Origin of the sequence: Pseudomonas sp., from assembly GCF_030696055.1 — a bacterium.
Taxonomy (GTDB): Bacteria; Pseudomonadota; Gammaproteobacteria; order Pseudomonadales; family Pseudomonadaceae; genus Aquipseudomonas.
This window is the reverse complement of record NZ_JAUYNP010000046.1, coordinates 1-56,540: the sequence shown is the minus strand read 5'-3', so window position 1 is coordinate 56,540 and position 56,540 is coordinate 1. Positions and strand designations below refer to the sequence as shown.

At 63.7% G+C, this 56,540-nt stretch carries 49 protein-coding genes and 2 tRNA genes (1 of these 51 running past the window's edge); 15 read left to right on the top strand and 36 right to left on the bottom strand.

Features of this window, described 5'->3' with window-relative positions; translation table 11 throughout:
- On the bottom strand, positions 1-261 hold the 5' portion of the coding sequence (locus tag Q8Q83_RS02725) for an MFS transporter (protein ID WP_305620915.1). Its footprint begins 960 nt before the window's first position; 261 of the gene's 1,221 nt are visible here — the first part of the coding sequence; it begins with the start codon at positions 259-261; its stop codon lies beyond the left edge, outside the window.
- A gap of 141 nt (positions 262-402) precedes the next feature.
- Here Q8Q83_RS02725 and Q8Q83_RS02720 point away from each other — a divergent pair, with 141 nt between their 5' ends.
- Complete coding sequence (locus tag Q8Q83_RS02720) at positions 403-1,539, top strand: thiolase family protein (RefSeq protein WP_305620914.1); 1,137 nt, start codon at positions 403-405, stop codon at positions 1,537-1,539.
- A gap of 65 nt (positions 1,540-1,604) precedes the next feature.
- Positions 1,605-2,165, top strand: a complete 561-nt coding sequence (locus Q8Q83_RS02715; protein WP_305620912.1) for a TetR/AcrR family transcriptional regulator — start codon at positions 1,605-1,607, stop codon at positions 2,163-2,165.
- A gap of 66 nt (positions 2,166-2,231) precedes the next feature.
- On the opposite strand, the gene Q8Q83_RS02710 is transcribed toward Q8Q83_RS02715, so the two are convergent.
- The 4 genes from Q8Q83_RS02710 to Q8Q83_RS02695 form a co-directional block, all read right to left on the bottom strand.
- On the bottom strand, positions 2,232-3,029 hold the full coding sequence (locus Q8Q83_RS02710; protein WP_305620911.1) for an SDR family oxidoreductase: 798 nt from the start codon (positions 3,027-3,029) through the stop codon (positions 2,232-2,234).
- Between the two features lie 220 nt (positions 3,030-3,249).
- Positions 3,250-4,806, bottom strand: a complete 1,557-nt coding sequence (gene ahpF / locus Q8Q83_RS02705; protein ID WP_305620909.1) for an alkyl hydroperoxide reductase subunit F — start codon at positions 4,804-4,806, stop codon at positions 3,250-3,252.
- Positions 4,807-4,922: 116 nt separating this feature from the next.
- Positions 4,923-5,486: an alkyl hydroperoxide reductase subunit C gene (gene ahpC / locus Q8Q83_RS02700; RefSeq protein ID WP_305620907.1), complete on the bottom strand. Its 564-nt coding sequence runs from the start codon at positions 5,484-5,486 to the stop codon at positions 4,923-4,925.
- Between the two features lie 203 nt (positions 5,487-5,689).
- Positions 5,690-6,655 (bottom strand): NAD(P)H-quinone oxidoreductase, encoded by a 966-nt coding sequence (locus Q8Q83_RS02695; protein WP_305620906.1) that lies wholly within the window; start codon positions 6,653-6,655, stop codon positions 5,690-5,692.
- Positions 6,656-6,783: 128 nt separating this feature from the next.
- Here Q8Q83_RS02695 and Q8Q83_RS02690 point away from each other — a divergent pair, with 128 nt between their 5' ends.
- Both Q8Q83_RS02690 and Q8Q83_RS02685 read left to right on the top strand, forming a co-directional pair.
- On the top strand, positions 6,784-8,865 hold the full coding sequence (locus Q8Q83_RS02690; protein WP_305620904.1) for a carboxy terminal-processing peptidase: 2,082 nt from the start codon (positions 6,784-6,786) through the stop codon (positions 8,863-8,865).
- Between the two features lie 140 nt (positions 8,866-9,005).
- On the top strand, positions 9,006-10,769 hold the full coding sequence (locus tag Q8Q83_RS02685; protein WP_305620903.1) for a bifunctional diguanylate cyclase/phosphodiesterase: 1,764 nt from the start codon (positions 9,006-9,008) through the stop codon (positions 10,767-10,769).
- 22 nt (positions 10,770-10,791) lie between these two features.
- Here Q8Q83_RS02685 and Q8Q83_RS02680 read toward each other — a convergent pair whose 3' ends face one another.
- Genes Q8Q83_RS02680 through Q8Q83_RS02670 form a run of 3 tightly spaced genes read right to left on the bottom strand, consistent with a single transcriptional unit; the run spans position 10,792 to position 11,945 of the window.
- On the bottom strand, positions 10,792-11,262 hold the full coding sequence (locus Q8Q83_RS02680; protein ID WP_305620902.1) for a sel1 repeat family protein: 471 nt from the start codon (positions 11,260-11,262) through the stop codon (positions 10,792-10,794).
- Positions 11,263-11,628, bottom strand: coding sequence for a hypothetical protein (locus Q8Q83_RS02675; protein WP_305620900.1), 366 nt, complete (start codon positions 11,626-11,628; stop codon positions 11,263-11,265).
- Positions 11,625-11,945 carry a helix-turn-helix transcriptional regulator gene (locus Q8Q83_RS02670; protein ID WP_305620898.1) on the bottom strand — a complete coding sequence of 107 codons (321 nt, stop codon included), beginning with the start codon at positions 11,943-11,945 and terminating at the stop codon, positions 11,625-11,627. The genes Q8Q83_RS02675 and Q8Q83_RS02670 overlap by 4 nt, the downstream gene beginning before the upstream one ends.
- 391 nt (positions 11,946-12,336) lie before the next feature.
- Here Q8Q83_RS02670 and Q8Q83_RS02665 point away from each other — a divergent pair, with 391 nt between their 5' ends.
- The gene (locus tag Q8Q83_RS02665; RefSeq protein WP_371132351.1) at positions 12,337-12,969 is read left to right on the top strand and encodes a substrate-binding periplasmic protein; all 633 of its coding nucleotides are present in this window, start codon (positions 12,337-12,339) and stop codon (positions 12,967-12,969) included.
- A gap of 33 nt (positions 12,970-13,002) precedes the next feature.
- Here Q8Q83_RS02665 and Q8Q83_RS02660 read toward each other — a convergent pair whose 3' ends face one another.
- The 4 genes from Q8Q83_RS02660 to Q8Q83_RS02645 form a co-directional block, all read right to left on the bottom strand.
- Entirely contained in the window at positions 13,003-13,431 is a 429-nt protein-coding gene (locus tag Q8Q83_RS02660) for a YkvA family protein (protein WP_305620895.1), read from the bottom strand.
- Positions 13,432-13,802: 371 nt separating this feature from the next.
- A complete protein-coding gene (locus tag Q8Q83_RS02655; RefSeq protein ID WP_305620893.1) occupies positions 13,803-14,522 on the bottom strand; it encodes an FKBP-type peptidyl-prolyl cis-trans isomerase in 720 nt (239 codons plus the stop codon).
- A gap of 195 nt (positions 14,523-14,717) precedes the next feature.
- Positions 14,718-14,794, bottom strand: a tRNA-Asp gene (locus Q8Q83_RS02650).
- A 20-nt stretch (positions 14,795-14,814) separates the two neighbouring features.
- Positions 14,815-14,890, bottom strand: a tRNA-Val gene (locus tag Q8Q83_RS02645).
- Between the two features lie 264 nt (positions 14,891-15,154).
- On the opposite strand from Q8Q83_RS02645, the gene rdgC reads away from it, so the two are divergent.
- The 3 genes from rdgC (at position 15,155) to Q8Q83_RS02630 (ending at position 18,667) form a co-directional block, all read left to right on the top strand.
- The gene (rdgC, locus tag Q8Q83_RS02640; RefSeq protein WP_305620891.1) at positions 15,155-16,075 is read left to right on the top strand and encodes a recombination-associated protein RdgC; all 921 of its coding nucleotides are present in this window, start codon (positions 15,155-15,157) and stop codon (positions 16,073-16,075) included.
- Between the two features lie 160 nt (positions 16,076-16,235).
- On the top strand, positions 16,236-16,550 hold the full coding sequence (sugE, locus tag Q8Q83_RS02635) for a quaternary ammonium compound efflux SMR transporter SugE (protein WP_305620889.1): 315 nt from the start codon (positions 16,236-16,238) through the stop codon (positions 16,548-16,550).
- Positions 16,551-17,218: 668 nt separating this feature from the next.
- Positions 17,219-18,667 (top strand): sodium:solute symporter family protein, encoded by a 1,449-nt coding sequence (locus Q8Q83_RS02630; RefSeq protein WP_305620887.1) that lies wholly within the window; start codon positions 17,219-17,221, stop codon positions 18,665-18,667.
- 155 nt (positions 18,668-18,822) lie between these two features.
- On the opposite strand, the gene Q8Q83_RS02625 is transcribed toward Q8Q83_RS02630, so the two are convergent.
- The 5 genes from Q8Q83_RS02625 to Q8Q83_RS02605 all read right to left on the bottom strand — a co-directional run bounded on the left by Q8Q83_RS02625 (position 18,823) and on the right by Q8Q83_RS02605 (position 23,405).
- Positions 18,823-20,697 carry an MFS transporter gene (locus tag Q8Q83_RS02625; RefSeq protein WP_305620885.1) on the bottom strand — a complete coding sequence of 625 codons (1,875 nt, stop codon included), beginning with the start codon at positions 20,695-20,697 and terminating at the stop codon, positions 18,823-18,825.
- 117 nt (positions 20,698-20,814) lie between these two features.
- Positions 20,815-21,144 (bottom strand): AzlD domain-containing protein, encoded by a 330-nt coding sequence (locus tag Q8Q83_RS02620; protein WP_305620884.1) that lies wholly within the window; start codon positions 21,142-21,144, stop codon positions 20,815-20,817.
- The gene (locus Q8Q83_RS02615; protein WP_305620882.1) at positions 21,141-21,857 is read right to left on the bottom strand and encodes an AzlC family ABC transporter permease; all 717 of its coding nucleotides are present in this window, start codon (positions 21,855-21,857) and stop codon (positions 21,141-21,143) included. Before Q8Q83_RS02615 ends, Q8Q83_RS02620 begins: the two co-directional genes overlap by 4 nt.
- 135 nt (positions 21,858-21,992) lie before the next feature.
- Positions 21,993-22,835 (bottom strand): AraC family ligand binding domain-containing protein, encoded by an 843-nt coding sequence (locus tag Q8Q83_RS02610; protein WP_371132350.1) that lies wholly within the window; start codon positions 22,833-22,835, stop codon positions 21,993-21,995.
- The gene (locus tag Q8Q83_RS02605) at positions 22,836-23,405 is read right to left on the bottom strand and encodes a GNAT family N-acetyltransferase (protein ID WP_305620880.1); all 570 of its coding nucleotides are present in this window, start codon (positions 23,403-23,405) and stop codon (positions 22,836-22,838) included.
- A gap of 212 nt (positions 23,406-23,617) precedes the next feature.
- Between Q8Q83_RS02605 and Q8Q83_RS02600 the strand changes: the two genes are divergently transcribed.
- Together Q8Q83_RS02600 and Q8Q83_RS02595 are read left to right on the top strand one after the other, a co-directional pair.
- Positions 23,618-27,094: a PAS domain-containing hybrid sensor histidine kinase/response regulator gene (locus Q8Q83_RS02600; RefSeq protein ID WP_305620879.1), complete on the top strand. Its 3,477-nt coding sequence runs from the start codon at positions 23,618-23,620 to the stop codon at positions 27,092-27,094.
- A gap of 251 nt (positions 27,095-27,345) precedes the next feature.
- Positions 27,346-28,602, top strand: a complete 1,257-nt coding sequence (locus Q8Q83_RS02595) for an MgtC/SapB family protein (protein WP_305620877.1) — start codon at positions 27,346-27,348, stop codon at positions 28,600-28,602.
- Here the strand turns inward: Q8Q83_RS02595 and Q8Q83_RS02590 are convergent.
- On the bottom strand, positions 28,588-29,415 hold the full coding sequence (locus Q8Q83_RS02590) for a MerR family transcriptional regulator (protein WP_305620875.1): 828 nt from the start codon (positions 29,413-29,415) through the stop codon (positions 28,588-28,590). The two genes, Q8Q83_RS02595 and Q8Q83_RS02590, sit on opposite strands and share 15 nt — an antisense overlap.
- 257 nt (positions 29,416-29,672) lie before the next feature.
- Between Q8Q83_RS02590 and Q8Q83_RS02585 the strand changes: the two genes are divergently transcribed.
- From Q8Q83_RS02585 to Q8Q83_RS02575, 3 genes are read left to right on the top strand one after another with little or no spacing between them, the layout of a single operon-like run.
- A complete protein-coding gene (locus Q8Q83_RS02585) occupies positions 29,673-30,548 on the top strand; it encodes a M24 family metallopeptidase (protein WP_305620873.1) in 876 nt (291 codons plus the stop codon).
- Positions 30,545-32,323 (top strand): SDR family oxidoreductase, encoded by a 1,779-nt coding sequence (locus tag Q8Q83_RS02580; protein ID WP_305620871.1) that lies wholly within the window; start codon positions 30,545-30,547, stop codon positions 32,321-32,323. The genes Q8Q83_RS02585 and Q8Q83_RS02580 overlap by 4 nt, the downstream gene beginning before the upstream one ends.
- Positions 32,324-32,337: 14 nt before the next feature.
- A complete protein-coding gene (locus tag Q8Q83_RS02575) occupies positions 32,338-33,225 on the top strand; it encodes a metal-dependent hydrolase (RefSeq protein WP_305620869.1) in 888 nt (295 codons plus the stop codon).
- Positions 33,226-33,318: 93 nt separating this feature from the next.
- On the opposite strand, the gene rmuC is transcribed toward Q8Q83_RS02575, so the two are convergent.
- The 5 genes from rmuC to Q8Q83_RS02550 all read right to left on the bottom strand — a co-directional run bounded on the left by rmuC (position 33,319) and on the right by Q8Q83_RS02550 (position 38,347).
- On the bottom strand, positions 33,319-34,674 hold the full coding sequence (rmuC, locus tag Q8Q83_RS02570) for a DNA recombination protein RmuC (protein WP_305620920.1): 1,356 nt from the start codon (positions 34,672-34,674) through the stop codon (positions 33,319-33,321).
- A 189-nt stretch (positions 34,675-34,863) separates the two neighbouring features.
- Entirely contained in the window at positions 34,864-35,268 is a 405-nt protein-coding gene (locus Q8Q83_RS02565; protein ID WP_305620867.1) for a tetratricopeptide repeat protein, read from the bottom strand.
- A gap of 782 nt (positions 35,269-36,050) precedes the next feature.
- Positions 36,051-36,803 (bottom strand): RES family NAD+ phosphorylase, encoded by a 753-nt coding sequence (locus Q8Q83_RS02560; RefSeq protein ID WP_305620865.1) that lies wholly within the window; start codon positions 36,801-36,803, stop codon positions 36,051-36,053.
- A 97-nt stretch (positions 36,804-36,900) separates the two neighbouring features.
- Positions 36,901-37,269, bottom strand: a complete 369-nt coding sequence (locus Q8Q83_RS02555) for an XRE family transcriptional regulator (protein WP_305620863.1) — start codon at positions 37,267-37,269, stop codon at positions 36,901-36,903.
- Positions 37,270-37,474: 205 nt separating this feature from the next.
- A complete protein-coding gene (locus Q8Q83_RS02550) occupies positions 37,475-38,347 on the bottom strand; it encodes a DMT family transporter (protein WP_305620861.1) in 873 nt (290 codons plus the stop codon).
- Between the two features lie 374 nt (positions 38,348-38,721).
- On the opposite strand from Q8Q83_RS02550, the gene Q8Q83_RS02545 reads away from it, so the two are divergent.
- Positions 38,722-39,339 carry a DUF4157 domain-containing protein gene (locus Q8Q83_RS02545; protein WP_305620859.1) on the top strand — a complete coding sequence of 206 codons (618 nt, stop codon included), beginning with the start codon at positions 38,722-38,724 and terminating at the stop codon, positions 39,337-39,339.
- Positions 39,340-39,618: 279 nt separating this feature from the next.
- Entirely contained in the window at positions 39,619-41,520 is a 1,902-nt protein-coding gene (locus Q8Q83_RS02540; RefSeq protein ID WP_305620857.1) for a potassium transporter Kup, read from the top strand.
- 38 nt (positions 41,521-41,558) lie between these two features.
- Here the strand turns inward: Q8Q83_RS02540 and Q8Q83_RS02535 are convergent, their stop codons facing one another.
- From Q8Q83_RS02535 to Q8Q83_RS02475, 13 genes are all read right to left on the bottom strand, one after another.
- The gene (locus Q8Q83_RS02535; protein ID WP_305620855.1) at positions 41,559-43,247 is read right to left on the bottom strand and encodes an NAD(P)/FAD-dependent oxidoreductase; all 1,689 of its coding nucleotides are present in this window, start codon (positions 43,245-43,247) and stop codon (positions 41,559-41,561) included.
- 198 nt (positions 43,248-43,445) lie between these two features.
- The gene (locus Q8Q83_RS02530) at positions 43,446-44,927 is read right to left on the bottom strand and encodes an aldehyde dehydrogenase family protein (protein ID WP_305620853.1); all 1,482 of its coding nucleotides are present in this window, start codon (positions 44,925-44,927) and stop codon (positions 43,446-43,448) included.
- Between the two features lie 23 nt (positions 44,928-44,950).
- Complete coding sequence (locus Q8Q83_RS02525) at positions 44,951-45,754, bottom strand: NTP transferase domain-containing protein (RefSeq protein WP_305620852.1); 804 nt, start codon at positions 45,752-45,754, stop codon at positions 44,951-44,953.
- 66 nt (positions 45,755-45,820) lie between these two features.
- The gene (locus Q8Q83_RS02520) at positions 45,821-47,683 is read right to left on the bottom strand and encodes an amidohydrolase (RefSeq protein WP_305620850.1); all 1,863 of its coding nucleotides are present in this window, start codon (positions 47,681-47,683) and stop codon (positions 45,821-45,823) included.
- A gap of 128 nt (positions 47,684-47,811) precedes the next feature.
- Positions 47,812-48,825, bottom strand: coding sequence for a helix-turn-helix transcriptional regulator (locus Q8Q83_RS02515; protein WP_305620919.1), 1,014 nt, complete (start codon positions 48,823-48,825; stop codon positions 47,812-47,814).
- A 112-nt stretch (positions 48,826-48,937) separates the two neighbouring features.
- Positions 48,938-50,440, bottom strand: coding sequence for an aldehyde dehydrogenase (locus Q8Q83_RS02510; protein ID WP_305620849.1), 1,503 nt, complete (start codon positions 50,438-50,440; stop codon positions 48,938-48,940).
- A 17-nt stretch (positions 50,441-50,457) separates the two neighbouring features.
- Positions 50,458-51,510, bottom strand: coding sequence for an aminoglycoside phosphotransferase family protein (locus Q8Q83_RS02505; RefSeq protein ID WP_305620847.1), 1,053 nt, complete (start codon positions 51,508-51,510; stop codon positions 50,458-50,460).
- A 5-nt stretch (positions 51,511-51,515) separates the two neighbouring features.
- The gene (locus tag Q8Q83_RS02500; RefSeq protein WP_305620845.1) at positions 51,516-51,860 is read right to left on the bottom strand and encodes a cupin domain-containing protein; all 345 of its coding nucleotides are present in this window, start codon (positions 51,858-51,860) and stop codon (positions 51,516-51,518) included.
- Between the two features lie 97 nt (positions 51,861-51,957).
- Positions 51,958-52,323 carry a cupin domain-containing protein gene (locus Q8Q83_RS02495; RefSeq protein ID WP_305620843.1) on the bottom strand — a complete coding sequence of 122 codons (366 nt, stop codon included), beginning with the start codon at positions 52,321-52,323 and terminating at the stop codon, positions 51,958-51,960.
- Positions 52,316-53,614, bottom strand: a complete 1,299-nt coding sequence (locus tag Q8Q83_RS02490; protein WP_305620841.1) for a glycosyltransferase — start codon at positions 53,612-53,614, stop codon at positions 52,316-52,318. The genes Q8Q83_RS02495 and Q8Q83_RS02490 overlap by 8 nt, the downstream gene beginning before the upstream one ends.
- A gap of 31 nt (positions 53,615-53,645) precedes the next feature.
- On the bottom strand, positions 53,646-54,725 hold the full coding sequence (locus Q8Q83_RS02485; RefSeq protein WP_305620839.1) for an ABC transporter ATP-binding protein: 1,080 nt from the start codon (positions 54,723-54,725) through the stop codon (positions 53,646-53,648).
- On the bottom strand, positions 54,718-55,524 hold the full coding sequence (locus Q8Q83_RS02480) for an ABC transporter permease (protein WP_305620838.1): 807 nt from the start codon (positions 55,522-55,524) through the stop codon (positions 54,718-54,720). Before Q8Q83_RS02480 ends, Q8Q83_RS02485 begins: the two co-directional genes overlap by 8 nt.
- Positions 55,521-56,381, bottom strand: a complete 861-nt coding sequence (locus Q8Q83_RS02475) for an ABC transporter permease (protein ID WP_305620836.1) — start codon at positions 56,379-56,381, stop codon at positions 55,521-55,523. The genes Q8Q83_RS02480 and Q8Q83_RS02475 overlap by 4 nt, the downstream gene beginning before the upstream one ends.
- Positions 56,382-56,540 lie beyond the last annotated feature (159 nt).

The window sequence follows — 56,540 nt, the reverse complement described above, 5'->3', positions numbered from 1 at the left end:
CAGCAGGTAGACCAGCAAGCCGGCGATCAGCACCGGACGGCGGCCGATGCGGTCGGACAGCGGCCCCAGAAGCAGTTGGCCGAGGCCGAACGCGGCGACGAAGGCCGACAGCGCCAACAAACTACTACCCGCTCGGGCCGACAGCACCAGTTCGATGGTGCCCAGGCTGGGGATAATCAACTGGGTAGAGATTTCCCCCAGCGCGGTGAGGGTGACCAGGATCAGCAACAGGGTACGGGACGCTGATTGAGAGGTGGGCATAAGGTGGCTCCTGTCTTCAGTGATCGGCGCAGGACTCGCCAACCATTTATATTTCGACCATAATATAAATTATTAAATTATGTCTATAATTTAATAAGGCTCAGCCCTACCACTTATCGCCAAAGCCCTGGAGGCACTGTCATGCACTCAATAGTCATCGCCGGTTTTGCTCGCTCGCCTTTCCACTTCGCCAAGAAAGGCGGCTTGGTCGATATCCGCCCGGACGATCTGGCCGCGCAGACCCTCAGAGGCCTGATGGCAAAGCTCGATCTCGACCCCAAAGAAATCGAAGACGTGATCATGGGCTGCGCTTACCCGGAAGCCGAGCAAGGCATGAATATCGCCCGTATCGCCAGCTTCCGCGCCGGCTTCCCGGAAACCCTCGGCGGCGTCACGGTCAACCGTTTCTGCGGCTCATCGATGACCGCCGTACACTTCGCCGCTGGGCAGATCCAGCTCGGCGCCGGTGAGGCCTTTATCTGCGCAGGCGTCGAGTCGATGACCCGGGTGCCCATGGGCGGCTTTAATATCTCGCCCAACCCGACGCTGCTGGGCAGTTTCCCCCAGGTCTACATGACCATGGGCCACACCGCGGAGAAGGTCGCCGAGCGCTTTAACGTCAGCCGCCATGAGCAGGACGCCATGGCCGTCGAGTCCCATGCCAAGGCCGCCAGCGCCCACGAACGCGGCTTGTTCGTCGACGAGATAGTGCCGATCGAAACCCCGGCCGGGCTGGTCAGCGCAGACGGCTGTATCCGCCCCGGCACTCACCTCGACGCCCTGGCGCAACTCAAACCGGCCTTCGGCGGCACAGTGACCGCCGGCACCGCCTCACCACTCACCGATGGCAGCGCCGCGCTGCTGGTGTGCAGCGAGGCCTTCGCCCGCCGTCACCAGCTGCAGATCTTTGCCCGCATCAAGACCGTCGCCGTCGGTGGGTGCGCGCCGGAGATCATGGGCATGGGCCCGGTGGTCGCCACGCGCAAGGTGCTGCAACGCGCCGGCCTGAGCATCGAGGACATCGACCTGGTGGAAATCAACGAAGCCTTCGCCAGCCAGTCCATCGCCTGCGTGCGCGAACTGGGCCTGGACATGGCCAAGGTCAATCTCGACGGCGGCGCCCTGGCCCTCGGTCATCCGCTCGGCGCGACCGGCGCGCGCATCACCGGCAAAGCCGCGACCCTGCTGCGGCGCACGGGTGGGCGCTACGCCATCGCCACCCAGTGCATAGCCGGCGGTCAGGGGGTCGCCACCCTGCTCGAAGCGGTCGCGGACTAGAGGGCAAGCCTGGGTGTAAGATGACATCCAGCATCTAAAGCCTGTCGCCAGCCCCAGGGAGCCCCATGCGCTATTCAGAAGACCATAAAGCCCAGACCCATCAACGTATCATCGATGAGGCGTCCCGTTTGTTTCGCCGTGACGGCGTAGGCGCTACCGGGCTGCAGCCACTGATGAAAACCCTGGGGCTGACCCATGGTGGCTTTTATGCGCACTTCAAATCCAAGGACGAACTGGTAGCGACCGCCCTGCGCCAGGCGGCGCAGGAGCTGGATCAGGTCACCGCCAAGATCCAGGCCGGGCCAGAGCCGCTGGCCGGTCTGATTGCCAGCTACCTGTCCGATGCTCACCGCGCGAACCCGGGGGCCGGCTGCCCACTGCCGACGATGTCCGCCGAACTGGGTCAACGCGGGCAAGCCAGCCCCATTACCGACGAGGTGGTGAAAAGCCGCCTGGCCATGATCGAAGCCGGCTTGCCCGGCGCAGACGCCGCCAGGCAAAGCGTGCTGGTACTCTCGGCTCTGGTTGGCACCTTGCTGCTGGCGCGCAGCGTCAGCGATCCCGAACTGGCCGAACACTTGCTGACAAGCGCACGCGAGCTGCTAATAGAGCAGACCAAGGGTTAAACCTGCGCCTATAAAAAAGCGCCCCTGGCGTTATCGACAGGGGCGCTTCTCCATGCCATTGGCTATCTACGACTTGTAGCGCGCCGCCGCACTGCTGCGGGACAGGTTCGGCCCCAGCTTGGCCCGTGCGTTGACCAACTCGGCCCAATCGGCGGCATCCGGCAGCGAAGGAATGGTCACCAACTCGCCCTGATCGAAGCCGGCCAAGGCGGCATCGACCATCTCACCGACCTCCATGATCATGCTCGGTGGCAGCGCCGATTCATCCATGCCGCTGCGCTCCCAGATTTCGGTGCGGGTAATGCCCGGCAACACCGCCTGCACCTGCACACCGAGCTTGCCGATTTCGCCGTGCAGGGTCTGGCTCAGGCTCAGCACATAGGCCTTGGTCGCGCTGTAGACGGCGTTGAACATCTCCGGGGAAAGGGCCACCACCGAGGCAAGATTGATGATCGCCCCGCGCCCCGCCGCGCCGAAGTTGGCGGCGGCCGCAGCAGACAGCCGGGTCAACGCCACGACATTGAGCAGGATCATGCTCTCGGCCCTGTCCATATCCGCCTCGGCCAAGCTGCCATTCATCGCCATGCCCGCATTGTTGACCAACAGGCTGACGGCAGCGTCACTGCGCAGGCGTTGCTCTACCGCCAGCAGATCGGCCTTGGCGGTCAGGTCGGCTTTGAGCACCTCGACCTTCACCCCGTATTCCTGGCTCAAGCGTCCGGCTAGAGCCTCAAGACGCGGCAGATCGCGGGCCACCAACAGCAGGTCATAACCGCGCCGCGCCAGGCGTTCGGCGTAGGTGGCGCCGATGCCGGATGAGGCGCCAGTGATCAGTGCAGTGCCTTGGTCGTTTTGCTTGCTCATTGCGTGTCTCCTGGATTCAACCTGGGTGTGACTTTGTCTGTTGGTATAGTGCGCCCAATAGAATTACGAATATAATATAAATATTGTATGTCGACCATAATAAAAACTATCGACAGGCTATCAGAGCCATCCAGCGCAACCCAGGCAAACGCCAGGCATAAAAAAACGGACAACCCGTTAAGGTTGTCCGTTGCTGTTTAGCGCAGAAGCGCTGAGATCATCAGTTGGTGCGGATCAGGTGGTCGAAGGCGCTGAGCGACGCCTTGGCCCCCTCGCCCACTGCGATAACGATCTGCTTGTAGGGCACCGTGGTGACGTCGCCCGCGGCGAAGATGCCCGGCACATTGGTGCCGCCCTTGGCATCGACTATGATCTCGCCGCGCGGCGACAGCTCGATCACCCCCTTCAGCCAATCGCTGTTGGGCAGCAAGCCGATCTGCACGAAGATGCCTTCCAACTCGATGGTGCGCAGTTCGTCATTAGTACGGTCCTTATAGACCAGCGCGCTGACCTTCTGGCCATCGCCCAGCACTTCGGTGGTCAGCGCGCTCTTGATGATGCTGACGTTTGGCAGGCTGTTCAGCTTCTTCTGCAACACCGCATCGGCGCGCAGTTGGTTGTCGAACTCGATCAGGCTGACCTGGGCGACTATCCCGGCCAGGTCGATGGCCGCTTCCACCCCTGAGTTACCGCCCCCTATCACCGCCACTCGTTTGCCCTTGAACAGCGGGCCGTCGCAGTGCGGGCAGTAGGCCACGCCCTTGCCGCGGTAGTGCTGCTCGCCGGGCACCTTCATCTCGCGCCAGCGGGCGCCGGTGGCCAGGATCAGGGTCTTGGCCTTAAGCGAGGCACCGCTGTCGAACCTGACCTCATGCAAACCGCCCTCGCCCTGCGCCGGGATCAGGGCAGTGGCGCGCTGCAGATTGATAATGTCGACCTCGTACTGTTTGACGTGCTCTTCCAGGGCGCGGGCCAGCTTCGGCCCTTCGGTTTCCTGCACCGAGATAAAGTTCTCGATGGCCATGGTGTCCAGCACCTGGCCGCCGAAACGCTCGGCCGCCACGCCGGTGCGAATGCCTTTGCGCGCAGCATAGATAGCCGCGGCGGCGCCAGCCGGGCCACCGCCGACCACCAGCACATCGAAAGCGGCCTTGGCTTTGAGCTTCTCGGCATCCCGGGCACTAGCACCTGTGTCGATCTTGGCGAGGATTTCTTCCACACCCATACGGCCCTGGCCGAACAGTTCGCCGTTCAGATAAATGCTCGGCACCGACATGATTTGGCGTTCCTCGACTTCGGCCTGGAACAGCGCGCCGTCGATGGCCACGTGGCGAATATTGGGGTTGAGCACCGCCATCAGGTTCAGCGCCTGAACCACGTCAGGGCAGTTCTGGCAGGAAAGGGAGAAATAGGTTTCGAAGCTGAACTGGCCCTCGACGCCTTTGACCTGTTCGATCAGATCGGCCTCAAGCTTGGAGGGGTGGCCGCCGACCTGCAGCAGCGCCAACACCAGCGAGGTGAATTCGTGGCCCATGGGGATGCCGGCGAAGCGCAGGCCGATATCCGCCCCGGGACGATGCAGAGCAAAGGATGGACGGCGAGCATCGTCGCCATCGCTACGCAGAGCGATTTTGTCGCTCAGGCTGACGATGTCATTGAGCAGGTCCAGCAGCTCCTGGGATTTCGCGCTGTCATCGAGGGACGCGACGATCTCGAACGGCTGGGTGACCTTTTCCAGATAGGCCTTCAATTGGGCTTTAAGCGTGGCGTCCAACATGGCGAAAACTCCTCACAGACAAAATTCGGCAACAAAAACGCCCGAACGGATCGCGCCCGGGCGTCGGGCACTAGAAGGGCTGGGTTACAGCCCGGAAGTGCGGGAACCAGTAAGAATTAAATCTTACCTACGAGATCAAGCGAGGGAGCCAGAGTGGCCTCACCTTCCTTCCACTTGGCCGGGCAGACTTCGCCCGGGTGGGAAGCCACGTACTGAGCGGCCTTGACCTTGCGCAGCAGTTCCTGGGCGTCACGACCAATGCCGCCGGCGTTGATTTCGACTATCTGGATCTTGCCCTCAGGGTCGATCACGAAGGTGCCGCGGTCGGCCAGGCCAGCCTCTTCGATCATCACGCCGAAGTTGCGGGTGATGGTGCCGGTGGGGTCGCCGATCAGTGGGTACTGGATCTTGCCGATGGTGTCGGACGTGTCATGCCAGGCCTTGTGGGTGAAGTGGGTGTCGGTGGACACACCGTAGATCTCCACGCCCAGCTTCTGGAATGCGGCGTAGTTGTCCGCCAGGTCGCCCAGCTCGGTCGGGCAGACGAAGGTGAAGTCGGCCGGGTAGAAGAACACCACGGACCATTTGCCCTTCAGGTTGGCTTCGCTCACTTCGACGAATTGGCCCTGATGGTAGGCAGTGGCTTTGAACGGCTTAACTTCGCTGTTGATATAGGACATCGAGTAACTCCTCGGGGTGGTTGAAAACTTGACCCGAGGAAGCCTACCCGTGCGCCTTCAAAAAACCTTATTGATTGAAGCCATGGCTGTAATTAGCTGGCTCAATCGTACCCAGCAGAAGAACTTGAAAATCAATTAGTTAGCAAAATCAAAAAAGCCGCATGCAGGACCCGGCGCACCGGACCCTACACAAAACATCAGCCTCAGCTCAGGCTTGGGTCTATCACCAACACCAGCTTGCCATTGACCTGGTTGCTGGCCAGTTCGGCGAAGGCCGCTTCGGCGTCCTCGATCGGGAAACTGCGCTGCAACTGCGGTTTGAGCCGCCCTTCGGCAAACAGCGGCCAGACGAATTGCTGCAGATCGTGCAGCAGATCGGCCTTGAACTGCTCATCACGGTTGCGCAGGGTCGAGCCGATCAGTTGGATGCGCTTGCCCAGCAGCAAGCCAAAATCCAGCTCCGCCTGGCGCCCGCCCATCAAGCCGATATTCACCCAGCGCCCGTCCTGGGCCAGCAGCTGCAGATTGAGCGCGGCGTAGTTGCCGCCTACCGGGTCGAGAATCACATCGAAGGGGCCGAAATCGCGCAAGGCCTGCAGCTGTTCCTCGCCGCGCAGCACACCACCCTGGGCGCCCAAGGCTTCGCAGTAGGCCAGACGCTCCGGGGAGCCAACGCTGACCCAGCACGGGTTGCCAAAGGCCCGGCACAGCTGGATGGCCGCCGAACCCACGCCGCTGGCACCGGCATGCAGCAGGACCTTCTGCCCCGGTCTGAGGCCGGCCAGCTGGAACAGATTGAGCCAGGCCGTGGCGTACACCTCCGGCAGCGCCGCGGCTTCATGCAACGTCACGCCAGCGGGAATCGGCAGCGCGTGGCGGGCATCGACCACCACCTCTTCGGCTAGACCGCCACCGGCGAGCAGCGCACAGACCCGATCACCGATCTGCCAATTGCAGCCGGCGCCCACTTCGCTGACCACACCGGCGCACTCCAGGCCCAGCACCGCGCTGGCCCCAGGCGGTGGTGGGTAGAGCCCGGCGCGCTGCAACAGGTCGGCGCGATTCAGCCCGGCTGCCGCCACGCGAATGCGAATTTCCCCTACATCACAGACCGGGGCGGACTGCTGCGCCCACTCCACACGGCCTTCAACGCCTTGCAATGCCTTCACGCTGCCTCCATAGTGCATTTGAACCTAGCCCGGCGCTGAGCGCAGGGTTTTTGCATTGCGCCGATGGAATCTGGCGCCCTTAAAGACGGTCTAATATGCGTTATCAACTGCCTACACGTCGAATCTGCATGAAGCGATCCCTGCTTAGCCTCACCCTCGCCTTCTCCGTCGCGCTGAGTGCCTTGCCGCTGGCGGCAAATACCACCGGCAGCGAGTCCTGGGAATACCTGCAGCCGGACCGCGAGCAAGTGATTGCCAGCCTCAACGTGGTCGAGCTGTTGAAGCGCCACCACTACAACAAGCCGCCGCTGAATGACGAGCGCTCGGTGAAGATCTATCAGGGCTACCTGAAGATGCTCGACCCCTCGCGCAGCTACTTCACCGCCGCCGATATCGCCGAGTTCGATCAATGGAGCACGCGCTTCGATGACCTGCTGAAAAACGGCGACATGCAGCCGGGCTTCGCCATCTACACGCGTCATCTGGAACGCCTGCAGGGGCGCCTGCAGTTTGCCCTGAACCTACTCGAAGAAGGGGTCGACAACCTCGATTTCAGCGTCGATGAAAGCCTGCTGATCGACCGCGAGAATGCGCCCTGGGCGAAAGATAGCGCCGAACTGGACAGCCTCTGGCGCAAACGGGTGAAAGATGAAGTGCTGCGCCTGAAAATCGCCGGAAAAGAACCCAAGGCCATTCAGGAACTGCTGATCAAACGCTACAAGAACCAGCAGGCGCGCCTGCAGCAAACCCGTGGCGAGGACGTGTTCCAGGCGTATATCAATGCCTTCGCCATGTCCTACGACCCGCATACCACCTACCTCTCCCCGGATAATGCGGAGAACTTCGATATCAATATGAGCCTGTCGCTGGAAGGTATTGGCGCGGTGCTGCAGAACGATAACGAACACGTCAAGGTGGTGCGCCTGGTACCGGCCGGCCCGGCGGAAAAGAGCAAGCAGATCGCGCCGGCGGACAAGATCATCGGCGTGGCCCAGGGCGACAAGGAAATGGTCGACGTGATCGGCTGGCGCCTGGATGAAGTGGTCAAGCTGATTCGCGGCCCGAAAGGCTCCCAGGTGCGCCTGGAAGTGATTCCAGCCAGCAATGCGCCCAATGACCAAACCAGCAAGGTGGTGGCCATCACCCGCGAAGCGGTCAAGTTGGAAGAGCAGGCCGCCAAGAAGTCGCTGCTCAAGCTCAAGCATGAAGGCCGCGACTACACACTCGGGGTCATCGAAGTGCCCGCCTTCTACCTGGACTTCAAGGCCTTCCGCGCTGGCGACCCCAACTACACCAGCACCACCCGCGACGTCAAACGCCTGCTCGGCGAGCTGGAGAAGGACAAGGTCGACGGCGTGGTCATCGATCTGCGCAACAACGGCGGCGGCTCCCTGCAGGAAGCCACCGAACTGACCGGCCTGTTTATCGACCAGGGTCCGACCGTGTTGGTACGCAACAGCGACGGCCGGGTCGATGTACTGGCCGACGAAAACGCCGGCATCTACTACAAAGGCCCCCTGGCGGTGCTGGTCAATCGCCTGTCCGCCTCGGCCTCGGAGATCTTTGCCGGTGCCATGCAGGACTATCACCGCGCCCTGATTCTCGGAGGCCAGACCTTCGGCAAGGGCACGGTGCAAACCATCCAGCCGCTCAACCATGGCGAACTGAAGCTGACCCTGGCCAAGTTCTACCGGGTTTCCGGGCAGAGCACCCAGCACCAGGGGGTGATTCCGGATATCCAGTACCCGGACAATATGGACACCAAGGAAATCGGCGAAAGCGCCCTGCCTGAGGCCCTGCCGTGGGACAGTATCAAGCCGGCGATCAAACCCGAGCTGGACCCGATCAAACCCTTCCTGGTGGAACTGCAGGCGCGTTACGAAAATCGCACGGCGCAGAACCCGGACTTCACCTTCGCCCGCAAACGCCTGCAACTGGCGCAGAAGCTGATGCAAGAAACCACCGTCAGCCTCAATGAAAGCAAGCGCCGCGCGCAGCAGAGCGATATCGAAGGGCAGCAACTGGCCATCGAGAACAGTCGTCGCCAGGCCAAGGGCGAAGAGCTGCTGAGCAAGCTCAAGGAAGAAGACGAGGATGAGCTGCCGGTTGAGGATGAGAAAACCAAGCCGGAAGATGACGCCTACCTCGCCGAAAGCGGACGTATCCTGCTCGACTACCTGGGGCTGAATACCCGCCTGGCCAAGCAGTAAGGGCCACGCTCCGCTGGCCTGAGTCTGTCTTAACCTTAGGCCAGCGGAGCCCTGGTCATCAAAGGGTCATCAAACTGTCGTGAAATGCGAGGACTGGTAGCGCTACCAGTCCTCGTTTTTTATGCCCACAGAGACCCGTCATGACCGTCACCGAGCAGTTGAGCGCGCTGGACCACATCCTCGCCCACGGCGACCTGCACAGCCTGTTTCAACCCATAGTTTGCCTCTCCGAGCGGCGCATTCTCGGCTACGAAGCCCTCAGCCGCGGGCCGTCCAGTGGCGCCCTGCACTCGCCGCTCAACCTGTTCGCCGTGGCCCGCCATGCCGGCCGCCTGAGCGAACTGGAACTGCTCTGCCGCAAGAATGCCTGTCTGCGTTTCAGCCAACAGAAGCTTGCGGGCAAGCTGTTTCTCAACGTCTCCCCCGAATCCCTGCTGGAGCCCAGGCACCAACCCGGCCGCACCCTGCAACTGCTGCAGTCCCTGGGCATTCCGCCGAGCCAGGTGGTGATCGAGCTGACCGAGCAATCGCCCACCCACGACTTTGCCCTGCTCGACACCGCCCTGCACCACTACCGCGCCATGGGCTTCTCCATCGCCCTGGACGATCTGGGCGCCGGCTACTCCAGCCTGCGCCTGTGGTCGGAACTGCGCCCGGACTACGTGAAGATCGACCGCCACTTTATCGATGGCATCCACCTGGATGCGGTCAAACGCGAGTTCGTCGGCTCCATTCTGAAAATGGCCAAAGCCTCCCGCGCCCAGGTGATAGCCGAAGGCATCGAGCTGCCCGAAGAGCTCGCGGTGCTCGCGGAAATGGGCGTAGACCTGCTCCAGGGCTACCTGCTCTGCCGCCCGCAAGAGCAGCCGCCGCGGGATGCCAGCAGCCTGCTGCCGGCCCCCGGCAGCCTGAGCAACAGCCTGAGCGAGGAAAGCAGCGACCTGCGCGGTCTGCTCAACCCACAGCGCGCGGTGGCGCTGAGCACGCCGACCGCCGAGGTGCTGGAAATCTTCCGCGCCCAAGCCAGCCTCAACTCCCTGGCCGTTCTCAACGAGGCGCAGCAAGCGGTGGGCATAGTGCACCGCCATTCGCTTTCCGAGGTGCTGCTAAAGCCCTTTGCCACCGAGCTGTTCGCCCGCAAGCCGATCAGCCGACTGATGAGCGATGATTTTCTCGCGGTCGAGTCGAATCAGTCGCTGCAGCAGGTCAGCCGCCTGCTCACCAACCGCGCCCGACAACGCATCGAAGAAGACTTCATCATTACCCAGGACGGTCGCTATCTGGGCCTGGGCCGGGTGATCGATGTCCTCAAGCTGATCACCGAACTGAAGATCCAGCAGGCACGCCATGCCAACCCCTTGACCCTGCTGCCCGGCAACGTGCCGATTCAGCAGTGCCTGACCCGCCTGCTGCAACAGAATCGGGACGCGGTGATCTGCTATGTGGATATCGACAACTTCAAGCCGTTCAACGACATCTACGGCTACGCCAAAGGCGATGAGGTGCTGCTCAGCCTGGCGCAATGCCTGAATGAGCGGGTCGACCCCGCCCGGGACTTCGTCGGCCATATTGGCGGCGATGACTTTCTCTTGGTGTTGAATTCAGCCGACTGGCGCGCCCGGCTCAATCGCCTGCTGGAGGATTTTCAAAGCCAGTGCCGGCGCTTCTATCGTGACGAGGATCTGGACGCGGGCTGCTTTGTCGCCCATGACCGCAAGGGCAAGCGCCAGGAGTTCGCTCTGCTGTCGCTGTCACTGGGCGTGGTGCGCCTGCGCGCCGAGCAATGCGCGCAGCTGGATGCCAACCAACTGGCGGGCCTGGCCTCGGAAGCCAAGCGGCATGCCAAGGCGATCCCGGGTTACAGCCTGCATATCATCGATACCCAGACGCTTTCGGCAGCCTGAACCAGCCCCGAGGCTCAGCGGTTCAGATCCCGCTGAGCTCGCTCGCCCGAGCGGAAAAGTGCGCCGCCAGTGCCGGATCGGCTGGCACGCCGACAGCTCCATCAAGGTAAAGCCCGGCCAGGCGCTGCGCCGCCAGCGGATGGGCAGCCTGCGCCGCCAGGGTCCACCACAGGACAGCCTGTTGCGCATCCGGCGCATGCCGGGTATCGCCAGCCAGACTCAGAGCGCCCAATTGATAGGCCGCTTTGCCGTCACCGGCCTTGGCGGCCAGACCGAGCAGGCGCATGCCCTCCTCACGCGCGCCGAGTCCCTGGCCGCGAAACAACAGGATATGCCCGTAGAAGCTTTGCGCCCCCACATCGCCCAGATTGGCCATGCGCGCGAACTGCCCCTCCAGCCAGCGCCAGGCACGCGGTTGGCGCACCAGCCAGGCCCAGTGAAACAGGCGCCGGGCCAGGGCATAACTCAAGCGCGCGCGCAGCGGCCAGAGCATCTAGCCCTCCTCGGGGTAGCGGAACTCGAATACCCGCGCCACTTCGGCGGCATGCCAGGATGCCGCGGCGATACCGTCGGAAGCCCCGGTAAAGCGGCCCAGGCGGGTGACACAGTCGAAGAAGCCGGTACGCGGCAAACGGCTGGCGCCCTGACTGATGACCAGGGCACTGCGCAATGGTCGTTCGGCACGCGCATCCAGGGCCGCCAGATGCTCCAGGGCCGCGGCCAGGGTTTGCAGGGCCGGCGTGGGCAGGGACAAGCGTTCGATCAGGGCGCGGTAGGTCAACAGATGACGTTGCCGCTGGGCATCCTCAAGTTCGGCGAGCAGGGCTTGCCAGTGGTGGCGACTGATACTCACGCTCAAGGCTGCAACTCCCAACCATCCACACCCAGATGCCAGGCCAAGGCCCGCTGAATGGCCGCATCCGGCTGACGCTCGCCGCTCTCGATCATCCCCAGGTAATGCGGGCTGATCCCCACATTGCGCGCCAGCTGCTCGGCGCTCAGGCCTTTGGCCTCACGCAGGGCCGTCAACTGGCTCAGGGCCGGCTTAGGTGCGTCCACCACCTCTGTGACGACTACGGGCGGACGTCCAGCCGCCTGCAACAACGCCTGATACTGCGCCCAGGGCAGCACCGCATACTCCGGCTCGCCATCGCGCTCGATCACTTGCACATTCATCGGTAAATCTCCATGCGAACTACTGGGCGCGCCGTTTACAGGGCGGGAATAGCGACCACAGGGCCCAGCAACTGTCTTATCCGGCTCAGAGCCTGTGAAAAATCGAACTCCGTGACCAGAGTATTTCCAGTCGATCGCGGCAAGGCTGCGCTACGCCCGCAGCGGGTGCCTGGAAGCGCTCGCTGCGGGCGAGAGTTGTTTCACAGTCTCTCAGTACAGGCCGCCATCTTAACAGTCCGTCGGGGTAAAGCGGGTGTTCTATACTGCCCAGACGTTGCCCCACCCAGCCGAGGGCTGTGCGTTGCGTGCATTGATATTCGTGTTAGTGGCCTGCAGCGCGGCCTGCTGCAACGCGCAGGAGTTGCGCTGGGGCTTTGCCACTGCCGACGGCATGCCCTATGTCGATGTGGTCGACCAGCAGCTGCGCGGCGGTTTTATCTACCAATTGGGTCAAGAGACCAGCCAACGCCTGGGGCTGGCTGTCCACTTCGTGGAAACGCCGAACAAGCGCGTCGAAGAGTTTATGCAGCGCGGGCATATCCATGTGATCTGCAATAACAATCCGCAGTGGATGGCCGAGCCGCTGCGCTATCACTGGTCCCCTCCGCTCTACGAAGAGGAAGACGTGCTCCTGCAGCATCGCCAGCAAGCCCCCATCGGCAGCCTGGATGATCTCTATGGCAAGGTCCTCGGCACTCAGCTGGGCTATGTCTACAGCGTCCCACTGATGGCTGCCTTCGCCAACCATCAGGTGACCCGACAGGATGTCCGCGACCTCAAGACCAGCCTGAACCTGCTGAAAAAACAACGCCTGGACGCGATCATCGATATGCGCCGGCCAATCAACTTCCAATTGGCCCAAGGTCCGGCTGCGCCCCTGCAATTCAGCCCCTGGGTGATCCAACGCTACGACATGCACTGCACCTACGGCCCAACGCTGCCTGTCAGCGCCGAACGCCTGGATAAGGTTCTGCAGGAGCTGCGCGACACGGGCAGCATCAGCCAGATGCTCGATAACAGCTGAACATCAGGGCTGATCGGCCCCCTGGATGTTTGCTTATTCATTCCCGTCCAATGGCAGACGCTCAATCAACCGCAGCGCCTCGGGCGTCTGGGCCGCTCGCCAAGCCTGAAAAGCGCCAAGCTCCGCACGCCAGCTGCGTATTACCCAGGCCAGCACTGCCAGGTCATCGATAAAGCCTGCTACCGGCAACCAATCCGGTAACGCATCCAAGGGTGTTACGAAGTACAGCAAGGCGGCCACAATCGCCAGTAACGCCTGCCCACTGATTGCCCGGTATTCGCCCCGCCACCAAGCGATGCAGAGACTCTGCAACAGGCCGAGATCCGCGCGTAGCGCGGCCAGGGATTGCCCGCTCTGCTCGCGCTTACGCGCCACCGCCAGAAGCAATGCGGGTAAGCGCCCAGCGCTGAGGAAACGCCGTGCCAAAATCAGGTAACGCGAGAAATTTTTCGCTTCGATCATCGCCCTATCTCGTCAATCCCGCGTGCTTGCTGGGCCCGCCTGGGTTATCCACTAAAGCTGTGGATAACCTTGTGAACAGATTATCCATAAGCCAGCCAAACGCCCAGCCCATGCGGCCTCGCCACAGATCGGGCATTTTTTATCCAGCACTTAAAATCTCATATAAATCAATATGTTAAAAATAACAAATGGTTTTTATAAGACGTTTCCCGTAACCCTCGACAGCCATTATGGGAAATGTGCATAACCGTAACAGCCAGGCAGCCCTGCAGTGCTTTTAAGACCGCTCAGTCAAGCCCATGTTGCGCTTTATCGGCGCCAGAAACGACAACGCCCCGTCGAAACGGGGCGTTGCTTGTACCGCGGGAAAATTACTGTGCAGTGTCTGCGGCAGCGGCGGCGTCTTTAATCGCAATCAGCTCCAGATCGAACACCAGCACCGAGTTGGCCGGAATGGCCGGAGTCGGGCTTTGCTCGCCATAGGCCAGCTCGCTCGGGATATAGAACTTGTACTTCTCGCCGACATGCATCAACTGCAGGCCTTCGATCCAACCCGGAATCACGCCGCTGACCGGCAGATCGATTGGGCTGCCGCGTTCGACCGAGCTGTCGAATACCTTGCCATCGGTCAGCTTGCCTTCGTAGTGAACTGTCACCACGTCGGTCGCTTTCGGCTGGGCGCCTTCGGCTTTCTGCACCACTTCGTACTGCAGGCCGGAAGCGGTAGTGGTCACACCTTCACGCTTGGCGTTGTCTGCGAGGAATTTCTTGCCGGCCTCGGCCGACTCTTTATTCAGAGTAACCATGCGCTCTTCGGCACGCTTTTGCAGGAAGGCAAAGGCTTCGATCAGCTCTTCGTCTTTCAGGCGCTGTTCTTTCTTGCCGATGGCGTCTTCGATGCCTTGAGCCACGGCGTTCGAATCCAGGTCATCCATGCCTTCTTGCGCCAGGCTCTTGCCCATATTCAGGCCAATACCATAGGAAGCCTTCTGCGCCGGGGTTTCCAGGGTGACTTTGCTGGTTTGCGAATCACAACCGGCGAGAACCAAACCCACCAGGGCGACCGCCGCTGCTAAACGATGCTGTTTCATGCTTGTTCCTTGTCCGCTGCGCCCTAGGGCTGTCGATATCGTGTGAAGGCGCGAGCTTAGCAGGCTGCCGCGATCACTGGCTACCGTGTTAGGAGACAGAAAATGCGTATAAGTTCAGATGTTTAGCTGAATTGAGCGGAAGATTTTGAGGAGGTGTTGCGAAGTGTCACAGGGGAGGTGAAGCGAGGATAAAAATGGCGCAGCGGACGGGACTCGAACCCGCGACCCCCGGCGTGACAGGCCGGTATTCTAACCGACTGAACTACCGCTGCGCGTAACCTCGAAGGCGAGTTGGTGGGTGATGACGGGATCGAACCGCCGACCCTCTGCTTGTAAGGCAGATGCTCTCCCAGCTGAGCTAATCACCCTTCACTCTCGAAGTGGGGCGCATTCTAGACAGCCATCCAGACCTTGGCAAGTCCTGATTTAAATATTTTTTATCGACACAGCAATGGCTTAGCGCAGACTTGGCCTCGAGCAGCAAGCAGGGGAATAATGCGCCCCCGAATGCAACGTGCAAGCCGAGCAGCGCATCTCACCGATCTGCACCCCTGGTTCTGGACTGGAACCAGGCGCTGAAAGCTTATGCTGCCTGCCGCAGGGCAGGCCTGTTAATGGAGAGTCATCCCCTTATGTGGTTTCGTAACCTGCTGGTTTATCGCCTCACCCAGAACATCCCCTTCGACTCCGAGGCCTTAGAGGCTGCCCTGGCCGCCAAACCGGCCCGTTCGTGCGCCAGCCAGGAACTCAGCACCTACGGCTTTGTCGCGCCCTTCGGCAAAGGTGGCGATGCGCCGCTGGTGCATGTCAGCGGTGATTTCCTGCTGATCGCCGCGCGCAAGGAAGAACGCATTCTGCCCGGCAGCGTGGTACGCGATGCGCTGAAGGACAAGGTCGATGAGATCGAAGCCGAGCAGATGCGCAAGGTCTACAAGAAGGAACGCGATCAGCTGAAAGACGAAATAGTGCAGACTTTCCTGCCGCGCGCCTTTATCCGCAAATCCGCCACCTTCGCCGCCATCGCACCGAAGCAGGGCCTGATCCTGGTCGATGCCTCCAGCCCCAAGCGCGCCGAAGACCTGCTGTCCACCCTGCGCGAAGCCATCGGCTCGCTGCCGGTGCGCCCGCTGACCGTGAAGATAGCCCCGAGCGCGACTCTGACCGATTGGGTCAAGGCGCAGAAGGCCGCCGCCGACTTCCATGTGCTGGACGAATGCGAGTTGCGCGACACTCACGAAGACGGTGGCGTGGTGCGCTGCAAGCGCCAGGACCTGACCAGCGATGAAATCCAGCTGCACATGACCTCGGGCAAGCAAGTGACCCAACTGTCCCTGGCCTGGCAGGACAAACTGTCCTTCGTGCTGGACGACAAGCTGGTGGTCAAGCGCCTGCGCTTTGAGGACCTACTGCAGGACCAGGCCGAACAGGACGGCGGCGACGATGCCCTCGGCCAGCAGGACGCCAGCTTCACCCTGATGATGCTGACCCTGGTCGAATTCCTCCCGGCCCTGTTCGAAGCCCTGGGCGGCGAAGAAATTCCTCAGGGCATCTAAAATCTACTGCGGCGCGAGCGCCCGGGAACCCGCCAGCTATCCCGGGCCGCTTGCCTTGTTCAGGCCAATGTGCAAAATACTGCACGGCGTGAGGACGACCTCACCACTCGCTGAGTGAGCATCCGGGGACGGCCCCTACCCTGCCGCTCTGGAGCTCGCAATGTCTTGGATCATTCTGTTTTTCGCCGGCCTGTTCGAGGTCGCCTGGGCTGTCGGGCTGAAGTACACCGACGGCTTCTCCCGCCCCATCCCCAGCTTACTGACAGTCGCCGCCATGCTCGTCAGCCTGCTCCTGCTGGGCCTGGCCATGAAGCAATTACCCCTGGGCACCGCTTACGCGATCTGGACCGGCATCGGCGCCATAGGCACGGTGATCGCCGGGATCATCCTGTTTGGCGAGTCCATGGCGCTGATCCGCCTGGCCAGCGTGGCGCTGATTATCTGCGGCCTGCTCGGCCTTAAGCTCAGCCACTAAAGCGCCACAAAGACTGCGGACGAACCCAATCGCTGACACTAGAAGCCCGCCCATTGGTAGGCTTTTTAGTGCACCACCCCAATACCGCAAGCCGAGGCCGAGCCTTGGCACTGCGACAAACACGCGGCGAACAGCCGAGCATTTTCGGCGAATAGCCTGCACCGGCTCAGCCCGTTCGGCCGCTAAGGCCTCCAACGCGCCCATCTGGATAGCTGCCAGTTGGCCTACCCGCCCCGGCGCATTTTCCACGCCAGGCGCGGCACTGCTGCGGTCGCCAACCCGGGTTGCGCGGATGCGATTTAGCGCCTGCAAGAAAGGGCACAGCAGTGTTGAAAATAAAAAACTACCTACTCACAAGACTAATTTTAACTTCGTTATAAATCAGTAGCTTACTTAACAATAAGGTCATCGCACTAACCCCGCCTGTAATTTTTAACCGATCAATTCGTCGTATTTGTTTGACATATTTTACGAGATTGGCAGACTGCGCGACCGTGGTGTCAGGCAAATCGCCTGGCTACCGGGCAGCCCATCGGCTTTCCTGGCAGCCAGTGTGGCTGACCCATCAACCAAAACAACAATTTGTCGCCTGTCGCGTCGTTCTGTTCGGATTGCCTTGTGCAAGCCGGCGAACCCCCGGCAGGCCAGAGCCACTGGAACAAAAACACATGCTGATCTGGTTTGTTGTGGGTTACCTGCTGGTCACAGTAGGTATTGGTATCTACGCTTCGACGCGCGTGCATAACTCAAAAGACTTCGCTGCCGGCGGGCGCAGCATGTCGTTCCCGATAGTGATGGCGATGGTGTTTGCCACCTGGTTTGGCTCGGAAGCCGTATTGGGCATTCCGGCTACTTTTATCCAAGAAGGTTTTGCCGGGATAGTTGAAGACCCCTTCGGCTCCTTCGGTTGCCTGATGCTGGTGGGCTTTATTTTCGCCCGCAAGCTGTACCGCATGAATCTGCTGACCCTCGGCGACTTCTTCCGCAAACGCTTCGGCCCGCATGTCGAACTGCTGACCAGCCTGGTGATCATGGCCTCCTACCTGGGCTGGATCGCCGCCCAACTTACCGCACTTGGGGTGGTGTTCAACGTACTGTCCGACGGCTCCATCAGCACTACCCAGGGCATGCTAATCGGCACCGCGATAGTGCTGGTCTACACCCTGTACGGCGGCATGTGGTCGGTGGCGCTGACCGATACCTTCCAGATGGCGATTATCGTGGTCGGCCTGGGCTATCTGACCTGGCTGATCGGCGACATGGCCGGCGGCCCGCAGAAAGTCATCGCCCAGGCGGCCAGCGACGGCAAGTTCAGCTTTATCGGTAGCCTGGATGCCAAGGATATAGTCGCCTTTATCGGCGCCGCGCTGACCATGATGCTCGGCTCCATTCCGCAGCAGGACGTGTACGCCCGGATCATGTCGGCGAAAACCGAGAAAATCGCAGCGCGCGGCACCATTGCCGGCGGGGTCTTCTACCTGAGCTTCTGCATGCTGCCGATCTTCCTTACCTACGCCGCCTCGATGATCGATCCCGAGATGGTCAAGCGACTGCTGGTCGAGGATCCGCAGATCATTCTGCCGAGCCTGATCATGGAGCGCACGCCGGTATTCGCCCAGGTATTGTTCTTCGGCGCGCTGCTGTCGGCCATCATGTCCACCGCCTCCGGCACGCTGCTGGCGCCCTCGGTGACCTTTACCGAGAACGTGCTCAAGCGCTTTCGCCCGAACATGAACGACCGCGAATTTCTCAAGGCCATGCGTCTGACCATTGTCGCCTGCGCCGTCATCACCGCGACCTTCGCCCTGTACTCCGATGCCAGCATCTACGAGATGGTGGGCAGCGCCTACAAGGTGACCCTGGTGGCCGCCTCGGTGCCTTTGATCGCGGGTCTGTTCTGGAAACGCGCCACCACCCAAGGCGCACTGCTGGCCATCGCCTTCGGCCTGCTGTCCTGGCTGAGCCTGGAATTCACCTACCAGGAAAGCGACTTCTGGCCACCGCAACTGGTGGGCCTGCTGCTGAGCGCCTTCGGCATGCTGGTCGGCTCGTTGCTGCCCCAGGTGATAGGCCTGCGCGGTGAACCGCTGCCTGCGGGCAATGTGCAAAACGCTTGAGTAATAGCTGAACGTAAAAAAGGCCAGTCATACGACTGGCCTTTTTTATGCCTATCCCCCAGCGATGTATTGAACCGGATGGTGCGTAGGTTGGGCGACAAAGCCCAACTGCAATGGTTCGGGCGGTTTATGCCCGCCCTTCTTAGATCAGCGGCTTAACGCCAATCCCCCCGCAGCTGCGCCACCTGGGCTTGCAGCAGCTCGCGCTTGGCCACTTCGGCGGCGAGCGGTTGACCGGCCACCAGCTGAATCCGCGACCATAGGCGCTTGAACAACCCCTTGTGCGGATCGCGGCTGAAAAAGCTGCCCCACAGCCCCTGCAATGCCATGGGAATCACCGGTACCGGGTTTTCCGCGATGATGCGTTCGATCCCGCTCTTGAACTCGTTGAGTTCGCCATCGCTGGTCAACTTGCCTTCCGGGAAGAGGCACACCACCTCGCCACCCCGCAGGTACTCGGCGATCTTCTTGAAGGCGGCGTCGTAGATCAGCAGATCTTCATTGCGCCCGGCAATCGGCACGGTGCCGGCGGTGCGGAAGATAAAGTTGAGCACCGGCAGGTTGTAGATCTTGTAGTACATGACGAAACGCACCGGCCGGCGCACCGCGCCGCCGATCAGCAGCGCATCGACGAAGGACACGTGGTTGCACACCAGCACCGCCGCGCCCTCATCGGGAATGGCCTCCAGGCCCTTGTGCTCGACCCGGTACATCGAGTGACTGAGCAGCCAGATAAGAAAGCGCATGCTGAATTCGGGGACGATCTTGAAGATGTAGCTGTTGACCGCGATATTCATCAGCGAGATGACCAGAAACAGCTGCGGAATCGACAGCTTGGCCAGGCTCAGGAACAGGATCGAGGCCAGCGCCGAGATCACCATAAACAGCGCATTGAGGATGTTGTTGGCGGCGATCACCCGCGCCCTTTCGTGCTCCACGGTGCGCGACTGGATCAGGGCATACAGCGGCACTATGTAAAAGCCGCCGAACAGACCGATGCCCATAATCGAACCGAGAATCCACCAGGCCTGGCCATGGCTCAGCACCGCCAGCCAGTCATGCGCCACCGCCGCCTGGGGGAAGCCGCCGGAATGCCACCAGAGCAGGATGCCGAACAGGGTCAAACCCATGGAACCGAAGGGCACCAGGCCGACTTCCACCTTGTGCCCGCTCATGCGCTCGCACAGCATCGACCCCAGGCCTATGCCCAAGGAGAACACCGTGAGAATCAGCGTCACCACGCTTTCATCACCATACAGCCACTCCTTGGCATAGGCCGGAATCTGCGTCAGGTACACCGCGCCGAGAAACCAGAACCAGGAGTTGCCCACCAGGGAACGTGACACCGCCGGGCGCTGGCCCAGGCCCAGCTTCATGATCAGCCAGGACTGGCGCAGGATATTCCAGTCCAGCTTGAGCTCTGGCATGGCCGCTGCAGCCCGGGGAATGCCGCGGCTGGCCAGGTAGCCGAGCAGCGCCACCAGCACAATGGAGGAGGCGACCCAACTGGCGTAAGCACTGCTGGCCATCATCATCCCGGCGCCAATGGTGCCGGCGAGAATGGCCAGGAAGGTGCCCATTTCCACCAGGGCATTGCCGCCGACCAGCTCCTGCTCTTGCAGGTGCTGCGGCAGAATCGAGTACTTCACCGGGCCGAATAGCGAGGAATGCGTGCCCATGGCGAACAGCACCAGCAGCATCAGCGGCAGGTTGCCCAGCAATACCCCGGTCGCCCCCACCAGCATGATGATGATCTCGGCAAACTTGATCACGCGGATCAGCGAGTCCTTGGCGAACTTCTCGCCAAACTGCCCACCGAGGGCGGAAAACAGGAAGAACGGCAGGATAAACAGCATGGCGCAGAGATTGACCAGCAAGCCCTTGTCCGTGCCCAGGTTGAGTTTGAACAGGATGGCGAGAATCAGCGACTGCTTGAAGATGTTGTCGTTGAAGGCGCCGAGCAATTGGGTGAGGAAAAACGGCAGGAAGCGTTTTTTACCCAGCAGCGCGAATTGGGATTGTTGGGTCATCGTCCGTGTACCTGTGTGCTGTGGCCGAACTGGTCGTCCAGCATTTGACTGCAAGACGGCCACCCAAAGCCACAGCAAAGCTGGCCTTTTCGCGCATTTTCAGCAAAAACAGCGCCGTTACAGGGGCAACTGGCCCAGCCACCAACGAAGCACAAAGAACACCAGCAAGCCGCCGCCAATGGTCGCCAGCAAATGGCGGGTCAGCGCGGCTATGGCTATGGTCGCCAGCCCGGCCAGCAGATAGGCATTTTGCATAGTCAAGGCCCAGTGCTGGCCATCGGGGATCAACATGCCCGGCACTACTATGGCGGTCAGCACCGCCGTGGGCACGTAATGCAGGCCCTGGCGCACCAGCGGGGGGAAGCGCAGGTCGGGCAAGGCGAACAGGCTGTAGCGGATCAGGAAGGTGATCAGTGCCATGCCGAGAATCAGCAGCCAGGTATTCATCGCGCGCCCTCCTCGACCGCCACAGTGACTGTACGCCGCTCCAGCGCCACGCCAACGGCAATCCCGCTTAACGCCGCCGCCATCAACCCCAGCTTGTACGGCCAGGCATAACAGAGCAGCGCCACGGCCGCCGCCACCAGCGCCGCGGCGATTTGCGGCGAGCTGCGCAGCACCGGCACCACTATGCCGATAAAGGTCGCCAGCATGGCGAAATCCAGGCCCCAGCCGGCCAGGTTCGGCACGCTCTGGCCAAAGACTGCGCCCACCAGCGAACTGCAGACCCAGGACAGGTACAGCGCCAGGGCCACTCCGGCGTGATACCACTGGCCATGCTCGGCCATGCCGCGCGCCAGGTAGCGGCGCTGCACCACGGCGAAGGTCTCGTCGGTCAGGCCAAAGGCCAGGGGCACGCGCCAGCGTTGCGGCAGCCCGCCGACATAGGGTTGCAAGGCCGCGCTGTAGAGCACATGGCGCAGGTTGACGATAAAGGTGGTGAGCAGAATCACCGCCGCGCCGCTGCCCAGGGTCAGCAGGCTGATGGCGATAAATTGCGCCGAACCGGCATACACCAGCAGCGACATGCCCAGCGCCTGCCACAGGCTGAGTCCGGCCAGGCTGGCCAGCGCGCCATAGATAAGACCGAACGGCAGAATGCCGACTATCATCGGGATGCTGTCTCGGCAGCCATACAGAAAGTGATGCGAGCGGCTCATGCTTATTCCTCCAGGCCAACAGCCTGCCGCAGCGCCGCCTGTGAGTCTTGAACAATCTTGCGCATAGAAGCGTCAGCCCGTAGCCCGGATGCATCCGGGGGATCTATTCGCCTCCGCGGATTGCATCCGGGCGACTCAAAGGGATAAGCCCAGGCTGGCCTTGCGATACTGCCCCGGCGCAACCCCATAAGCCTGCTTGAACTGGCGGCTCAGATGGCTTTGGTCGGCAAAGCCCAGCTGCATGGCCACGCTTAGCGGCGCACAACCCTGTTTCAGCAAGCTCCGGGCCTGCTCCAGACGGCGCTGCATCAGCCAGGTGTGCGGCGGCAGGCCGGTGGCGCGGCGAAATACTCGGGCGAAATGAAAGGGCGACAAACCCACCGCCGCAGCCAAGTGTTCCAGCGAAGGCGGTGCGGCCAGCTGGCTGGCAAGCAACTCCTTGGCCAGCGCCACCGCCTGCGGTTCATGGCCAGGTGCGAGGCCTGCGGGCAGACGCCCATGGCGTTGGAATAACAACAGAATCGCCTCGCGCCAGGCGGTCTGCTGCTGCAAGGCGCTGGCCGGACTCTCCAGTAAACGATGCAAGTCGGCGAAAGTCTGGCCCAGCAGCGAGTCATGCAACACGCTGTCGGCAAAGCTTGGTAGGCCGCCCCGCCCCAGCTCCAACTCAGCCAGCACCTCGCAAACCTGCCCCACCTCCGGGTAGAAGGCACGGTACTGCCAGCCCTGCTCATGGGCCTTGGAGCAAGAGTGCAGTTCGTCCGGGTTGATCAATATCATGCTGCCGGCCGGCGCCAGATGCTCGCTGCCGCGATGCTGGAAACGATGGGCCCCCTGCTCGATTACTGCGAAGACGAAGCCTTCATGCACATGGGGCGAAAAGCGCTGCTCGATATAGTGGGCGTGCAGCAACTCCACACCGTCCAACTCGCGCGATTGCCAGAAGCGTGTCTGCTCGACGCCAGCCTGCCCCATCATTCAAACGCTGAAACGCGCCTCCAGCTGCTGCTTGATGGTCGGCCAGTCACGGTCGGTGATGCTGTAGAGCACGCTGTCATCCAAGCGCCCGTCGGCCAGGCGCCGGTGGTTGCGCAGCACACCTTCACGCACGGCACCGAGCTTCTCAATGGCACGCTGCGAACGCAGGTTGCTGGCGGCGGTTTTCAGCTGCACACGGACCATCTGCCAGTGCTCGAAGGCATGCTTGAGCATCAGGTATTTCACCATGCCGTTCAGGCCGGTGCCGTGCTGGCTGTGGTCCAGCCAGGTCCAGCCGATCTCGGCGGCCGGCAGAATGTTCATAAAATCGCCGAAGCGCGTGGTGCCGACCAGTTGCTCGCCCAGGCGAATGACGAAGGCCAAGGCCTTGCCTTCGCGCTGATCGAGCAGGCCCTGGCGATACCAATCCAGGCGCTGGGTGCCGTTCATATAGGTCAGTTCCTGGCGATTGGCTTCGGCCAGGCTGATCAGGGCAGGAATATCGGCATCGACCATGGGTTCGATGCGCAACGCGCCGCGTTGCAGGGTAATCAATTGCGGCTTGAACATAGGGTCCCTCCACGGACAGAGTCGCAGGCCCGTCACGCTAACAGGCTAAGCCCGTACGGACAATCACCAGAGTTTTAACCCAAGCACCCCAAGCCTGTGCGACCTTGGTCGCGCCTGACGACGCGGCGCTTTACTGCGACACTGTGCAGCATGGGCTCGGCCATCGCGGCCAAGACCCCGGAAGCACCCCATAGTTTGCTATTGGAGTAGGCATGAGTTTGTCCAGCGGGCTGATCGCCACGGTGGCGCTGATCTATATGGCCATTCTGTTCGCCATCGCCTTCTATGGCGACCGCCGCCGCACGCCCATGCCGCCGCGGGTGCGCGCCTGGGTGTATAGCCTGTCGCTGGCGGTGTACTGCACCAGCTGGACCTTCTTCGGCGCGGTCGGCCAGGCCGCCGAACAGCTCTGGTCGTTTCTGCCGATCTACCTGGGGCCGATCATTTTGCTGCTGTTCGCGCCCTGGGTGCTGCAGAAGATGGTGATGCTCAGCAAGCAGGAAAATATCACCTCGATCGCCGACTTTATCGCCGCGCGCTACGGCAAATCCCAGGCGCTGGCGGTGGTGGTGGCGTTGATCTGCCTGGTCGGCGTGCTGCCCTATATCGCCCTGCAGCTCAAGGGCATAGTGCTCGGGGTCAACCTGCTGATCGGCGAAGGCGCTGCCGCCAGCGGCACCAGCGCCCAGGACACCGCGCTGATAGTGTCTTTGATGCTGGCGCTGTTCACCATTCTGTTCGGCACGCGCAACCTGGATGCCACCGAACACCACCGCGGCATGGTGCTGGCGATCGCCTTCGAATCCCTGGTCAAGCTGCTGGCCTTCCTCGCCGTCGGCGCCTTCGTCACCTACGGCCTATTCAACGGCTTCGCCGATCTGCTCAGCCAGGCCAAGGCCAGCCCGGCCCTCGACAGCTTCTGGGCGCAGACGGTGAACTGGCCGGCGCTGATGATGCAGACCGGCCTGGCGATGATCGCCATCGTCTGCCTGCCGCGGCAGTTCCACGTCACAGTGGTGGAAAATATCGAGCCGAAGGATCTCAACCTGGCGCGCTGGGTATTTCCCGTCTACCTGGTGCTGGCCGCCTTGTTCGTGGTGCCCATCGCCCTGGCCGGGCAGCTGCTGCTGCCGGCCGGGGTCACTCCGGACTCCTTCGTGATCAGCCTGCCGCTGGCCCAGGCGCACCCGGCGCTGGCGCTTCTGGCCTTTATCGGCGGCGCCTCGGCCGCCACCGGCATGGTGATTGTCGCCTCGGTGGCGCTGTCGACCATGATCTCCAACGACATGCTGCTGCCCTGGCTGCTGCGCCGGCAGAACACCGAGCGGCCGTTCGAAGCCTTCCGCTACTGGATGCTCACGGCGCGGCGGGTCAGCATAGTGCTGATCCTGCTGCTGGCCTATGTGTGCTACCGCCTGCTCGGCTCCAATGCGAGCCTGGCGACCATCGGCCAGGTCTCCTTCGCCGCCATCGGCCAGCTGGCGCCGGCCATGTTCGGCGCTCTGGTATGGAAGCAGGCCAACCGCCAGGGGGTGTTCGCCGGGTTGGCGTTCGGTGCGCTGATCTGGTTCTACAGCCTGGTGCTGCCGCTGCTGGCCCGTGGCCTGGGCTGGCCGCTGGAGATCTTCCCCGGGCTGCCCAGCCTGCTGTACGGGCCCATTGGCTTTCAGGTGGATGCCCTGACCCGCGGCATGGTGCTGTCGCTGGCCGGCAACTTCCTGCTGTTTGCCTGGGTCTCGTATTTCTCCCGCACCCGGGTCGCCGAACACTGGCAGGCCGGGCGCTTTATCGGCCATGACTTCGGCGCCAAGCCCAGCAGTCGCAGCCTGCTGGCGGTGCGGGTGGACGACCTGCTGACGCTGGCCAGCCGCTTCGTCGGCGAGGACCGCGCGCAGCAGAGCTTTATGCGCTTCGCCCAGCGCCAGGGCAAAGGTTTCGATCCCAGCCAGAGCGCCACCAGCGAATGGATCGCCCATACCGAACGCCTGCTGGCCGGCGTATTGGGGGCATCCAGCACCCGCGCCGTAGTCAAGGCGGCCATCGAAGGCCGCGAGATGCAGGTCGAGGACGTGGTGCGCATAGTCGACGAAGCCAGCGAGGTGCTGCAGTTCAACCGCGCCCTGCTGCAGGGGGCGATCGAGAACATCACCCAGGGCATCAGCGTGGTCGACCAGTCGCTGCATCTGGTGGCCTGGAACCAGCGCTATATCGAACTGTTCGACTACCCGGAAGGCCAGGTCTATGTCGGCCGGCCGGTGGCCGAGCTGATCCGCTTCAACGCCCAGCGCGGCCTGCTCGGCGGCGGCGCTATCGAGGAACATGTGAACAAGCGCCTGTACTGGATGCGCCAGGGCACCGCGCACACCTCCGAGCGCCTGTTCCCCAATGGCCGGGTCATCGAGCTGATCGGCAACCCCATGCCCGGCGGCGGCTTCGTCATGAGCTTCACCGACATCACCGAATTCCGCGAGGCCGAACGGGCGCTCAAGGCCGCCAACGAAGGCCTGGAACAGCGGGTCGCCGAGCGCACCTTCGAGCTGTCCCAGCTCAATCAGGCGCTGAGCGAAGCCAAGGGCGTGGCCGAGGCCGCCAACCAGTCGAAGACCCGCTTCCTCACCGCCGTCAGCCATGACCTGATGCAACCGCTGAACGCCGCCCGGCTGTTCTCCGCCGCCCTCTCGCACCAGGACGAGGCCCTGCCCTTCGATGCCCGCGAACTGGTGCACCATCTGGACAGCTCGCTGCGTTCGGCGGAAGACCTGATCGGCGATCTGCTGGACATCTCGCGCCTGGAAAACCGCCGCATCACCCCGGAGCGCACGGCCTTCGTGCTGAATACGCTGTTCGACACCCTGGGCGCCGAGTTCAAGGTGCTGGCCGCCGAACAGGGCGTGGATTTCCGCCTGCGCGGCAGTCGCCTGCGGGTGGACAGCGACAGCAAGCTGCTGCGCCGGGTGCTGCAGAATTTCCTCACCAACGCCTTCCGCTACGCCAAGGGTCGCGTGCTGCTGGGCGTGCGCCGCGTAGGCGGCCAACTGCGCCTGGAGGTCTGGGACCGTGGCCCGGGCATCCCCGAGGACAAGCAAAAGGAAATTTTCGAGGAGTTCAAGCGCCTGGACAGCCACCAGACCCGCGCCGAGAAGGGCCTGGGCCTGGGCCTGGCGATCGCCGACGGCCTGTGTCGGGTGCTGGAACACCCGCTTGCGGTGCGCTCCTGGCCGGGCCAGGGCAGCGTGTTTAGCGTCACGGTGCCTTTGGCGTTGCACGCAGAGATCACAGCCCCGCTGCCGCAACCCGAGCATAACGGCCAGGCCCTGGCCGGCACCCGGGTGCTGTGCGTCGACAACGAAGACAGCATCCTCACCGGCATGCACAGCCTGCTGTCGCGCTGGGGTTGCCAGGTGTGGACCGCGCGCAACCGCCTGGAATGCGAGCACCTGCTGAGCGAGAACCTGCGCCCGCAGCTGGCGCTGGTGGATTACCACCTCGACGAAGGCGACACCGGCACCGAGCTGATGGCCTGGCTGCGCACCCGCCTGGGCGAGCCGCTGCCCGGCGTGGTGATCAGCGCCGACGGCCGCCCCGAGCTGATCGCCCAGGTGCACGCCGCCGGCCTCGACTACCTGGCCAAACCGGTCAAGCCGGCGGCTTTGCGCGCGTTGCTCAATCGCCATCTAAGCCTGCGCTAAGCCTTGGCCTGATTCATCCCGTAGGGCGGGTGCAACCCGCCACTGTTTTGGCATTGGCGGGTTGCACCCGCCCTACAGCCTTGTAGCCCAGTGTTGGGCTTCGCTGCGCTCAGCACCAACCTACGCCGCATCCGATGGGTAGGGTGGAAAACGCCGTAGGCTTTTCCAGCAGACGCCATCACTGATCTCGCGCAATACCCGAGCCAAGCCAATGGCTAGACTGCCAGCATCTGTCACCTCAAGGCCGTGCCATGCCCGAAGCCCTGGATACCCTGCTGAATTTCGCCAGCGCCCTGGCGGCCGGCCTGCTAATCGGCGCCGAACGCGGCTGGCAGGGCCGCAATAGCGAAGACAACCAGCTGGTTGCCGGTATCCGCACCTTTGCCCTGAGCAGCCTGCTCGGCGCCTTCGCCATGCTGCTCGGCGAACATTTCGATGTGGCGGCCTGGGCGGTGGTCTTCGCCGGCTTTGCCGCCCTGGTGGTGGCCTCCTACTTCGGCGGCCTACTGCAACTCGGCGACAAAGGCCTGACCAGCGAGGTGGCGCTGCTGATTTCCTTTATTCTCGGCAGCCTGGCCATGGCCGGCTATGCCGGGCTGGCCGCCGCCGGCGCGGTGGCGGTGGCCCTGCTGCTGAGCCTCAAGCAATCCCTGCATGGCGCCCTGCAACGGCTCAGCGAAGCCGAGCTGTCCGGCGCGCTGAAGCTGCTGTTTATCTCCCTGGTGCTGCTGCCGGCCTTGCCCAATCAGGGTTACGGCCCCTGGCTGGTGTTCAACCCCTATGCCATCTGGTGGATGGTGGTGCTGATCGCCGCCATCGGCTTCGCCGCCTATGTGGCGATGCGCCTGGTCGGCACCCGCCATGGCCTGCTGATCACCGCCCTGCTCGGCGGCATAGTCTCCTCCACCGCCATGACGGTGACCCTCGCCCGCCTGGGCCAAGGGCGCCATCTGCAGGCGCTGCTGGCGTGCGGTCTGCTGGCCACCTCGGCGCTGATGTTTCCCCGGGTGCTGCTGGAGGTTGGCCTGGTCAATCGCAACCTGCTGATGCCACTGTTCTGGCCACTGGGCGGAGCCACGCTGATCTACGCCGCGGGCGCGCTGCTGTATTACCGCCGCGCCGGCAGCGAGAGCGCAGAGACGGCCGAACCACCGCTGCAGAACCCCTTCGAACTGGCGCCGGCGCTGCGCTTCGCCGCGCTTCTGGTGCTGATCCTGCTGCTGGTCGAAGGCGCCCGGCATTGGCTCGGCGCCATGGGCGTGTACCTGGTGGCGCTGCTCTCCGGGCTGGCCGATGTCGACGCCATCACCCTGTCCCTGGCGCGCAGCGCCCATACGGACCTGAGCGCCCAGGTGGCGGTGCACGGCATCTTCCTCGCCGCCCTGAGCAACAGCCTGGCGAAGGCTGTGCTGATCGCCCTGATCGGCGGCCGGCAGCTGGCGCTGCTGACCTTGCCGGTAATGGCGGGCGGTCTACTGGCGGGTGCCGCTGTGCTACTGCTGGCTTGAGCCGGATGGACGCAGAAAGCCTTGCAGCAACTGGTGCACCCGCTCGCTCAGCTCGCGGTTGGCGGCTTCCGGCAGGCCGCGGGCCAGCTCGGCGGTCACCACCTGTTCCACCAGCGGGCGCAACTGCAAGAGCTGCGTGCTCAGGCGCTCCAGGTCGTCGGCATGGGGCAGCGAGCTGTGCAGCAGCGGATTGACCAGCTGCCGGGCTATCATCTGCACTATGCCGGTGGACACCTGCTGCACATGGCCGCGAATCGCCGCCAGTTCATCCAGCAGCGCCGGCAGGGGAATCCCCGCGCGGTACAGCTCGACCCCGGCGGCGAACAGCTTGGGACTGGGGATGCGCAGGTGGTCGCCGGCGAACTCCAGCAGGCCCAGGGCCTGGGCTCGCTCTATCACCCGATCGTCCAGCTGCTCGCCGAAGAGCGCCTGCAACTCGGCGAACTCCAGGCGTGCCGCCTGCTCCGGCTGCTCCGGGCCCTGGATGGCCTGCTCCAGGCCCAGCACCTGGGCCAGGTCGCGGCCCTGGGCCCAGGCTTCGAACAGCTCGCGAATGCTGGCGATGCTGTAACCGCGTTCGAGCAGCTGACCGATCAGCTGCAGCCGCGCCAGGTGCTCGCCGCTGTAGATGCCCACCCGCCCACGCCGCTGCGGGGGCGGCAGCAGGCCCTGGTCCTGGTAGGCGCGCACATTGCGCACCGTGGTCTGCGCGGCCTGGGCCAGCTCATCGACCCGGTATTCGGCGGCAGCGGCGCTCGCCACCGGGGCGGCGGCGCCCAATAAACGCTGGAGAAAAGCAGAGGCTGTAGGCATGGCGGCGATCATAGCCGCCCCTGCGCACCGGCAACAACCGCCCCAACCAAGGGCTGGACTTTGCTTGGTGCACCGCCCAGCAAACGCCTTTATTAGCGCACAAGCCCCGATATAGAGCGGCTATATCACTCTCAGTAACAGCGTAACAACGAGCCGAGGCCGCGCCCCGAATAGCTAGGCAGCAACGCCCAGGCACACAACAATGACCATTACATCAACCGATGTAACAGTCAGCCGTGACAGCCTGGAGAATTTCAATGCCTGCCAGCCCCACCCCACTCAGCGACCATGACCTCGAACAGTTTCGCGCCGTGCAGCGCCTGGCCTACCAGTGCGCCCAATGCATAGCCGGCGAACTCAAGCCCGGCATCAGCGAGAAGCAAGCCGCCACGCTGATGAAGACCTGGCTGCAGGATCACGGCGTGCACGACTGGTTCCATCAGCCCTTCGCCTGGTTCGGCCCGCGCACCGCGTTCGAGGGCTTCGATGGCCTGCGTCACCTGGGCGGCTTCAACCTGGCCTTCTATCCGGGCAAGACGGTGCTGGAAGAAGGCATGCCCTATATCCTCGACTGCGCGCCGACCCTGGGCGCCTACACCGCGGATATTGGCTACAGCGGCGCCTTGGGCGAGAACCTGCTGGTCGAACGCCTGCTGGACGACCTGATGGCGCACCGGGAGCTGATAGTCGAGCTGGTCAAACAGCGCCGCCCCCTGGCCAAGGTCAGCCAGGCGGTGGATCGCCTGTGCGCCGAACAAGGCACGCTGCCGCGGCACAAGGCCTATCCCTTCGAGGTGCTGGCGCACCGGGTGGAGAAACTCGGCGAACGCGACAGCGGCCTGTCCATCGCCCGCTTCGGCCTGCGCAATATCCTTACCCTGACCCGCAACGCCCTGCTCACCGGCCGCCGCGACGGCTGGTCGCCGCTGTGGTCGAGCAATAGCCGTTCCGACCACGCGCCCACGCCGGGCCTCTGGGCGGTGGAGCCGCACCTGGGTTGGCGCGGCGTGGGCGCCAAGTTCGAAGAGCTGCTGGTGGTCACAGCAGACGACGCCTACTGGCTGGACGACGACCTGCCCCATGTACGGCGCTGGCAGCAACGCGGCCTGTGCGCCCCGCAGGTGGCGGCATGAACGCGCCGCTGCTGCTGGAGAGCGATGCCCTGCAGGCGCAGCAACTGCGGGTGCAGGGCGATGGCGTGGAGCTGGCGGTGTACCGCTGGGGCAATAACAGCGGGCCGACCCTGCTGCTGGTGCACGGCTACCCGGACAGCCATGAGATCTGGCTGCCACTGGTACGCGAGCTCGCCGCCGACTACCAGATCATCGCCTACGACGTGCGCGGCGCAGGCAGCTCCGATATCCCTCGTAAGCGCCTGGACTATCAGCTGGAAAAACTGGCCAATGACCTGGAAGCGGTGATCAAGGCCACCAGCCCCGAACAGCCGGTGCACCTGGTGGCCCACGACTGGGGCTCGATCCAGGCCTGGGAAGCGGTGACCGAGCCACGCATCCAGCCGCTGCTGGCCTCCTACACCAGCATCTCCGGGCCCTGCCTGGACCATGTCGGCCACTGGATGCGCGACCGCCTCAAGCAGAAGCGCCCGCGCGCCTGGGCCCAGGTCGGCGGGCAGCTGCTGAGCTCCTGGTATATCGGCCTGTTCCATACCCCGCTGCTGCCGGAGCTTGGCTGGAGGTTGGGGCTGGACCAGGCCTGGCCGCAGTTTCTGCGCCGGGTCGAGGGCTTGCGCCATATGCCGCCCAGCAGCAGCCAGCGCTCCGACGGTGTGCACGGGGTCAAGCTGTACCGCGCCAACTTTATCCGCAGCCTGTTCAAGCCGCGCAAGCGCCATACCCAGGTGCCGGTGCAGCTGATAGTGCCGAGCCGCGACCGCTTCGTGCGTCCGCAACTGTTCGAGCAGCTGGCGCTGTGGGCGCCCAGGCTGTGGCGGCGCGAAATCAATGCCGGGCACTGGCAGCTGCTGGCCGAACCGCAGCAGCTAGCCGCCTGGCTGCGCGAGTTCACTCAGCACCTGAGTGGCGGCGAAGCCAGCCGCGCCTTGCAGCAGGCCCAGGTCAAGGCCGATGCCCGCGCCTATAGCGGCAAACTGGTGCTGGTCACTGGCGCCGGCTCCGGCATCGGTCGAGCCACCTTGCTGGAGTTCGCCGAGCAAGGGGCCACAGTGCTGGCCGCCGACATCAACCTGGCCGCCGCCGAACGCAGCGCCGAACTGGCCCGGGCGCTGGGCAGCCAAGCCTTCACCTATCAGCTGGACGTCGGCGACAGCAGCGCCATGGCCGCCTTTGCCGACTGGGTGGCAGATGAGCTGGGTTGCCCGGATATAGTGGTCAACAACGCCGGCATCGGCATGGCCGGCAGCATGCTCGACACCAGCAACGCGGACTGGGAACGCCTGCTGCGCATCAACCTGTGGAGCGTGATCGACGGCAGCCGCCTGTTCGCCCAGCAGATGATCAAGGCCGGCAAGCGCGGCCATATAGTCAACACCGCCTCGGCGGCGGCCTTCGTGCCCTCACGCAACTACCCGGCCTACGCCACCAGCAAGGCCGCGGTGCTGATGCTCAGCGAATGCCTGCGCGCGGAAATGGCCAGCCACGGCATTGGCGTCACCGCCCTCTGCCCGGGCCTGGTCAACACCGGGATCATCCAGGCCACCCGCTTTAACGGCCTGAGCAGCGAGGCCGAAGCCAAGCAACAGGCCAAGACCCAGCGCCTGTACAGCCGGCGCAACCTTAGCGCCGAGACCGTGGCGCAACAGCTGATCCGCGGCGTGCAGCGCAACCAGGCGGTGGTGGCTGTCGGCGCCGAGGCCCACCTGAGCATCGCCCAATGGCGCTTCGCCCCCTGGCTGTCGCGGCTGCTGGCACGCCTGAATCTGGCCGGTTGATAAGGAGAATGCAAATGAGCGAACAACAGCCTCTGCAACAACGCAAAGTGCGCTTCGACTTCGCCGATACCCCACTGCACTGGGTGCCGAACGAGCCGGAAGCCTCGCATATCATGAACAGCCTGCACCTGATTCTGCCGGCCGAGGAGTTCTGGTTCTGCCGGGTCTACAACAAGGCCCTGCCCCTGGTCACAGACCCACAGTTGCGCGAGGACGTGCAGGGTTTCGTCAAGCAGGAGGCGCAGCACGCCCGCGCCCACGACAGCGCGCTGACGCCCTATCTGCTGCGCCACGGCATAGACCCGACGCCCTTTACCCAGAGGATTCACTGGCTGTTCGACAAGCTGCTGTGCGACTACCCCCTGGGCGACAACGCCATCAGCCGCGCCCTGCAGCCCTGGTGGCTGCGCCAACGGGTCGGGCTGATCGCCGCGATGGAGCACTTCACCTGCGTACTGGGGGACTGGATCATCACCACCCGCAGCCTGGATCACGCCGACCCGGTGATGCTCGACCTGCTGCGCTGGCACGGCGCCGAGGAAGTCGAGCACCGCAGCGTGGCCCACGACCTGCACATGCATATAGGCGGCAGCCTGCCGATGCGCTGGGTCTTTATGCTGATCGCCACCGCGGCGCTGATCTTCCTGTTCAGCAGCTCGGTGAAAAGCATGATGCGCCAGGACCCGGCCACCCGTTACCGGCCGGGCTTTCTCAAGCTCTGGTATCACCTGGGCCAGCGCGGGCTGCTGCCGCGGATGGGCGATATCGGCCGCTCGGTGCTGCGCTACTTCAACCCCAGTTACCACCCACGCACGGAAGGCGATATCCGCGTGGCTATGGACTACCTGGCCCACTCGCCGGCGGCGCAACGAGCAGCCCAGGAGAAAGCCGCAACCGCGTAGGTTGGCGCGTAGGTTGGCGCTGAGCCTGCGAAGCCCAACACCGGGCGTGTCCTCTTGCATGGACGCGTTGGGCTTCGCCTTGCTCAGCCCAACCTACTCTTCATCCAGCGCCATCACCCCGGCCGCCCGTTCGAGCAGATCGGCGGGCAGGCTCTTGCTGGCGCGGGCGCCGAGCAGCTTGAGGTTTTCCACCCGGCTGACGATATTGCCGCGGCCGTCGCACAGCTTGTTGCGCGCCCCGGCATAGGCCTTGTCCAGCTGCTGCAGGCGCGCGCCCATTTCATCCAGGTCCTGGATAAAGGCGACGAACTTGTCGTACAAGGCGCCGGCGCGCTCGGCTATCTCCCGGGCGTTCTGGCCCTGCCGCTCCTGGCGCCACAGGCTGTCGATCACCCGCAGGGTGGCCAGCAGCGTGGTCGGGCTGACGATGACTATATGTTGCTCATAGGCCTCCTGAAACAGACCGGGATCGGCCTGCAAGGCGGCGGCGAAGGCCGCTTCGATCGGCACGAAGAGCAGGACGAAGTCCAGGCTGTGCAGGCCTTCCAGGCGTTGGTAATCCTTTAGCGACAAGCCCTTGAGGTGGTTGCGCAGCGACAGCACGTGCTGCTTCAGCGCCAGCTGGCGGCTCGCCTCGTCTTCGGCGGCAATAAACTGCTGGTAGGCGGTCAGGCTGACCTTGGCGTCCACCACCACTTGCTTGTCCCCCGGCAGCTGGATCAGCACGTCCGGCTGGAAGCGCTCGCCGTCGGCGCTCTTCAGGCTGACCTGGGTCTGGTACTCGCGGCCCTTTTCCAGGCCGGCATGCTCCAGCACTCGTTCCAGCACCAGCTCGCCCCAGTTGCCCTGGGTCTTCTGCCCCTTGAGGGCGCGGGTCAGGTTGGTCGCCTCGTCGCCCAGGCGCTGATTGAGCTGCTGCAAGCGCTCCAGCTCCTTGCCCAGGGAGAAGCGCTCGCGGGCTTCCTGCTGGTAGCTTTCCTCCACGCGCTTCTCGAAGGACTGGATGCGCTCCTTGAGCGGGTCGAGCAACTGGCCGAGCTGCTGCTGGCTGGTCTCAGTGAAACGCTGCTCGCGCTCATCGAAGATCTTCCCGGCCAGTTCGGCGAACTGCGCCCGCAATTCATCGCGCGAGCCTTGCAGATCGCTCAGGCGTTGCTGATGACTGTCCTGCTGTTCCTTGAGTTCGGCGCTGAGTGCGGCGCGCTGAGCATCCAGGCGGCGGATCTCGCCTTCCTGTTGCTCACGCTGGCCATGCCAGGCCTGGGCGGCTTCGCGGGCGATCTGCCGTTCCTGTTGCAGCAACTCGGTTTCGCGGCGCAGCGCGGCCAGTTCGGCCTGCTGATCGGCCTTGATCTCGCCGATCTCGGCGAGTTCTGCGCGGCAATCATCCAGTTGCGCGGTCAGCCCGGCCTGGGCCAGTTGCGCATTGCTCAGGCGCTCCTGCAGCAGGCTGAAGTCCAGCTGCTGGTCGGCCAGGCGGCGCTGCAGCGACCAGGCTAGATATAGAAGAGGAAGTGCTGCGACGGCGAAACCGAGCAGCGCAGGTGCCAACGCGGTGGACAGATCGATGGGCATAAGCGGCTCCGCAAAACAATGCCGGGAGTATACCCAGCTCGCTACGGAGCGGTCAGGGACGGATCAGAGCTGTTTGAGCAGCTGCTCGGCTTCTAGCGAGCCCTGCCCAGCGGCCAGCTCCAGCCAATGCCGGGCCTGTTGCGGTTCGTTGCTACGCGGCTGGCTGTAGAGCTGGCCCAGTTCCAGCTGGGCGCGCAGATCGCCGGCGCGAGCGGCCTGGCGCAGCAGCTCGAAGCCCATGCGCCTATCCCGCGGGTTGCCGCAGTCGCGGCAGAGCAATTGCCCCAGCCGGCTCTGCGCCTGCACCACACCCCGCAGCGCCGGCTGCTTGAGCAGACCACCGGCAAAACGCTTGACGCTGGGGGCATGCCCCAGGCGTGGGCTGTCGAGCAACCAGAGGGCGACCCGCATCGGCACGCGAGCGGCGGCGGGGACTGGAGCGGCGATACGTGGGAGTGCGCGAGGCATAGGAAGCAGCGGTAGCTGGGAAGGCGCGCCACTCTACTCCTTTTTTCACCGAGGTAAAGATTGGCAAGAGCCGCCCTGGCAAGTGGCGTGGGGGTGAAAAACCGCGTTTTAGCGCCGCTCTTGCCACCACTCAACAAGCGCCTGAACAGGCACTGACAAGGCCCCTTGAGGCCGCTAGCGACTGGCCTAACGCCATGTAAAAAACGCCGAGGCGCGGACTAGAGCGAGTGCTTGAGATAATCCACAGAAGCTGTGGATAACTTCGTGGATAACATGAGCGCAAGCCCCTTGAGCGCCTGCGCCACGGGGCCTCGCCTCAAACTGGCGATTTTTTCACCAGCTTAAAAAAACCATATTTTTCATTGACTTAAAAAATCATCAGGAAGAATCAAGGGTTTACGTCAATCACAAAATGTAGATTGACAAGACGCATCGCAAATGTGCACAAGTCTGCCCGGCGGGTGGCGCGACCGCCCTTTTTCGGGGCAAAAACAGCCGCAAAACCCTGAGCCCCGCGGCCTGCCTGGCAGGCCATTGGAAAATGTAGCGAGCGAAGGCTAGGCAAGGCGAAGTCAGCCGAAGAAGCGCACGACTGCAAGGATGCAGGAGGTAGAGCGAAGCATGACGCCCGAGCCGAGTGTACGAGTTGTACATGAGCATGACTCGTTGCACTCGCCCTTCGGGTCGCGCTAATGCGCTAGCCGCAAGCGGCTTGCAGAGGCTTCATTTTGTTGCAACGCCGCATAGCGCGCGAAGCCCGCAGTAATTTTCCACAGGCCTGCCTAGGCGGGTAGCGGCAAGCGCCCATCGCGCAGGAACAACTCCTGACGAAACAGCCGCGGCGTATCCGGCACCTGGGCATTCTTGAAGGCGACATAGTCGGCGGTGGTTTCGCACAACCAGCTCAGCAGATTGCGTGGGCGCTTTTCCGCCAGAGCCTGGGGCACGAACAGCGCGACGTTGTTGCCGCCCAGCGGACAACGCGCGGAACGGTACTCGAAGGCCTCGACCCCGGCCACGCGCATGGCCGCGCCCAAGGCCTGGGTGGCCTGGTAGGCGCTGGCATGACTGAGTTCAGCCTGGTACTCCGCGAAAGGCGCGTGCTGCAACTGGATGCCGCGCTCGACCTGATAACGCGCCTCGAAGGTGCAGTGCTCGGACAGGATGCGCCCGCTGGGTGGCGGACTGGCCATGCCCTGCCACAGCAGAAAACGGTAATAGGCCGCCTCGGCCATGGCCGTATCGATACGCAGAGCGCCATAGAACAGGCTGGGTTCGTAGACGCTGCCGAAACGCGAGCCCCAGTGCAGCGGCGGGTAGCGGAATGGGGTTTTCAACAGGTAATGCAGCGGCTCGGCACTGGCCGGCAATGGCGGTTTGCTGCCTTCCAGCAACTCCTCCAGCAGCGCCTGTTCGGCCAGGCTATCGACCAGTTGCATGGTGGCGATTTGCGCCTGGCTTTCCACCAGGCGGACCAGGCGCCCCCGTAGCGCCTTGATCTGTTCCGGGCCCTTGCAGCGTTGCCAGATATCCATGGCGACTGTGTTCCTTATTAATATTTTTTACTCAGCGCCAGCAGCAGGCCGCGGCAGAATCCAACGCGCAAAGCCGCAGTGATTGTTCAGTGTCCGATCAGCCTTTGCCGCGAATGGCATCGAGGTATTGCACCACCCGCACCAAACCCTGCACCTGCATCATCAACAGCAGCGGCACGGCCTGCAGATGATGGTTCGGCGTGCGCAAAAAGTGCTGCATATCCGGCAAATTGCCGCCAAACAGGGCGAACAACGCGCGGTAGGCGCGAATCAGCAACAGGGCCAACTCACCGGTCTTGCTTTGCACGCGCAAGCCACTGTCGGCCCAGCGCGAGATCGCCGTACGGTGCACGCCCACTATGTCGGCCAGCTCCTGCTGAGTCAGGCCGAGCTGCTCGCGGGTATTGAGCAGCGCCTTGGCCAGCACCGTATCGGCATCGGCAATCGGTCTAATCAATGCGCTCATCACCGCCTCCACTGTCTGTTTGCATCAAAACTAGCACTTAATGATGCAAATGCACAGCACAAGGTAGCCCAGGATTGGCGGGGGCTGTCGCTCTCGCTGGCCGCTATCGACCTGCCCCAGCCAAGCCTGCACTAAAAGACACAGATTCGCCGGGAGCGAATCTGGACGGCTTAACCGGCCCGAAGGGTGAAGACCATAAATGGCCCTACCTGCTCTGCCGCTGCATATAGGCGATACCCAGCCCGGCGAGCATGACCAAGGCCATGCCGATAAGCGCTCTGGTGTCCGGCACCTGGCCGAAGATCAACCAACCGAGCAAACCGGCAAACAGCAACTGACCATAGCTAAAGGGTGCCAGTAGCGCCGGCGAGGCATGGCGGAACGCCTGGATCAGCAGTTGATGGCCGCACATGCCGATCACCCCCAGGCTCAGCAGGCCAAACAGATGCTGCCAGTGCGGGGTTTGCCAGAAGAACGGGATCAACAGGCTGACCAGCAGCAGGTTGATGGCGCCGGCGAGAAAGTTGCTGGTGGCGGCGCTGTCATGGGGCGCGCTCAGACGGGTGAGTACCTGGTACAGGGCAAAGCACAGCGCCGCGCCCAGCGGCCATAGAATGTCCGGGGTAAACAGCGCGCCACCGGGGCGCACTATCACCAGCACGCCGATAAAGCCCAACCCTACCGCCAGCCATTGCGCCAGGCTGACGGCCTCGCGCAGCAAGGTGGCCGAGAGCAGCGTAACCAGCAGCGGCGCCAGGAAGATCACCGCGGTGGCCTCAGCCAAGGGCACATAGCGCAGGCCGGTGACGAACAACAGGCTCACCCCCAGCAGCGCCAGGGCCCGGGCCAACTGCAACCAGGGCCGTTGGCTGTGCAGGATGCTCAAGCCATGTTTCGGCAGCAGCACAGCGCCCATCAGCACCGTGTGCGACAGGTAGCGGAACCAGGTGAGCAGCAAGATCGGATACAAGCCTGCCAGGTACTTGGCCACGGCGTCGTGACTGGCAAAGCAGGCGACCGACAGCAACGTCAGCACAATACCGCGTAGCGTTGGGTTGGTCACAAGAACGATCGGCATAAGCGCTATCCAAGGCAAGCAAGGCCCGCACGCACTGGGCGAAGGCGTCCCCCGTGCCACGTTGGCCGGGCGGGCGCCTTGCAGTCTACCTGCTCCGCGCCCCTGATGCGCTCGCCCATCAAGCCGCCCTGCTCGGCTCTATGCCCCCCAGCGATCACACCAGGATTAGGCGTTAGAGCGACTTGAATCTTTAGCTAGCGTGCAAGAAAGCAACGCCAAACGTGAACGGCTCGGGCCATCTGAAAATACCCAAAAATGCGCCGAGGCCTTGGGTAACTAACGGCGCCCGCCAGGGTCAAAATCCCCGGTTGGACAAAGACCACAGCGCTGCGCACAGTAGCGCCAGCCGATCGCCATCGCCCCTGGGAGCCCCAATGCCTGCCGTTTTTTTGCGTCAATGCTGCCGAACAGCCTTATTGCTCACCGCCTTCGCCGCTCCGCTCGCGCTGGCCGCCTGCCCGGCCGGGCAGTCCGAAGTCTGCGTGGTCAGCTGTTTCTGTGCGCCGGGCTCGGTCGAGGAAATCGGGCCGCTCCTGGAAAACATGAACCAGATGGCCGCCTCCGGCTTGCAGGAGTGGCTGGTGCGCTCACGCAACACCGCGGCCGCTGGCGATGTTCGGCCGATACCGCTGAATATCCGCGCCCAGCTCGAACCCTACTATGACCTGCAGGTGCTCGACTCGGCGCGCTACACCATAGGCGATGAGGCGCAGCTAAATGCCGCCAACGCCATGCTGCAGAACCCCGATGTGAATGCCGTGACCCTGATCGACATCATCGTATTCCGCCACCCGGACGACGCGCTGAACGATGCCGCGCTCTGGGCGCACGAATTGAAGCATGTGCAGCAGTACCTGCAATGGGGCGTTGGCGAGTTCGCCGCGCGCTATAGCCGTGACTACAACCTCGTCGAGGCGCCTGCCTACGAGATACAAAGGCAAGTGGCCAAAGCCCTGAGAGCCGCCGCGAACCCGGCCGCACCGGCGCGCTAAGCCTTAAGCGCGGCGGCTCTAACCTAACCTGCCCAGCGGTTCGCCAGCCTGGCGAAGCCGTCGCTGTCCTAGAAAAATTTACGCTTTTTTTACGAAAGGCATTTTGCTCTGCAACGATACTGGCCAGGCAGAGCAATGCTTGGCCACCCCCGCACCTAGCAGCGCAAGACCCAGCGGCTAAGCGCACCAGCGCGACAAGCCCACACTGGCCAGCACAAGCGCACTGCAGACGGAAAAACCACCTGCGTTTTTCGCCTCTCAATTTTCGAGAAACACTCAGTGAGCCAACCAGCTTCCCACGCACTCGAACAACCCCAGACAAAAACCTCAGCGGCAGGCCTGCTCATAGCAGCTGTCGGGGTGGTGTACGGCGACATTGGCACCAGCCCGCTGTACACCCTGAAAGAGGTGTTCGCCGGTCATTACGGGGTGCAAGCCAACCATGACGGAGTGCTCGGCATTCTGTCGCTGATCTTCTGGTCGCTGCTCTGGGTGGTCTCGCTCAAATATGTGCTGTTTATCCTGCGCGCCGACAACCAGGGCGAAGGCGGCATCATGGCGTTGACGGCCTTGGCCCGCCGCGCCGCCGCGCCCTATCCACAGCTGAGCAAGGTGCTGGTGCTGCTCGGCCTGTTCGGTGCGGCGCTGTTCTACGGCGACAGCATGATCACCCCGGCCATCTCGGTACTGTCCGCGGTTGAAGGGTTGCAGCTGGCATTCGATGGGATAGAGCACTGGGTCGTACCCTTGTCGCTGATCGTGCTGGTGGCGCTGTTCTTGATCCAGAAACACGGCACGGCGCGCATCGGCACCCTGTTCGGCCCGGTCATGGTGCTGTGGTTTTTAGTCTTAGGCACGCTGGGCATCTATGGCATCGTGCAGCGTCCCGAAGTGCTGCAAGCGCTCAATCCGATGTGGGCCGTGCGCTTCTTTGTCGTGCATCCGGGCATCGGACTGGCCATTCTCGGCGCCGTAGTGCTGGCGCTGACGGGCGCCGAGGCGCTGTATGCCGACATGGGCCACTTCGGCCGCAAGCCGATTGCGCGCGCCTGGTTTATCTTGGTGCTGCCGGGGTTGCTGCTGAACTACTTCGGCCAAGGCGCCTTGATCCTGGAAAACCCCGAAGCCGTACGCAACCCGTTCTACCTGTTGGCACCGAGCTGGGCCTTGTTGCCGATGGTCGGGCTGTCGACCCTGGCCACCATCATCGCCTCGCAGGCGGTGATTTCCGGGGCCTTCTCCCTGACGCGCCAGGCCATCCAGTTAGGCTACGTGCCGCGCATGTTTATCCAACACACCTCAAGCCAAGAGCAGGGGCAGATCTATATCGGCACGGTTAACTGGGCGCTGATGGTGGGCGTGGTGCTGCTGGTCATCGGCTTCGAATCCTCCAGCGCCTTGGCCGCTGCCTATGGGGTGGCGGTGACGGGCACCATGCTGATCACCACCCTGCTCGCATCGGCTGTAGTGCTGCTGCTGTGGAAAACCCCGCGCTGGCTGGCAATCCCCATGCTGCTGGGTTTTCTCCTGGTGGACGGCCTGTACTTCGCGGCCAATGCGCCGAAAATATTTCAAGGCGGTGCCTTCCCCGTGATCGCTGGGATTGTCCTATTCATTCTGATGACGACCTGGAAACGCGGTCGCAAGATCATTGTGGAAAGGCTGGATGAGAGCGCCCTGCCGCTGCCGTTATTTATCAGCAGCATCCGCTCGCAGCCACCGCATCGGGTGCAAGGTACGGCGGTATTCCTGACCGCACGGGCCGACGCCGTGCCCCATGCGCTGTTGCACAACCTGCTGCATAACCAAGTGCTGCACGAGCAGGTGGTGTTGCTCACCGTGGTGTCCGAAGACAGCCCGCGGGTGGCGCCAGAACGCCGCTTCGAGGTCGAAGCCTATGGCGAGGGCTTCTTCCGCGTCAGCCTGCACTTTGGCTTTATCGAGGAGCCCGACGTACCGGCCGCCTTGAGCCTCTGCCACTTGAGCGAACTGGATTTCAGCCCGATGTGCACCACCTATTTCCTCAGCCGTGAAACTGTCGTGCCGACCAAGCGCATCGGCATGGCGCGCTGGCGAGAAAACCTGTTCGCCTTTCTGCTGAAGAATGCCAACAGCAACCTGAAGTACTTCAATCTGCCGATGAACCGGGTGATCGAACTGGGCACTCAGGTTGAGATGTAGGCCAGCGCCTCGCCCAAGCTAGACGCTGGCCCCCTCTGTTAGCCCTGGACCAGGGCCTGGGCCGCACGCTCGCCCGTTTCCACCGCGCCGTTGAGGAAACCCCAGGACTCGGCTGAGCAGTGTTCACCGCAGAAATGGATGCGGTTGCCTGCGTCCTTCTCCCACTGCGCGCCCCAGAAACTGGTGTAGTGACCCAGGGCGGGAGCGGCATAGCTGCCCAGGCTCCAGGGGTTGATCACCCACTTGGAGACCAGCGCCTTGCCCTGGTAAGCCGCTGTGGTGCCGGGGAATACCGGCTCGATCTGACCGAGCAGTCGGTTGACATCGCTTGTCGCCGCTTGGGCAAAGGGCACGCTGCTGTTCAAGGCGCGGCCCTGATTGCCGCCCAGGTAATTGCACAGCACGCTGCCGCTGGTGGGTTTATTGACCTGGGTATCCCAGACGGTGACGAATCCCGTGCCGCCGGAATAGCTCACGCCGCCCATAGGCACGGCCTGCCCCTCGATATAGCGCGTCGCGTCCCAGGGCCGCGAGCCGCATTGGATATGAATCTTGCCGTTGGCGCCGAGGGCCATCTCGTTGATCGCGCGGCGCTTGGCGACGGAGAAGCTGGCGAGGATCTCCGGAGCGATAGCCACTTCGCGCAATTTGCTGAACGGCAGGGCCAGCACCAGCTGGTCGCAGATATCGCTGCTGCCATCGCTGAAGGAGCACACATAGGGGCCGTTGGGGCCGCCGGCGATGCTGGTCAGCGCCTTGCTGGTGACCAGCGTGCCCGCCGGCAACTGGTTGGCCATGGCGTACACCACCGCGTCACTGCCGCCGACTATGTGATAACGCTCGTCGGTGCCGGCCAGCGGCAGCGGCTCGTTGATCGAGTTGAAGGCCAGCAGGTAGATCAGGTTGAGACAGGTCTGCGCGTCCGGGGCATGGCCGTATTCGGAGATCAGGTTAGCCTGCATCAGCTGGCCAAAGTTGCTGCCCGCGCCTATGCCGACCTGATCCAGCCAGTCGTTGGCGTTGATCCAGTCCAGTCGCGCGTGCTCGGCATTGTGGTTGTTATACACAGGCTGCCAGGGCGCGGCCTGCTGGGTGCGCTTGAACAGGTCGTAGATCTCCCGCCAGTCGGCGCGTAGCTCGGCTTCGCGATAGAACTGGTTATTGACGTAATACAGCTCCTCACTGCCAGGCAGCCCACCACTGTTGACGTCCTCCAGGCTGAGACCGAGCTGGTGCACCAGGTTGCGCAAGGCGCTGTGCTCGGTCGACACCAGCTCGCCGCCGCGCTCCACCGCCATGCCGTTATCGAAGAAGTTGCGGGTGGTGAAGGCGCGGCCGCCGATACGGGTATTGGCCTCGTACAGGGTGCTGGGATAGCCGTATTGCTGCAGACGGTGGGCGCAACGCAAGCCGGCCAGGCCCGCGCCTATGATGATGACCCGCCCGGGATTGTTGCCCTGTCCGCCCATGGCGGCCATGGCGGCCATGGCCGGGCCCAAGGCGCCGAGCAGGCCGGCACCGGCAAGGCCGGCGCCAACGGTCTTGATAAAGTCGCGCCTATTGCTCTGCAGCTGGCGTTGACTGGCCGCTTGCTGCTCCTTCTCGGTGCGCATGTCCAGCAGTTCATCGGTGGGGATGCCGGTGAGTTCCGACTGCCGGTGCGCCCATTGCAGGCGGTCGAACAGGCGGGCCAGCGGGGAGTTCGAGCGACGTGATTTACGACTCATGGGATGCTCCACTTTCAGGTTGGTTGAATACCGCAGTGAATTTGCTTGCCTCTGGCTAGAGCGACGGCAATCCCACGAAACACCACTACCGACTGGCGCTAGCCGTTTTCTCCGGATGCTTGAACAACTAAAGAGAAACGCTTGTGCCGGACCATGTGCTGGCCCGGCTAACTACTGCACTGACTCGCGGCCAGCCACTTATTGCAGATACCAGCCCCAGGCTTGCTGGCTGTCGTAACGGGTGATCTGCTTGACCTCCAGGTAGCTGTTAAAGCCCCACTCGCCCAGCTCGCGGCCGATGCCGCTCTGCTTGTAACCGCCCCAGGGCGCCTCGTTGAAAGTCGGCTGCGAACAGTTGATCCATACGATGCCGGCGCGCAGACCCCGGGCGACTCGCTCGCAGCGCGGGATATCCTCCGACATCACCGCGGCGGCCAGGCCGAAAGGCGAATCGTTGGCCAGTTGCAGCGCCTCGGCCTCAGTGTCGAAAGCGCGCAGGCAGACCACCGGGCCGAAGATTTCCTCGCGCCACAGCGCGCTCGCCAGCGGCACATCGGCGAAGATCGCAGGAGTCAGATAATTGCCCTGCTGCAGATGCTCGGGACGCTGGCCGCCGCATAGCAGCTGGGCGCCTTCCTGCTGGCCACGGGCGATGGCGCTCAGCACCTTGTCCAGCTGGCCGCGGCTGACCAGCGGGCCGAGCTGCACGCCCTCCTCCAGGCCCGGGCCGATGCGGATTTTGCCGGTTGCCTCGACCAGCCGTGCCAGCAGCGCCGGATACAGCGCGCGTTCCACCAGTACCCGCGAGGTGGCCGAGCAGACCTGGCCCTGGTTCCAGAAGATGCCGAACATGATCCATTCAACCGCCGCCTCCAGCTGGCTGTCGGCGAAGACGATGAAGGGCGACTTGCCGCCCAGTTCCAGGCTGAGGTTTTTGATCTCGCGGGCCGCCGCCTGCATGATCTTGCGCCCGGTCGGCACGCTGCCGGTAAAGGCCAGCTTGTCCAGCCCGGGGTGTTCGGCCAAGGCCGCGCCCGCCTCGCTGCCCAGACCGCTAAGCACGTTCAGCACCCCGGCCGGCAGCCCAGCCTGGTGGGCGATGCGCGCCAGTTCCAGGGCGCTCAGGGGCGTCAGCTCTGAGGGCTTGAGCACCAGGGTGCAGCCCGCCGCCAGCGCTGGGGCTACCTTCCAGGCGGCCATCAGCAGGGGGAAGTTCCACGGGATGATGGCGCCCACCACCCCCACCGGCTCGCGCTCGACCCAGCAGCTAAAGCGCTCGTCGGGCACCTCGATGGCCTGGCGCGGCGCGGCGTCGGCGGCTTCGGCGAGGCCTGCGTAATAGACGAAGCAGCCGGCGGCATCGGCGATGTCCAATTGCGCCTCGGCCAGCGGCTTGCCGTTGTCGCGCACCTCGAGAATGGCCAATTCGTCCTGGCGCGCGCGGATGCCCTCGGCGATCCGGCGCAGCACGCGGGCCCGCTCGCTACCGGATAGGCGTGGCCAATCGCCCTGATCGAAGGCGCGCCGCGCCGCGCCGACCGCCAGCGCGACGTCCTCGGCGCTGGCCGCCGCAACCCGGGCCAGGATGCTGTCATCGCTGGGGTCGAAACTATCGAAGCTGCCCTGGCGGCGCGGCGCTACCCATTGGCCATCGATATACAGGTGCTCGTAGTGATACATGACGCGGTCCTCCAAGGATGGGCTTAGGCGTTAACAGCCGACGCTTCGCTATGGCTGTTGTGCGCGATTTGCTGACGCAGACGGCGCTGGAAGATCTGCTCGGCCGCCTGCAGTTGCTCAGGGTCGTTGACCCCCAGCACCTCCTCCTCGGCCACTTCCACGACCTGCACCGCGAGGCCGGCGGCGTTGGCCAGGGCCACCGCGTCGGTCAGGTAGTACTCGCCCTGGGCATTGGCCTTGCCGATGCGCTGCAGCAGCCCCAGACAGTGCTCGGCACGCAAGCCCATAACCCCGCCGTTGCACAGCTGCACCTCAAGCTCGGCGGGGCTGGCGTCCTTAGCCTCGCGGATCGCCAACAACCATTCGCCCTCGGTCAGCAGGCGGCCATAGGGCCCCGGTTGGCTGGTGACGAAACCGGCCACGGCCACCGCCGCACCCCCGATCAATGCCTGGCGCAGGCGCGCCAGAGTGTTCGCGCCGATCAGCGGCGAGTCGCCGAACAGCACCAGCACGCAGCCCTCACTGTGGGCCTGCAGCGCCGGCTGCGCCGCCAGCACGGCATGGGCGGTACCCAGGCGTTCGTACTGAATAAACTGCTGGGCCTCTGGCGCCTGCTGCCGCACATAGTCGGCCACGGCCTGTTGGTCCGGGCCTATCACCACCGCCAGGCGGTCGACGTCGGCCGCCAGGCTGCTGGCCAACACATGGCCGAGCAGCGGCCGGTTGCCGACCTGATGCAGCACCTTGGGCAGCGTGGAACGCATCCGACTGCCCTGACCGGCGGCGAGAATGACCGCCAGGGTGGGGAACAAAGGGGTGTCGCTCATGCGCGTCTCCTGTGGCAAGGGTGATGGAAATCCTGATTGCAGCGGGCGCCGCGGCGACCGGGCCGCTTAATCGAGGGCCGGTGTGGCCTTGCTCAGCAGGGCCTTGGGCGCCAGGCTGCTGAACTGCTCCTTGGCAAACACCACCTTGCCGCCGACCAGGGTCAACAGCACTTGGTTGCGCGCCAACTCCTCCTCGGGCACCTGCATAAAGTTCTTGTCGAGGACGATCAGGTCGGCGAACTTGCCGACTTCGATCGAGCCGACCGCCGCGTCCAGGCGCAGCTGCTCGGCGGCGTTGCGGGTGATGGAGCGCAGCGCCTCGGCACGCGACAGGCCTGGCGCGGCGTTGAGCTTGCCGGCCAGATCGGGGCCATAGCTGTGCGGATTGAGCGGATCGCCGGAACGGGTGACGCCGATCTTCAGCGCCAGCAGTTCGTCGAGCGGATCGACCGGCCAGTCGCTGCCATAGGCCACGCGGCCGCCGGCCTGGGCGATGCTGCCGGAGGGTTCCATGCGGGCGAAGCGCTCGGCACCGAGCTGGTCGTTGGTGCCATCGACCGAGAACGGCGCCTGCTGGGCCCACTGGTGGGACATGCTGGCGGTGGTGTCCAGCGCCTTGAAGCGCCCGTAGTCGGCGCTGGCCACAGTCTCGGCGTGGGCGATGGCCGGGCGGAAGGCGTTGCCCGGCAGTTGCTGGCGCACATAGGCGATGCCATCCAGCGACTCACGCACCGCGCGCTCGCCGGTGGCGTGCAGGTGCGGGTCGAAGCCGGCCTTTACCGCCTCGAGCAGCAACGGCTTGAGCACCGGCGCCGGGTAATACAGCTCGCCGAGGTTGTCGCCGGGCACCCACTGCGGGGCTTTCTGCGTGCCGACATTCTTCATGTACGGCATCAACAAGGCCCCGGTATTGGCCGGCGCGTTGATAATGCCGTCCATAAACAATTTGACGTGGCGCATGCTCACCCCAGGTTGCACCTGCAGCGCGCCCTGGTCGTAGGTCTGCGCCAGCGCCTTGGCCGCGGCTATGCTCTTGGCCGGGTCGGCCGCCGCCTCGGCGGGGTCGAGCATCAGCGCCAGCGTGGCGCGGGCGGTCAGTTCGCCGGACTGCTGCAGGCGGGTGAAGGCCTTGGCATTTTCGGCTCCGGACAGGGCATCGAAGAAACTGGTGATGCCTTGCTCGCGCATGGCATCCAGGGCGACGCGGATCTGCGTCAGCTTCTCGGCGTCGGTAGCCGGCGGCACCTTGGCCGCCATGGTTTCGGCGGCGCCGTCTTCGCAGATGCCGGTGGGATTGCCGGCGCTGTCGCGGGCGAATTTGCCGCCGACCGGATCGACAGTGGCCTTGCTGATACCGGCCAGTTGCAGGCCGCGGGAGTTGGTCAACACTGTATGGAAATCGGTGGAGCGCACCTGAATCGGCCGATCGGTCTTCAGCGCATCCAGGGTCGACTTGTCCGGGTCGCCGTCGAGGCTGGCCATGCCGATCCGATCCCAGCTCCCCACTTCGAGCCAGGCATTGGGTTCCTTGTCCTTGCTGGCATCCAGGCAGGCCTGAATCTTGGTCTGGAACTGCGCCCGGGTCATTTTTTCATAGTTCAGGTTGCACAACAGCAAGGCGCGGCCGCCGTCGCCCGGGTGCATATGGGCATCGACGAAACCGGGCATGAGCATGCGCCCGGCCAGATCGATCTGCTGGGTCTGCTTGCCGATATAGGCGGCGGCGCCTTGGTCGTCGCCGACATAGACGATCTTGCCGCCCGCCACGGCTACTGCCTGCTGCACCGAATCCTGGCCATCGACTGTGTACACATAGCCGTTACGCATCACCAGATCGGCCGGCGGCGTGGTGGCGGTCTGACAGCCCAGCAGGGTCAGGGTCGAGAGCGTTGTGCTGGCAATCGCAATACATAATCTGGAGAGTTTCAAATTCCGCACCTCAGTTAGAAGTTCTGCACGCGGCCCGCACAGGCCGCGCGGCGGTCGCCCGACCGCCCGCCACACCATAGCGATGGCTGGCGCCATAGGGCCCTCTGCAAATGAGGAGGGGCAGGCCATCAGCGCGCCCCCACGGATTGCCGCGCGGGCGCGCGCCGCCCGCCTTCGTCCGGGTTGGCCGGCATACGCAGGGCCGCACAGAGTTCCAGCTTGCTGCGCACCCCCAGCTGCAGGTAGCAGGTGCGCAGGTAGGTGCGCACGGTCGCCGGGCTCAGCAGCAGCAACTTGGCGATTTCCTTGTAGGAATGCCCGGCGGCGAACAGCATGGCCGCCGTGCGCTCGCGGGGGGCCAGCCCGTTGTGGCGGGTCTGGCTGGTGAGCGTCAGGATCAGCTGCTCGCCGCTGCGATTCAGGGTCAACGCCGCACGGCCCAGGCGCATCACGCAGGGCGCATTCGCTAGTTGCGCGATCAGTCCGGCGGGTAGCACCGAACCGTCCCAGCCGGGCACTTCATGAGCGATGGCGGCGCACAGCCGGGCGCCGACATAGAGCAAACGGCCATCCGCGCGGGCCACCGCAAACTCGCTGGCGCCGTCGCCCCCGCCGAGTTGCAGCAGGTCTTGCACCTGGAAACGCCAGAGCTGCAACAGGTGCTCGCAGAAGGACGCGAACAGCCGGGCCTCGCTGTCGCTAAAGGCCTGGGCGCTCGCGCCACGGTAGAGGCAGACGAAGAACATCAAGCCGCTTTCGGGAAGCTCGAAGGTGATGCACAGCAGGTGGTAGAGGTCGTGGCGACGGGCGAAGGCGTTCACCTCGGCGCAGGGGTCGCTGAAGCCACTGGCACGCACTATCTCGCCCGGGCGACTCAGGGTGCCGTGGGAGAACCTGTCCCTGGCCGCGATCTGGTTCCATTCGCTGGCGAACGACTCGCTCAGATTGAGCTGCCCGTGCATCCAGCTCTGCGGCGCGGCATTGGCCTGCGCCTGGGACATCTCGCCCCACCAGGCCGAGGCGAAAGGCACCAGTTGGCCAAAGGCCTGCAGGCCTTCGCCAATAAACTGCGCGGCGTCGCGCCCACGGGTGAGGCGCGCGAGGTGCAGCAGGCACAGGTTAAAGGCCTGCAGCGGGTCCATAGATGCCGCGGCGCCGTACTGGATCACAAGCGCCCCCCCGCCATACGGGCGGGTAGACGCCGGAAATTAGCCGGCGATGCAACGGGACAATAATGCATGCGACTCTCCGGCCTTAGGCGCGATAGAACTGATCGTCGTTATAGGGGTACCACCAGTCGTGGATGCGCGGCTGGTGGTCGATGATCACCATCTTCGAGCGGCGGAACGCATCCAGGCCCTGGCGTCCCAGCTCGCGCCCCATGCCGGACATCTTCCAGCCGCCGAAGGGCAGCGCATCGTTGTCGATCAGCGGGTTGTTGACCCAGACCATGCCGGCTTCCAGGCGATCCGCCGCCTCCATGGCCTCGGCCAGGTCGGTGGAGAACAGCGAGGCGCCGAGGCCGAACGGCGAGTCGTTGGCCAGGCGCACGGCTTCGTCGAAATTCTTGACCCGGCAGATCGCCGCCACCGGGCCGAAGCACTCCTCGTGGAAGATCGCCATCTCGGCATTGACCCCGGTGAGGATGGTCGGCTCATAGAACCAGCCCACCGTCTGCTCGGGCGGAATACGCCCGCCACAAACCAAGTTGGCGCCCTTCTCCAGGGCGTCGGCGACCAGGCGCATCACCTTGTCGCGGGCGGCCTGGCTAACCAGCGGGCCGATTTCCGTACGTTCCAGGCCATGACCGATGCGCAGGGCGCGGGTGCGTTCGGCAAAACGCGCGACGAATTCATCGTGCACCTCCTCGACCACAAAGAAGCGCTCAGCCGAGGTGCAGATCTGCCCGCTCAGGTGAAAGGCCGCGGTCACCGCGCCGGCGGCGGCAACGTCCAGTGGCGCATGCTTGGAGATGATCATCGGGTCGCTGCCGCCGGCCTCGATCACGCTGGGTTTCATCCGCTCGGCGCAGGCCACGGCCACCGCCTTGCCGGCGGCGACGCTGCCGGTAAAGGCCACCGCGTGGGTCTTGTCCGACTGCACCAGCAACTGCGCGGTACTGGCATCGCCCGGCAGGCAGGCGATCAGCCCGGCCGGTAACACGCGGAAATGCTGCATAAATTTCAGGGTACACAGGCTGGTGCTTTCCGCCGGTTTGATGATGCAGGCATTGCCCGCCGCCAGGGAGGCGGCGACCGTCCAGCACATCAGCAGGATCGGGAAGTTGAACGGCATGATATGCACGCTGACGCCATAGGGTTCGTAGCGCACATGCTGGAAGGAGCCGGCCTGGGTGGTGCCGGCGACCTTGCCGGCGTCATCCCGGGCCATCTCCGCGTAGTAACGGAAGATCGGCGCGCAGTTGGCCAGCTCGCCCATGGATTCGGCGAACGGCTTGCCCATCTCCAGGGTCATCAAGCGGGCGGCTTCGCGGTTGCAGGCGTGATCCTGCTCGATGCGGTTGGCCAGCTGGTGCAGCAAACCCGCCCGACTCTTCGCATCGACCAGGCGCCAGCTCTGCTGGGCGGCATTGGCGGCGTCGATGGCGGCTTGCACGTCGGCCTGCTCGCACAGGCCGATCTGGCCGACGGCCGCCAGGCTCGCCGGGTCGAAGATCTCACGCAGGCGCTGGGTAGCCGGCGTCTGGTAGTCGGGATTGATAAAGCGTAACGGCTTGTCGCAGGCGAAAGTGCTCATGGATTGTCCTATGGCGATCAAAGGGAGGGGCCGCGTACGCGCGCCAGTTGCTCGGCGCTGAGGCCGTGCCGCCAGTTCCCCAGGTGCTGTTCGAGAAAGTGGCGCAAGGGCTGCAGCGCCGGGTTGTCCAGCGCCCGACTGAACAGGCCGAGGGTGCGCGGCAGGTGTTTGAGGTAGGTGAGCTTGCCGTCGCGCCGGGCCAGGCGCACGAAGATGCCCAGCACCTTGGCGTGGCGCTGCGCGGCCAGCACCGCGTAGTCGGCCATAAAACGCTCGGCATCGAGCTGCGGGCGCTGCGCCAGGTAGTGCTGCAGCAGATCGGCGCGCAGCGCGGCGGGCATATCGCGGCGGGCATCCTCCAGCAGCGACAGCAGGTCGTAGGCCGCCGCGCCTTGCAGGGCATCCTGGAAATCCAGCAGGCCGCAGGCGGCCACGCCCTGGCGGCCTTCCAGCAGCATCAGGTTGTCGACATGGAAATCACGCAGCACCAGGGCCTCGCGGCGGCCGGCCACTTCGCGGCAGATGCCGGCGAACAACTGCATATAGTCCGCGCGCAAGGCCGCGGCGGCCTCGGTGCCGATCAGCAGCGGCGCATACCAGTCGATAAACAGCGCGTACTCCTCGGCCAGGCGCTCGGCGTTATAGGGCGCCAGCGTCGCGGCATGCTCAAGCGGCGCGCGGTGCAGATGGGCCAAGGTTTCCACCGCCAGCTGGTACAGCGGCTGAGCGGCCTGACCGCCGGCCAGCAGGCGGGTATAGGTGTCCGCGCCGAAGTCCTCGATCAGCGCCAACCCCGCAGCCTCATCGACCGCCAGGATCTGCGGGGCCGACAGGCCGACCCGCTGCAGCAGACCGGCGACCTGCAGATAGGGGCCGATCGGCTCGCTGGCCGGTGGCGAGTCCATCAGCAGCAGGCCGGCCCCGCTCAGGCGGAAATAGCGCCGGCTCGAGGCGTCCGCCGGCAAGGCCTCGAGGGCCACCTCGGGGTAACCGGCCCGCGCCAGAAAGGCCGCGCGGGCCGTGGCCCGGCCGACCTGCTGCAGGGCATGGGACTGAAGGACTTCGCTCATGTCGCTCACCGGATCATGTAGACCTTTTTGATGGTTTGATAAACCGTGCACACGCCTTTCCAGTCCTTGGGGAAGAAGGCCGCGGTGTCGGGTTTGATTTCGATTACCTCGCCGGACTCGTGCACATAGGTGCAGCTTCCTTCGAGGAAGTGGCAGAACTCGTCGCTGGTCACGTGGCAGAACCACTTGCCCGGCGTGCACACCCAGATGCCGCATTCCGACTGGCCTTGCGGGCCCTTATGCAGCACCACACCGCTGACCTGGGACTCGCCTTCGAGCATGGTGGGGATCACACCCCAGTCCTTGAGTTCGGTAACTTGCAGCGGGTTGTATAGAACGGCGGTGGTCATCTTTCTCTCTCCAAAAAAATTAAGGTTTTAGGTCGTAGGATGGGTCGAGCACAGCGATACCCATCGACGGTACAAAGGGCACTCTCCCAAAGGCTGATCAGGCCAGCATATAAACGTTGCGCAGGGTTTCCCGGACCAGGCATTCGCCGCTCCAGCCCGCGGGGAACAGCACCAGGGTGTCGGGGTAGACCTCGATCACCTCGCCGTCGTCGCTGCGGTAGGTGGCGCGTCCGGCCAGGAAGTGGCACAGCTCGTCGCGGGGAATCGCCAGCCGCCAGCGCCCAGGGGTACAGACCCACAGGCCGGTTTCCGGGCTGTTGTTCGGGCCCTTGAACAGCAGGCGCCCGCTGGAATTAGAGACGCCTTCGAGGGCATCGCTCTGCACGCCCCAGTCGAGCAAATCGGCGTACTCACGGACGCCAAGGATATGCGGCGCGCTGGAGTCGAGTCGGGCCTCAGGCATTTTTCAGTACCTCGCCTTTCAGTATCTGGTCGAGAATCTGCGCCGCGTCTTGCGGGCCCTTGCGCGACTGCATATAGGCGCTGGTGCGCTGCAGGCGCTGGCGCATCGACTGGTCGTTGATGCAGGCGGCGAGCTTCTCGGCCAACTCGGCTTCGCTCCACTCATAACGGTCGAGCTTGAAGCCATGGCCGCTTTCCTCGGCGCGCATGGCGTTGTCGTGGCCGTCCCAGACGTAGGACATGACGATCGCCGGTTTGCCGAAGAACAGGCACTCGGTAAAGCTGTTGTTGCCGCCGTGGTGGATCACCGCATCGACCTTGGCGATCACCGAGGGCTGCGGGTACCAGTTGGAGATCAACACGTTGTCCGGCAGTACGGGATACTTCTCCAGGTGCTCGCCGACGTTGAACAGCGCGCGGTACGGCAGCTTGCCGACGGCCGTGATCAAGCGCTGGAGCAGTTCGATATCGCCGGAGCCGAGGCTGCCGAAGCTGACGTAGAGCAGCGGCTTGTCGTTATTCGCGCGGAACTCGGGAATCTCGTAGGCCTTGTCGCTGCGCACACAGCCCTGCAGGTAGTGGAAACGCTCGGCCGGCAGCGGATGGCGGCGCTCGAATTTCACCGGATCGGGATACAGCAGCAGGTTCATATAGGGCGAGGCTTCGAAGAAGGTACCCAGGGGATAAGGCTGTTCGCCGTGCGCTTCGAGAAAGCGGTTGAAGTCGGCGTGGATTGGCCCGACTACTTCCTCGAAGCGCTGGCGGAAGCGCGCGTGGCCAGCCTTGTCGTCGATGCTCATGCCCGACAGGTGCGGCGGGATGTCCGGGTCTTCGATCTCGTTTTCCGAGCAGGAGATAATGCGCACCCAGGGCTTGCCGTACTGCTTGATCGCCGGAAAGAGGATCACGTTATCGACGCAGATCAGGTCCGGCTTGACCTTGTCGAGCACCGCCGGCAGGTCTTTCTGCGCCCACTTGGCGGTTTCCACTATGGCCGCCCAGCACTCTTTCACGTAGTTGTCGATCTGCTCCAGGGGCGACTTGCGAAAGTTCGGTATATGCCCGTTAACGAAGTCCACCCAGTACTTGGCCATCTCCTCCGCCGGCATCGGCGCCGACATATTGACCATGTATTCCTCGAAGCCGTAGGCGGCATACACCCCGCTCATGCCCGGGTCGGTGAGGAACACCGCCTTGTGCCCGAGGGCCTCGCAGGCCTGGGCGATACCGACCGAATTCAGAGCCGGGCCATAGGCGGCTTCAGGAAAGAAGGCGATCACTTGCTGTTTCATCAGAGCTACTCCTGCCTGGTGTTTTTATTGTTCAACGGGACAGCACACGGGCATGCCGGGCCTGCCAACCCAAGCGGATGGCCATGCCGGGGGCGAAATGGGCGAGTTCGAATTGCGAGGACGGCACGCGCACGATCAGCGGCTTGTCACTAAGCGGCGTCTGCACATGCAGGTTGGTGTCCAGGCCGTGGTAGGCGACTTCGACTATGCGGCCGTCGACCTGGTTGTCGCAGGCCGGACTCTGCTCGTCGAGCACCTGCAGGCGCTCGGGGCGCACCACCACGGCGAGCGCCTCGCCGCGATGCCCCGCCAGATCCACGCTGACCCGCAGGGCATGGCCATTCACGGTCACCGTCTGGTCGTTCTGGCGCACCCCTTCGAGCAGGTTGCTGACGCCGATAAAGTTGGCGACGAAGCGGCTATTGGGGTTTTCGTACAGCTCGGCCGGGCTGCCGATCTGGCAGATCTTGCCGCCGTCGAGCACGGCCATGCGGTCGGACATGACCAGGGCTTCTTCCTGATCGTGGGTGACGATGATGAAGGTGATGCCGCTCTCGTGCTGCAGGCGCTTGAGCTCCAGCTGCATCTTCTCGCGCAGCTTCTTGTCCAGGGCGCCCAGGGGTTCGTCGAGCAACAGCACCCGCGGCCGTTTGACCAGGGCGCGAGCCAGGGCCACGCGCTGGCGCTGGCCGCCGGACAGCTGGTCGGGCTTGCGCTCGGCCAACTCGCCGAGCTGCGCGGTGGCCAGCACCTCGTCGACCCGGCGGCGGATTTCCGTCTCCGGCAGGCGCTCCATCTCCAGGCCGTAGGCGATGTTCTTGCGCACCGTCATATTGGGGAACAGCGCATAGGACTGGAACATCAGGTTCAGCGGGCGCTTGTTCGCCGGCAGCGGCGAGATGTCCAGGCCGTCCAGGTAGATGCAGCCGGAACTGGGCGTCTCGAAGCCGGCGAGCATGCGCAGCAAGGTGGTCTTGCCGCAGCCGGACGGCCCGAGCAGGGCGAAGAATTCGTTCTCGCGGATATTCAACGACACCTCGTCGACCGCCAGACCGTTGCCATAGGACTTGCTGACCTTGTCCAGGATCAGCACTGCAGATGAGTTATTCATGGGTGCGAGGAGCCTTGTTGAGACGCTGCGAGGCCAGCAGCGCGGTGATGCTGACCAGCATCACCAGCGTCGCCAGAGCGTTGATTTCCGGGGTGACGCCGAAGCGGATCATGGCGTAGATCTGCATCGGCAAGGTGGTCGAGGCCTGGCCGGAACCGGAGTTGAAGAAGGCGATGATGAATTCGTCCACCGACAGGGTGAATGCCAGCAGGCCGCCCGCCAGCACGCCGGGGAAGATCGCCGGCAGCAGTACCCGGCGCAGGGTGGTGAACCAGCCGGCGCCGAGGTCGATGGAGGCCTCGAGAATCGAGTAGTCGAAATGCTTCAGGCGGGTGCGCACCACCGCGCAGACGAAGGCGATATTGAACACCGCGTGGCTGATGATGATCGAGTGCAGACCCAGGCCTACCTTGAGCAGGTTGAAGAAGCTCAGCAAGGCGATGGCCAGCACGATGTCGGGGATGATCATCGGCGCCATCAGCAGGGTGTCGACCACCTGACCATTGCCCTTGCCCTTACGCCGCAGCTCCACGCCGAGGGCCAGCAAGGTACCCAGCACGCAGGCGGTAAAGGTCGAGGCCAGGGCGACTATCAGGGTGTTCAACGCCGCCGACAGCACCGCGCCGTTATGCGCCAGGGCCACATACCATTTCAGCGAAGCACCGCCCCAGGCGGTGGGCAGCCCGGACTTGTTGAACGACAAGAGGATCAGCACCAGGATCGGCACATAGAGGAAGGCATACACCAGCCCCAGATGGGTGCCGAGCAGCAGGGTGCTTGGATTGGCTGGTCGGCTCATGCTCTGCCCTCCTCTGCGCGCCGCGCGATCAGCGCCTGGATAAACAGCAGGACGAGCATGATGGCGATCAGGAAGAAACTCAGCGCCGAGCCGAACGGCCAGTCGCGAGCGGTGAGAAATTGGGAATAGATCAGGTTGCCGACCATCTGCACCTGCTTGCCGCCCAGCAGGTCGGCGGTGATGAAGTTGCCGATGCTGAGGACGAAAACGAACACCGCGCCGGCGGCTATGCCCGGCACGCTGAGCGGCAGAATGATCCGGCGGAAGGTCATCCAGCCCGAGGCGCCCAGGTCCTTGGAGGCATCCCAGAGTTCGCCATTGATCCGCGACAGCGAGGAGTAGATCGCCAGGATCACGAAGGGGATGTAGTTGTAGACCAGCCCCAGCACCACCGACGACTCGGTGTAGAGCAGGCTGATCGGCTCGCCGCTATAGCCGAGCAGGCTGAACAGACGGTTAAGCAGGCCTTCGCGGTTGAGCAGCACTATCCAGGCGTAGGTGCGGATCAGGTAATTGCTCCAGAACGGCAGCATCACCAGAAACAGGTAGACCGCCTGCCGCCGCCGTGGCGCGCGGGCAATCGCATAGGCCGCCGGGTAACCGAGCAGCACCGCGAACAGGGTCGCCAGGCCGGCGATTTTCGCCGATTTGAGGAGGATGCCCAGGTACAGCGGATCGAAGGCGCGCTGGTAGTTTTCCCAGCTGAACACCCAGTCGATACCACCATAGGCACCACGTTCGACGAAGCTGTAGACCAACACCAGCAGGCACGGCAGCACCAGAAACAGCAGCAGCCAGCTTAGTCCGGGCGTTAAAAGCCAGGCCGACAGTTTCCTGTCAGCGTGCAATGCACTCATTAAACGGATCTCGCAATGCGGGGGATTGGGTAGCCAGTTTTTCTGGCTACCCATTCATAAATATCGAGGGCTTCTGGGCTAGAGCCAGACAAGGCGAAATCGGGGTGAGAAGCGCAGCGTACTCAAGTACGTGAGCATTCGAGCTCCGGTTTCAACGCC

Bases quoted from the DNA above. Each gene is read 5' to 3' on its own strand.
- Q8Q83_RS02720 (WP_305620914.1), top strand. From the start codon at position 403: ATGCACTCAATAGTCATCGCCGGTTTTGCTCGCTCGCCTTTCCACTTC.
- Q8Q83_RS02715 (WP_305620912.1), top strand. From the start codon at position 1,605: ATGCGCTATTCAGAAGACCATAAAGCCCAGACCCATCAACGTATCATC.
- Q8Q83_RS02710 (WP_305620911.1), bottom strand. From the start codon at position 3,029: ATGAGCAAGCAAAACGACCAAGGCACTGCACTGATCACTGGCGCCTCA.
- ahpF (WP_305620909.1), bottom strand. From the start codon at position 4,806: ATGTTGGACGCCACGCTTAAAGCCCAATTGAAGGCCTATCTGGAAAAG.
- ahpC (WP_305620907.1), bottom strand. From the start codon at position 5,486: ATGTCCTATATCAACAGCGAAGTTAAGCCGTTCAAAGCCACTGCCTAC.
- Q8Q83_RS02690 (WP_305620904.1), top strand. From the start codon at position 6,784: ATGAAGCGATCCCTGCTTAGCCTCACCCTCGCCTTCTCCGTCGCGCTG.
- Q8Q83_RS02685 (WP_305620903.1), top strand. From the start codon at position 9,006: ATGACCGTCACCGAGCAGTTGAGCGCGCTGGACCACATCCTCGCCCAC.
- Q8Q83_RS02680 (WP_305620902.1), bottom strand. From the start codon at position 11,262: ATGCTCTGGCCGCTGCGCGCGCGCTTGAGTTATGCCCTGGCCCGGCGC.
- Q8Q83_RS02670 (WP_305620898.1), bottom strand. From the start codon at position 11,945: ATGAATGTGCAAGTGATCGAGCGCGATGGCGAGCCGGAGTATGCGGTG.
- Q8Q83_RS02665 (WP_371132351.1), top strand. From the start codon at position 12,337: ATGCCCTATGTCGATGTGGTCGACCAGCAGCTGCGCGGCGGTTTTATC.
- Q8Q83_RS02660 (WP_305620895.1), bottom strand. From the start codon at position 13,431: ATGATCGAAGCGAAAAATTTCTCGCGTTACCTGATTTTGGCACGGCGT.
- Q8Q83_RS02655 (WP_305620893.1), bottom strand. From the start codon at position 14,522: ATGAAACAGCATCGTTTAGCAGCGGCGGTCGCCCTGGTGGGTTTGGTT.
- rdgC (WP_305620891.1), top strand. From the start codon at position 15,155: ATGTGGTTTCGTAACCTGCTGGTTTATCGCCTCACCCAGAACATCCCC.
- sugE (WP_305620889.1), top strand. From the start codon at position 16,236: ATGTCTTGGATCATTCTGTTTTTCGCCGGCCTGTTCGAGGTCGCCTGG.
- Q8Q83_RS02630 (WP_305620887.1), top strand. From the start codon at position 17,219: ATGCTGATCTGGTTTGTTGTGGGTTACCTGCTGGTCACAGTAGGTATT.
- Q8Q83_RS02625 (WP_305620885.1), bottom strand. From the start codon at position 20,697: ATGACCCAACAATCCCAATTCGCGCTGCTGGGTAAAAAACGCTTCCTG.
- Q8Q83_RS02620 (WP_305620884.1), bottom strand. From the start codon at position 21,144: ATGAATACCTGGCTGCTGATTCTCGGCATGGCACTGATCACCTTCCTG.
- Q8Q83_RS02615 (WP_305620882.1), bottom strand. From the start codon at position 21,857: ATGAGCCGCTCGCATCACTTTCTGTATGGCTGCCGAGACAGCATCCCG.
- Q8Q83_RS02610 (WP_371132350.1), bottom strand. From the start codon at position 22,835: ATGATGGGGCAGGCTGGCGTCGAGCAGACACGCTTCTGGCAATCGCGC.
- Q8Q83_RS02605 (WP_305620880.1), bottom strand. From the start codon at position 23,405: ATGTTCAAGCCGCAATTGATTACCCTGCAACGCGGCGCGTTGCGCATC.
- Q8Q83_RS02600 (WP_305620879.1), top strand. From the start codon at position 23,618: ATGAGTTTGTCCAGCGGGCTGATCGCCACGGTGGCGCTGATCTATATG.
- Q8Q83_RS02595 (WP_305620877.1), top strand. From the start codon at position 27,346: ATGCCCGAAGCCCTGGATACCCTGCTGAATTTCGCCAGCGCCCTGGCG.
- Q8Q83_RS02590 (WP_305620875.1), bottom strand. From the start codon at position 29,415: ATGCCTACAGCCTCTGCTTTTCTCCAGCGTTTATTGGGCGCCGCCGCC.
- Q8Q83_RS02585 (WP_305620873.1), top strand. From the start codon at position 29,673: ATGCCTGCCAGCCCCACCCCACTCAGCGACCATGACCTCGAACAGTTT.
- Q8Q83_RS02580 (WP_305620871.1), top strand. From the start codon at position 30,545: ATGAACGCGCCGCTGCTGCTGGAGAGCGATGCCCTGCAGGCGCAGCAA.
- Q8Q83_RS02575 (WP_305620869.1), top strand. From the start codon at position 32,338: ATGAGCGAACAACAGCCTCTGCAACAACGCAAAGTGCGCTTCGACTTC.
- Q8Q83_RS02565 (WP_305620867.1), bottom strand. From the start codon at position 35,268: ATGCCTCGCGCACTCCCACGTATCGCCGCTCCAGTCCCCGCCGCCGCT.
- Q8Q83_RS02560 (WP_305620865.1), bottom strand. From the start codon at position 36,803: ATGGATATCTGGCAACGCTGCAAGGGCCCGGAACAGATCAAGGCGCTA.
- Q8Q83_RS02555 (WP_305620863.1), bottom strand. From the start codon at position 37,269: ATGAGCGCATTGATTAGACCGATTGCCGATGCCGATACGGTGCTGGCC.
- Q8Q83_RS02550 (WP_305620861.1), bottom strand. From the start codon at position 38,347: ATGCCGATCGTTCTTGTGACCAACCCAACGCTACGCGGTATTGTGCTG.
- Q8Q83_RS02545 (WP_305620859.1), top strand. From the start codon at position 38,722: ATGCCTGCCGTTTTTTTGCGTCAATGCTGCCGAACAGCCTTATTGCTC.
- Q8Q83_RS02535 (WP_305620855.1), bottom strand. From the start codon at position 43,247: ATGAGTCGTAAATCACGTCGCTCGAACTCCCCGCTGGCCCGCCTGTTC.
- Q8Q83_RS02530 (WP_305620853.1), bottom strand. From the start codon at position 44,927: ATGTATCACTACGAGCACCTGTATATCGATGGCCAATGGGTAGCGCCG.
- Q8Q83_RS02525 (WP_305620852.1), bottom strand. From the start codon at position 45,754: ATGAGCGACACCCCTTTGTTCCCCACCCTGGCGGTCATTCTCGCCGCC.
- Q8Q83_RS02515 (WP_305620919.1), bottom strand. From the start codon at position 48,825: ATGGACCCGCTGCAGGCCTTTAACCTGTGCCTGCTGCACCTCGCGCGC.
- Q8Q83_RS02510 (WP_305620849.1), bottom strand. From the start codon at position 50,440: ATGAGCACTTTCGCCTGCGACAAGCCGTTACGCTTTATCAATCCCGAC.
- Q8Q83_RS02505 (WP_305620847.1), bottom strand. From the start codon at position 51,510: ATGAGCGAAGTCCTTCAGTCCCATGCCCTGCAGCAGGTCGGCCGGGCC.
- Q8Q83_RS02500 (WP_305620845.1), bottom strand. From the start codon at position 51,860: ATGACCACCGCCGTTCTATACAACCCGCTGCAAGTTACCGAACTCAAG.
- Q8Q83_RS02495 (WP_305620843.1), bottom strand. From the start codon at position 52,323: ATGCCTGAGGCCCGACTCGACTCCAGCGCGCCGCATATCCTTGGCGTC.
- Q8Q83_RS02490 (WP_305620841.1), bottom strand. From the start codon at position 53,614: ATGAAACAGCAAGTGATCGCCTTCTTTCCTGAAGCCGCCTATGGCCCG.
- Q8Q83_RS02485 (WP_305620839.1), bottom strand. From the start codon at position 54,725: ATGAATAACTCATCTGCAGTGCTGATCCTGGACAAGGTCAGCAAGTCC.
- Q8Q83_RS02480 (WP_305620838.1), bottom strand. From the start codon at position 55,524: ATGAGCCGACCAGCCAATCCAAGCACCCTGCTGCTCGGCACCCATCTG.
- Q8Q83_RS02475 (WP_305620836.1), bottom strand. From the start codon at position 56,381: ATGAGTGCATTGCACGCTGACAGGAAACTGTCGGCCTGGCTTTTAACG.